Here is a 56472-nt window from a genome sequence, read left to right on the forward strand (position 1 = left end):
CCCGAGCCGGTCCGTTGCGCCCTGCTGATGGGCGTGGCGCAGTTGCTGCATCTGGAAACGCCCCCTCATGCTGCGGTCGGCACAATCGTGGATCTGCTGCGCCGTCGCGGGCTGGCACCGTTCGCGGGGCTGGCCAACGCCGTGCTGCGTCGTGTGTCGCGGGAGGGGCAGGACCTTCTGGACGGTCTGGACGAGGACCGGCTGGATGTGCCGCCCTGGCTGTGGAGCGCGTGGGGCAAGCGGGCGCGGGCGATTTCGCGCGGTCTGCATCGTGAAGCCCCTCTGGATCTGACACTACGCCCGGGTGCGGTCGCACCGGAAGGCGGCGAGGTGCTGCCGACGGGCTCCGTCCGCTATCCGGCCGGAACACGCATCACGGCGCTCGAAGGCTTCGAGGACGGCGCGTTCTGGGCGCAGGACGTCGCGGCGACGATGCCGGTAAAGCTGATGGGCGATGTGTCGGGCAAAACCGTCGTTGATCTCTGCGCGGCGCCGGGTGGCAAGACGGCGCAGCTTGCAACGGCAGGCGCGCAGGTCGTGGCGGTTGAGCGTGAGGAAGCGCGGGCAACGCGGCTTGAGGAGAATATCGCGCGCCTGAAGCTTTCGGCGAAAACGGTTGTGGCCGATGCCGCGACATGGCGTCCGGAGGCTCCGGTGGACATGGTTCTGCTCGACGCACCGTGCTCCGCGACGGGCACACTGCGTCGTCATCCGGATGTGCTGTGGATCAAGCGCCCCCGCGATGTGACGGCGCTGGCGGAAGGTCAGGATACCCTGATCGACGCGGCGCATGAAATGCTCAAACCAGGCGGCGTGCTGCTTTATGCCGTGTGTTCACTTCAGGACGAGGAAGGTCCGGAGCGGATCAAGGCGGCCATGGCCCGTGGCGGCTGGAGGTTCGATCCGTTTTCGGAAGCCGAACTGGCCGATATGGCCGTCGCGCGGACATGGGACGGCATGTTCCGCACCCATCCAGGCCTGTGGAGCGAGCTCGGCGGTATGGATGGCTTCTTTGCCGCGCGTCTCATCAAGGTCTGAGGCTGCGCGCTGTCCCGTCAGGCTGGGGTGATGCCTGGTTGAGCAGGACCTGGGAAGCGGACCATGTAATGCTGTAACTGAGCTTCTCGGTCAGTGCCTGCGATGTAAAGTGACGCAGCTCTTTCTGCGTCATGTGCTCCGGAACGGAAAAGATGGTCGACGTCGTCCCGTCCTCATCGGCATGGATCGTGGAATGGGACATATCCGGGGCCGTTTCGGCCTGTTGCGCGACAAAGCGGGTAAGGTTTTCCGAAGACCCGAAGACCTTTACGCTTCTGTCGATATGGGACATTTCGCAATGTCCCTTTTTTAGCGACGGGAAAACCGTGTGTCCTAGCAAAAAGCCAAGACCGGCCAGGAACACGCCTGCGCAAAGAAACACGAAAATCCGGCGCATGATGCCTCCTGACGAATCAGACAGATGGCCGAGATTGTATCGAAAAGAAACACATCGCAACAGAAATGATACGGGCCTGTCCTGCCCGCGACTGGGCAGTACAGGCCTGAGCCGATCAGGGTGCGGGGTTGGAATGCACCTGATGGATGGCGTTGATCTTCTCTTCCAGCTCCGGCGTGATGGTCACGCTGTCTGCGCCAAGAATGGTGCGAAGCTGATCGAGGCTGGTGGCGCCAATGATGTTGGACGTCACGAACGGGCGTGATGTGACGAAGGCGACCGCGAGCTGGGTGGGGTCGATCCCTTCCTCGCGGGCGAGGGCGTGATAGGCCGTGATGGCGTCGTCAACGCCGGGCTTTTCGTAGCGCTGGCCACGGTTGAACAGCGTGGTGCGGGCCCCGGCGGGGCGGGCGCCGTTCAGATATTTCCCCGTCAGATAGCCCTGTGCGAGCGGGGAATATGCCAACAGTCCGACCTTCTCGTGCAACGCCATTTCGGCAAGGCCGATCTCGAAGGTCCGGTTGATCAGGTTATAGGCATTCTGGATCGACGCAACACGCGGCAGGCCCGTGCGGGAGGCTTCCAGAAATTTCGAGACACCCCATGCGGTCTCGTTGGAGAGGCCGACGTGGCGGATTTTGCCTTCAGCCACGAGATCGCCGAGCACGCCGAGCGTGTCTTCGAAAGGAACGGCGGAGTCTTCCGGCAGGTCGCGGAAGGTCGTGCCACCTTCACCGAACAGGCCGACTTTCCGGTCCGGCCAATGGAGCTGGTAGAGATCGATGTAGTCGGTGCCGAGGCGGCGCAGGGAGCCTTCGAGCGCATAGCGGATCTGGCGCGGAGTCAGGCGTGCTTCCTCGCCCTCGGGGCGGAACCACGGCATGGCCGTCCGTCCGACAACCTTGCTGGCGATGACAAGGCGGTCACGGCCGCCGCGTGCTTTCAGCCAGCTGCCGATGATGGTTTCGGTTGAACCCTGCGTCTCGGCGCGGGGCGGAATGGAATAAAGTTCGGCGGTATCGATGAAATTGATGCCGTGGTCCAGCGCCATATCGAGCTGGGCATGGCCTTCGGTTTCGGTGTTCTGCTGACCGAAGGTCATGGTGCCGAGGCAGATTTCACTAACGGCAATGCCGGTGCGGCCAAGTTCACGCTGTTTCATGGAAAAAGACCCGATCAGAAGTTGGGAGAAGCCTCCAGCATGGAAGGACGGCTGAGATTGATCAAGGGACTGAGCTTTTATGGCGCCAGCGTGACGATGACCCGCAATCCGCCGCTCGGGCGATTTTCAAGCCGGACATCGCCTCCCTGACCATGGAGAATAGTGCGTGCGATGGCGAGGCCAAGGCCCGTGCCACCCGTTTCGCGGTTACGGCTGCTCTCGATGCGCACGAATGGCTCGAAAACCCGTTCCAGTTCGCTCTCGGGCAGGCCAGGGCCGTTGTCCTCGATCAGGATCCGGACGGTATTGCCCTTTTCCCCCGGCCTTGGAGCGGGAATAAGCGTGACATGGGCGCTGCCGCCATATTTCAGGGCATTGAGGATCAGATTGTTCAGCGCACGTTTCAGCGCAACTGAGCGGGCCTTGATCCTGACCGGTACATTGGGTGGTTCGTAGAACAGATCGTCGGCCTTGTCGGGAAGGCTCTCGGCAGCTTCGTCCATGATCGTTTGCAACAGGGCGCGCAGGTCGAGCGAGACGATGGCCTCGGCCGAAGCGCTGTCCCGTCCGAAGGCGAGAGTGGCGGAGACCATGGCTTCCATCTCGTCGAGATCGGCCAGAACCTTGTTGCGCAGTTGTTCATCGTCGATAAATTCGGCGCGCAGTTTCAGGCGTGTGATGGGCGTGCGCAGATCATGGCCGATCGCAGTCAGCATAAGGGTGCGGTCCGTGACGAAACGCCGGATGCGCATGGCCATAGTGTTGAACGCGATTGCCGCTCGCCGGATTTCGGACGGGCCGTTCTCGGGGAGGGCGGCGGTGTGCACGTCACGCCCCAGTGCCTCGGCCGCATTCGCCAGTGTCGTAACCGGTGCGATCAACCGCTGCGTGGCCCAGACGATCATGCCGCTTCCGATGATCGACATCAGCAGGAATGCGATCAGGAAGGTCGGGGAACCGAACGGATTGGGAAGCGGAGTCACAAACCGCACGACAAGCCAGCTGTCCCGGTCCGGCAAGAGGATCGAAGTGGAATGCGTGCGCAGTTTCTGTCCGATCAGAACCTTGCGCGGATAAAGCGATGAGGGAAGGAGCGCCCAGCGCATAAAAGGCGGCATGTCGCGTCGCCGCATTCCGCCCGGAAAGCGCGGGTCTTCGCCCTGGTGCGTTCCATCCGTGTGTTCGGACGGGAAATGGAAGTCCGGACCGGCCATACCGGGCGGAGGTATCCCCGGTTCGCCCATTCCGGGTCCAGCCATACCAGGGCCACCCATGCCCGGCATCCCCATTCCTGGCATTCCCATCCCCGGTCCGGGAAATCCTGGCCCCCTGGGGTCCATCATTCCGGGCTGAGGGCCCGACTGCTCATCATGCGGACGATGGAGAAAAGACGGAGACGTCATCGCCGGAAACGGGATTTCGTGTCCCTCGATCTGAGGGTCAGGCTCCTTAAGAAGCTGGACCGTGACGTTGGACGGAACACGCAGGTCTTCGATCGCGTCCTGCCGTTCCGCGGCCTTAGCCTCTGCGACGGTGCGATAGATCGAAAAAACCTGAACCTGCTCTTCGTGAACCTGGCTGCGTTCTTCCAAATCGAACCGGTCGAGTGCATGGATCCCGAGGCCTGCGGCTTCTACGACTGCAAGCCCCACGATCAGAAGGAGACTGGTCCGCGTAACGAGAGACCTCGGAAGAACGTGCATTGTTTTCAGAGACGTTCCACTTCCGCGGCAAGGACATAGCCGCCCCCGCGGACGGTTTTGATGACCTGTGCGTTGCGGCCATCATCTTCGAGCTTGCGGCGCAGGCGGCTGATGGCAACATCGATGGCCCGGTCGAACGGACCGGCCTGACGCCCACGGAGCAGTTCCAGCAGCATGTCGCGTGTCAGAACCCGGTTGGCGCGTTCAAGGAGCGCCATCAGCAGATCGTATTCGCCGCCCGTGAGGGAAACTTCGGCGCCATCCGGATTCAGCAGGCGCCGCCGGACTGGATCGAGACACCATCCGGCGAAGTAGATCTTGCGGGTATCGGCGGACTGTCGCTTGTCTTCCACATCGACAGTCCGGCGCAGTACGGCCCGGATGCGGGCCAGCAGTTCGCGTGGGTTGAACGGTTTGGCGACGTAGTCGTCCGCGCCGAATTCAAGGCCGATGATTCGGTCCGTCTCGTCGCTCATGGCGGTGAGCATGATAATGGGAATGTTGTCTTGCGAGCGCAGCCAGCGTGCGACTTCAAGACCGCTCTCCCCCGGAAGCATCAGATCCAGCACTACGAGCTGGTAATGCCCGTTGGTCCAGGCCTTGCGGGCTTCGCGCGCGTCCCGGGCAGCGGTCACGCGGAAATGGTTGCGCTCGAGGAACTGGCTCAGCAGTTCGCGGATCTCGCGGTCATCGTCCACGACCAGAAGATGGGGCAGGGTTTCCGTGCTCATGACCAGTGGCCTTTCAGGAATGCTGTAACCGCGCCCGGACTGTTCACCCCGTTCTGAACGGAAACTGTGTCTCCGTTCAGAACGATACGGCTGCGTCTGTCAGGCCAGCCAGGGCGGAACAGGCAGGTTTTTCGCACGCAGGAACTCCGGGTTGAACAGCTTGGACTGATAACGGGCTCCACCATCGCACAGGATTGTAACAATCGTATGTCCGGGACCAAGCCTGCGTGCGGTCCTGATCGCGGCGGCGACATTGATGCCAGACGATCCGCCAACCGAGAGACCCTCTTCGGACGTCAGGGAGAAAATCTGCTCCAGGGCTTCGGCGTCGGGGATGCGTTCGGCATCATCCGCGTTCAGACCTTCGAGATTGGCCGTCACACGCCCCTGACCGATTCCCTCCGTGATGGAATTTCCGGTCGCGGTCAGGTCATTGGATTTGACCCAGCCGTAAAGTGCGGAGCCTTCCGGATCGGCGAGAACAATGCGTGGCGCGGTTTTCCCGGCTGCCTGCGCCTGTTCGCGCAGTCCGAGAGCGGTTCCGGCCAGTGTGCCGCCCGTTCCGCAGGCGCAGGTGAAGGCATCGACCCGGCCCCCCGTCTGTTCCCAGATCTCGCGCGCCGTGGTGAAGCGGTGGCCGTCCCGGTTGGCGGTGTTGTCGAACTGGTTGGCCCAGAATCCGCCGATTTCCTCAGCCAGACGGCGCGAGACATGAACGTAGTTGCCCGGATCGCGATAGGGCTTGGCGGGAACGAGGCGCAGATCAGCGCCGATCATCCGCAGAAAGTCCAGCTTCTCACGACTCTGTGTTTCAGGCACCACGATCACGGCCTTGCAGCCGACGGCATGAGCGACCAGCGTGAGACCGATACCCGTATTGCCGGCCGTGCCTTCGACGACCGTGCCACCGGGCTTCAGGGCGCCGCTTTTCAGGGCGTCGGTGATGATCGCAAGAGCGGCGCGGTCTTTGACGGAGCCGCCCGGATTCATGAATTCGGCCTTGCCGTAGATCTCGCAGCCCGTCGTCTCTGAAGCGCGTTTGAGGCGGATAAGGGGGGTTCCGCCGATCGCGCTGGTCATGCCCGGCGAAGGGGCCTGCCATCCGTTCGTGGTGGTCGGCTGGTTCGGGAAGGTGTCAGTCATACGGTAACTCCTGTGCTGGCCCGTGCTGGATAGAGTATAAAACGCGTTTTGAATGGATGAGGAAGAGCATGAAGGTTCTGACGGCGAGACAGGCTTGGGATGTGCTTGAAACAGGGGCTCCCGGGGATGTCCCAGAAACAGGCGCTGGGAACGCGGCGGAAACGCGCTGTCCCGTTCTCGTGGATGTGCGCACGGTGCCTGAATGGGTGCAGGTCGGGCTGCCGGATGCAGAGGTCATGACGGCGCCGCTCCTGTGCATCACCTGGCAGCCGGACCGGCAGCGTGAGTTCGTGGACGCCCTCGTTGAGGCTGTGCCCGATCAGCAGACACCCTTGCTGTTCCTATGCCGGTCGGGAATGCGTTCGCATCATGCCGCCCTACTGGCGGAGAATGCAGGTTATGCGGATGTCAGCAATATCGTTGACGGATTCGAAGAGCAGCATGGTCCCGGCAAGGGCTGGCGTGCCGGGGGCCTGCCGTCAACCTACATGCCGCTATCGGGTTCCTGATCCGCGTCGTAGTGGACTTCGAGCACCGCGCACCAGGGATAACGGCTGTCATAGCTGTGCCCTGAACTGTCGGCGATCATGCCGTTCGCATCTGTGGGAACATGGGTCAGGGCGACGGCGTCGTCCACGTTGCCGCCAATAATGCTCAGCTCGTGACCGAAAGGCTGGGCATTCTGGTTGGTGGCGGAGACGATGCCGCAATGGGCCGGAAAGCCATAGCTCGTGGGCAGCATCGAAAAGGTAATGGTCTTGCTGCGTCCCCGCCCGACACAGATCAAATCGCCGATCTTCGGAGCATAGGTTCCGGGAGCATGGGCACTCACCCCGCTGGACTGTCCGCTGGCGGCGGCATTGATGTAGGTCGAGTGATTGGGAGAATAGGGGAACCGCCCGTTGGCACCTGCAATCCGCATCACATAGGAAATGAAGGCGGCGGACCAGGCGTAATGACCGTCATGCTCAATTGCGAACCGGCTTCCTTCCGAGTCTGTTTTCCCGGTCCAGCCGACTTCCGTTTCGTAAGGATCCTGCCCGATCCACCAGTATTCGCCGACGCGCTGCCACAGTCCGGGAAGACGCTCGGGTTTGAGGGCCGCGTCAGTGGGCTCGGGCCGGTTCTCGGGGTCGTCATCGGAGACAGGCGAGCCGAACATCCGCCATTCGCGAAGAGCAATCGCGGCCACATCCTGCCGGTTGAACGGCTCGAAATTCCGGGAGGCAAAATCCGGAACATGACTGTCATAGCCAGCCGGACCGGTGTTGCCGTTCGCATACTGGGCATTCGGCGTGCGGGCCGGATACGGGCTGACGCTCTGCTGGCTGGAACATGCAGCCAGTGCGAGTAATGCGGCCGTAGCGGCTGCCCACCTGAAACGATGCGAATAAAGATGCGAATCTGGCACTGTTATCCTCGTGGACCCATCATGACTGCATCTTGAACGGCATGCGGGACAGAGCGTCAAGGACGAGGGCTGAATGAGGAAGAGGGTATGGCCTGCCATATCTTTATTCCCACGCATGTTTCCTGACTGATCGGCAGGCCAACGTGAGGAAATCAGGAGCCCGAAAGAGACCAGCATACACCGGGTGAAGAGAGGGGCCGCCTGCTAGATTGTTCATGGCCGTGCCGATCACGATGCAGAGTGTGGGCCGAAAGACATATGCGGCCAGCCCCAGAATGGCGTTGGCCGCAAGAAACACCCGCAAAGGTCTGGAACCACGCCGGCGGGTGACCCCTCCGCGAGCGTCTTTGGCCTTACGGGGTGTCGGGAAACAGTGTCCGCAGTCCGGTTTCGCTGGCCTCACAGCGGCCCCGTTCGGTGATGAGGCCGCTCACGAGGCGGGCAGGCGTAACATCAAAAGCCGGGTTTGCCGCCGGGCTTCCCACAGGCGCGATCCGGACACGGTCTGCATTCCCATCGGCGTCGAGCCCCGTCATGAACAGCACTTCGTCTCCGCTGCGCTCTTCGATCGGAATTTCCTTCACACCATCGCGCACGCGCCAGTCGATCGTCGAGGACGGCAGCGCCACCCAGAACGGCACGTTGTTGTCTTGTGCGGCGAGCGCCTTGAGATAGGTGCCGATCTTGTTCGCCACATCCCCCTGCGCGGTCACGCGGTCGGTGCCGACGATAACCATATCCACACGTCCGGCCTGCATGTAATGGCCACCGGCATTGTCGGCGATCACGGTATGCGGCACGCCATGGCTCCCGAGTTCCCACGCCGTCAGAAGGCTACCCTGGTTGCGGGGCCGCGTCTCGTCCACCCAGACATGAACCGGGATGCCCTCGTCATGCGCCATATAGATCGGGGCGAGGGCCGTGCCCCAGTCCACGGTGGCGATCCATCCGGCATTGCAGTGCGTCAGCAGGTTTACCTGCCCCTGACGGCCCTTGCGTTCCCAGATCTCGCGGATCAGATCCAGCCCGTGCCGACCGATAGCTTCATTCACCTGCACGTCTTCGTCGCAGATCGCATCGGCTTCGGCATAGCCTGCCGTCACGCGCTCCGGCGCCGGAACGGATTCAAGACGCGCAACCATGCGTTCGATGGCCCAGCGCAGATTGATGGCGGTCGGGCGCGTCGCGATCAGCATGTCCGCCGCCTGGTTTAGGCCTGCGTCTGATGCATCATCCTGCAGGGCGAAGACCAGTCCGTAGGCAGCTACGGCCCCGATCAGGGGGGCGCCGCGGACCTGCATCGTGGTGATCGCATCCGCGACCGCTCCAGCGTCCCGCAGTTCCAGAATTTCGACAGTCCAGGGAAAGCGGGTCTGATCGAAGATGCGGATGCTGCGATCGTCGTCAGAAGGACGCCAGACGCTGCGATACGAAATGCCGTTGATTTTCATGGACGTTCTCCCTGAGGGGTAAAGGGGCAGGGGCAAAAGGGGAGGAGACTGCGACAACGCACAGATCCGCGGCGGATCACTGCATGTGCGTGATCCGCCGGTCTGACTCAAGATCCGGTTCGTGAAACTTTCATGCCCCGGGTCGAAAGGAGGTCAGCGCAGGACGGCGTCAAGAATGACTTTTGCGCCTTCAGTCCATGGAACCGGCTGGAATTCCGCCCGGACCTGCTCTGTCCACCGGGCCAGGCCTTCGGAGTCCGTAATGGTCTCACGGATCAGAGCCTGGGCTTCCCCGAGGTCGCGGGGATTGAAGTACCGCCCGAGAGCACCCCCCGCTTCAGGAATGGATGTCGTATTGGACGCGATGCACGGCCGTCCCATGGAGAGACCCTCGGTGACTGGCAGCCCCCAGCCCTCGAAGAAGGACGGAAAGACACTGAAGCTGCAATCCGCATAGAGCCGCCGCAGTTCCCCATCGGAAGGGTTCTGGATGAAGCGGATTTTTCCATCCAGCCATTTCGTATTTTCAAGCTGCTGCATCAGATCAGCGACCAGCCAGCCAGGCCGACCGGCAAAGACAAGTGTTGGCACCTGTTCGGCTGGCATGTCATCGAGCATCTGTCGCCAGATCCGGAAGAGCAGCATGTGATTCTTGCGTGCCTCAAGTGTCGAGACGAACAGCACGTAAGGTTCGCTGACAAGCGGGACGGACGGCATGGAAGTGTCTGCCAGCCCGAATTCGGTTCCCATCGGGACGGGCTGGACATGGATATTCGTGCCAATGCCCTCTTCCGCAAGATAGGACTGGACGTCCTGCGCGGTCGCGCGGCTGTTGGCGAAGATCATATCCGCAAGAGGCAGAACAGCCTCATGCCACGCCTTGAAGGTCGTGATGATGCCGATATCACACCATTCGGGGCAGCGGAGCGGGACGAGATCATGCATGAGAAGTGCGAAGGACATCCGCAGTTCATCACGCATCCAGCGAACGCTGTGGGCATAGGTTTTGTGATGCCAGGGCGAGCCGAGTGTCAGAAACACATCTCCCGCGCGGGCAACATCCGCAAGCAGCGTGCCCTCGGCATGTCGGGCAGCGTCAGACAACTGCTGCCGTCTGCGCACGATTTTCTGACCTTCACGCGCAGCAAGTCGTCCAAGCCCCGCTCCCAGCGTCGCCAGCCCGCCCAGAACCTGCCCCTGCATGCGAAAGAAGGTCGAGAAAGCATGGCGTGATGCTTCGGTTGCAGCGAACTGCTCCGCGGAAAACAGGGGTGTGGCCTGACGAGCGGTGTTTGAAGGTCCATCTTTCATGACCTGCCGCAGCAGCGTATCGATCACGGTCCAGTCGATGATCCGGAAATCGCGCGGATCCAGGGTGTCCGGTCCACGGCGAACGAACTGGACGTCCGGACCTTGCAGCCCTTTCAGGGCCGCGCTGATCTCGAAGACGACACGCTGGATGCCGCTCGGTCGGCCATGGTGAACGAGATGGAACAGCAGATCATCGACGTCGATCCAGAGTGTCATGACGTTCTCCCATCCGTATAGGCGGCATGGCAGGCATCAAGAATGGCATCGGCCGTATCTTCCCACGGGGTGGGTTTGAACTGAGTACGGACCTGCTCCTGCCATTTTTTCAGACCCTCGCGATCCTCGATCGTCGCGCGGACGACGCGATAGGCATCATCCGTATTCTCGGGATCGAAATAGCGCGACAGGGGACCACCGGCCTCCGGGATCGAGGTCGCGTTCGACGCCACACAGGGGCGGCCGTTCACAAGACTTTCCGTAACCGGCAGACCCCAACCCTCGAAAAGGGAGGGAAAAAGCGTGAACATGCAACCATCGTAAAGATGGGCCAGTTCTTCGTCCGACGGGTCGCGTAGAAGGCGGATCTTGCCTCGCAGCCATTCGGTGTTGTCGAGCTGCTGCATGAGATCGGATACCAGCCAGCCCACCCGGCCTGCGAAAACCAGTGTTGGTACGTCTTGTGGCGGCAGATCCGCCACAAGACGTCGCCAGATACGAAAGGCCAGAATATGATTCTTCCGGGCTTCGATCGTGGAAACAAAGAGAACATAGCTCTCGGGGGCCGGAAGTCCTTTGGGGCGTTCGCCTTCAATTTTGCGCGGCGGTCCAAAACCACTGCCAATCGGAACGGTCTGAACAGGTGCCAGCAGCTTCAGGCGATGCTTGCGGGTATAGTCCTCGATTGTTTTCGCCGTGGCATGACTGATCGCGAGGAGACGTCCGCACTGTGGAAGGGTCGTATCCAGCCAGTGTCTGAAATCCCGGATCAGGGACAGTGCGCACCATTCCGGACGGATGGCGGGAATAAGGTCTGAAAGAAGCAGAACCGGCTGGATTCCGTAGGCCTTGCGCATCCGCGCCAGTCTGTCGCCGAACCCCGGTTCAGACCAGGCAGCCCCAAGGATCAGGAAGATGTCGCCTGGCTGGGGAACGGTTGTGGAGGAGGATGGCGTGTGTGTCGGGACAACAGCCTGTTGCGCCGCAGGCGCGGGTTGGACACGTCGCTGCATCTGCTTCTGTATGAAGCCGCGCAGCAGACGCAGGGCGCGAAGCTGATTGACCGCAATCGTCAACAGTGGCCGGGCCAGTTCGGGCGGCAGACTTTCAATACGTCTGATGACAGTGTGGCGGAGGCGTCTTACCAGCGCGCGCGGCGTGGACCGGGTACGGGGAGCCGGACGCTCGTCATGGGTGATCCGGTCGTCTGCGCGGATGGCGAACAGGTTCTCCAGATCGTCAAATGATACGGTCGCGAAAAGCTGGGCTTCGTTCTGTCCGCGACGGATCAGCTCGATATGGCCGATGCCCGGTTTGGTGGCTGCCTGTTTGCGGATAACGTGCAGGATTTCATAGACGAGCCGCTGAATGCCGCTGGGTCGCGAGTTGTTCTCGAAGTATTGGAAGATGTCTTCGACGTCGATCCAGATGGTGTAATCTGCGTTCATATGTCCGGACTAGCTTTGTGGCGGCCAGCAAAAAGGCCGGTCTGTCAAACGGGTAGGATCGCGAAGTGTAGGTAAGCCCCGGACGATGGGCAAGGGCGCCAACCCGGCTGATGGCAGGTGCAGGGGTTCTACGGCGCACAGAACAGGGTATGAGGGGGCAGTTTACTAAACTCGGACTACTGGACGTGAAGAGGTCTATCGTGAACAGTGTTACGGTTTGTCAGTGCGTCATTTCGCTTGAAACGCCTGATGTTCCGGCATGGCCTGTTCCGCTCATGCCCTGCGACGACAGGCCTTTTCTTGCATGGGGCATGAGAGAACTGCAGCGTTTTGGTGTGGAGGAATTTATATTTCTCACACGGACCTCCTCCCCTGAAATTGTCTGCGCGCTTGAAAGCCTTGCGGACCATCTTCCCCGTCTGGTGAAGATTACCGTCTGCAACGCACCCGCCGGATCCGAGGTGGCGGAAACGCTGTGTCAGAGCCGTCCTCATCTCCGTCAGCGCTTTCTCATGTGTTCGGCGCATATTCTCTTTTCGGGAAATCTGGTCCCGTTTCTGAGCGTGGCGCGGCAGGGAAACTGGTGTCTCCTGTGCTCGAACGACGAGACCGCTTGCCCAGAGGTGAAGGATCTGCCGGACAGTATGAAAACCGGCATCTACCTTCTGGAGACGTCGATTTTTGACCACCTGACGGACAGTTCGTGCCTGGGGGATATTCTGTCTTCCATGCAGCAGACGGGAAATCTGCACAGTTATCTTTCGGACGGCACGTTTTATGACATTGATACGGTACATGACCTGGCGCAGGCAGCGGATATCCTGCCTCCACTGTTGCGCCGGCCAGCCGTTTTTCTTGATCGGGACGGTGTTATTAACCGGGACTTCGGCTGGGTCGGGACACCTGACCGGTTTGAGTGGGAACCCGGCGTGCTTGAGACGATCGCCGGGCTGACACAGGACGGATATCACCTTTTTATTGTGACCAATCAGTCCGGTATTGCCCGAGGTTTTTATTCTGAAGCCGATTTGCAGGCGCTTATGACATGGGTGGTCGATATGATCCGTAGCCATGGCGGTACGATTGATGACTGGCGGTACTGTCCAATGCATCCGGAAGCGCCGCTGCCACAGTATCGTGCCATCTCCGAGAACCGCAAACCCGCTCCGGGTATGATACTCGATCTGATTCAGGCATGGAGTTTAGATCCGGACCGTTGCGTGCTGTTCGGAGACCAGCCCTCAGATATGCAGGCGGCTGCGGCAGCAGGGATTCAAAGTGTGCCGGTCGGCCCGTCAAGCCTGTTCCAGCTTGTCGCTGAAGGTCATCATCTAAAAATATGACCCCATCCGTCTTTTGCGTTCCATCTCGACATGGCGCTATGGAGCGGGTGTGTTTCAGGACAGGAAACCGGAGGACAGCCCGTCGGTCGAGGCCGGCTCATGGGTATCATGGTCCATTCCGGGATAGGCAGAGAGGTCAGCAAGGGGGGCGGGGCGCCCCAGTAGAAAACCCTGTGCCGTATTGCAGGACGTATGGCGTAGCAGATCGAGCTGGTCGGAGGTTTCGACGCCTTCCGCGATAACCTCCATCGACATGGCCTGACCCAGGGTCATGATAGCTCGGACGATGCTCTGCGCCTGCGGATCATTGAGCATGTCATGGATGAAAGAGCGGTCGATCTTGATCCGGTCGAAGGGAAAGCTGCGCAGGTAGTTCAGGCTTGAAAAGCCGATGCCGAAATCGTCCATGACGATCTTGATCCCGAGAGCACGAAGTTTTCCAAGCGTTTCCAGATTGCGTTGTACCGTTTCGAGAAAGATGCTCTCCGTCAGCTCGAGTTCCAGCCTTTCTGCCGAGAGACCCGTTTGGAAGAGGGTCTGAAGCACGGCGGCATACATGTCGTCATGCTGGAACTGGACTGCGGAAATGTTGACGGCAATCCGGACATGGGGTGGCAGTCTGATCGCCTGGGTACAGGCCTCAAGCAGCACCCAGCGACCGATCGGAATAATAAGTCCCGTTTCTTCTGCAATCGGAATGAATTCGTCCGGCGAAATGACGCCTTTATGCGGATGGCGCCAGCGCAGGAGCGCCTCTACACATTCCACTCTGTTTGTACGTAGACAGATCAGTGGCTGAAAATCGAGAAAAAACTGGTTTGTCTCAAGTGCTTTTCGCAGGTCATGTTCAAGCTGGGAGCGGTGGTGAACGTCAGCCTGAAGGACCGGACTGAAGCTGACCCAGTCAGTGGAATGAAGGCGACGCGCCTCGTTCAGGGCCAGTTCGGCATAATGAAAAGCGGTTTCAAAGTGACTGGTATCGAATGGGATGAGGCAGCAACCAATACTGGCCGTCAGATGGATGCGGTGGCCATCAAGAAGAAGGGTTGTATGAAAAACGTCCCGTACGATCTGGGCCCAATGTGTTGCCTGCGCGGGATGGGTATAGGGGAAGGGGCAAAATATTCCGAAAGCGTCGTCTCCGAAGCTGGAAACAATACAGTCTTCCACCAGAAACCTGTGAAGCCGCTTTTCTACTTCCTCGACGACGCGTGTGGTGATCTGAAGGCCATAACGTTCATTGATGGTGCGAAGCCGGTTGATGCTGGCATGAAGGAGAATGCCGGTCGGCGGACCTGACGTTGTATCGACGGACAGATCTTCCAGATTTCTGCGCAGCAGATCCTTTCCTGAGGGCATCAGGGTATTATCCGAAAAGAATGTGTCTGCATGAGGAAAGATGGAGCGGGGAAAGGTGATGGCGAGCGCCAGACAGTTCCGGTTGTGTCTTTGCAGGGGTGTCAGTCTGAACTGGATATCAAACACCCTGCCCTCAAGGGTCCGGAGGATGCCGGGGCGATAGCTATTGTCAGGCGGCGACTTCAGAATTCCGGGCAGAACGTCCCGAAGAGGGGGAAAATGCTGGAGATCGGTTCCGATACAGGAAAGAAGCGGCCGATTGGCTTCGATGACCTGATCTTGATACAGAACGGCCAGACCTTCACTTGATGCGTCGGCAAGATGGTGGATCGGAAAGAGGGCTGTGACGTTCTCCCGTGGCGCAGAGTCAGTGAGATGACCGTCCACATAGTGTCGGCCTCTTTCCTGACTGATCCCTCCGGGATTGTTCACAATCATCTCTGTCCCTCTGTCTGAGAGGAGGATGACGTGGTTTCTATTAAGAAATTGGAAATGTCGAATAGCCTGGAAACGCGCAAACCGTGACAAAATGTTTCTATCGAGTGATCCTGAAACGATGTGCTGCAAAATACTGACGGTTCTGCCTCCCCGCGAACGTTACGATCCGACGTGCGCGGGGGCGATTTCGCTGCTGGTCAACCGGCTTGCCGGGCCAGGCGACGTCGTGGCCGGACAGGGGGCAGTCAACACGCCTCTGCCTGGTGGCCAATATGTTCCACTGTTGTATTCGCGGCTCCCGCTGTCATCAGGCCTACGGTTGAAGCTCGCATGTGTAGCAATGATGCGGCGCGTGCGACCTGTTCTGACAGAAGTGCACAACCGACCTGATCTGGCGCGGTTTCTTGCCAGATTCGGGCCAGTCAGGCTGATCCTGCATAACGACCCGTGCTCCATGCGTGGCGCAAAATCAGTCCGGCAGAGAAAGGATCTGGCGCAGCATGTTTTTGTCTGCGGTGTCTCGGAGTGGGTCGTACAGCGCTTCCGGCAGGGGTGCGGTGCAATCCGTGCCGAGATCCAGCCAAACTGCATTGATCTGATCTCTTTGCCTTACAGCCGTCCGGAGGAGCGCCAGCCGCTAGTGCTGTTTGCAGGACGTGTCGTGGCGGACAAGGGAGTGGATGCGTTTGTCAGGGCCTGGGCTGCCGTGCGGTGCAGACATCCGGGCTGGCAGGCTGTGATTATGGGAGCCGATCGTTTCGGGAACGACTCTCCGGAGACGCCCTATCTGAAAATGCTCCGACCCGCAGCCGCGTCCGCAGATATCCTGATGACGGGCTATCGGCCTCACGATGATGTTCTGGCGGAAATGGCCCGGGCGGCCATCGTTGTCGTGCCAAGCCGATGGCAGGAGCCGTTCGGCATGACGGCCCTGGAGGCCATGGGATGTGGAGCAGCAGTCATTGCATCGCCCGCCGGTGCGCTTTCCGAACTTGTTGGCGATGCCGCCCTGCTGGCAGAGCCGGATGAACCCGGAGCCCTTGAAGAGGCTCTGGATCGCCTGATGACTGATGCCACACTCCGGCAAGATCTCGGTAGCCGCGGCAGGATACGGGCCGCGCGGTTTGATATTGGTCTGGCCCGCCAGAGGCTCGATGTTCTTCGGCGGGAGGCTGTTGCATTCGCGCAGACTGCCTCCCGCCAAGTCATCCCTTGATGGCCGTGACGCTTAGTCCCGGGACGGAGGCGCCATGAAGGTCGGATCGATGGCATCCGGGACGTGCCGTGCGAGAATGTCGTCCACGGCCTTTTTCTCCTCGTCGGTTAGTGACCAGCCGAAAACGTCCTTCACGCCCGAAACCTGACCCGGTTTGCGGGCACCCCACAGCGCAATGACCGGACCCTGGTCGAGAACCCAGCGGACCGCGAAGGCCATGGCGGATTTGCCGCGTTTTTCCGCCAGCTTTTCAAATTCCGCGACCGCGGCGAGATATTTCTCGAAATTCGGCTTCTGGAATTTTGGATCATTCGAGCGCAGATCGTCCTTCGGGAAAGTCGTGTCGGACGACATTTTGCCGGTCAGAAGGCCGCGGCAAAGGGCGCCATAGGCCAGAACGACAGCCTTGTGTTTTTCGGCATAGGGCAGGATATCCTTCTCGATCGTCCGTTCGAAAAGGTTCAGCGGGGGCTGGATGGTCGCAAGCGGAGCAACCTCGCGGAAAATATCCATCTGCTCGGGTGAGAAATTGCTCACGCCCAGCGCGCGGATCTTGCCTTCCTGATGGAGCTTCTGGAGTTCGCGGGCGCTCTCGTCGATGGGGGTCTTGTCGTCAGGCCAGTGGATCTGTTCGAGGTCGATCGTCTCTACCCGCAGACGACGCAGCGAGTCCTCGACTTCCTTGCGAATACGCGCCGGGCGGGAGTCCCGGAAGACCTTCATATTCTTTTCGTCTTCACCGACCCAGTGCAGGCCGAGTTTGGTGGCAATGTGGGCCTTATTCGGTTTTTCGGCGAGAGCGCGGCCGACGATTTCTTCGGAATGGCCAAAGCCATAGACCGGAGCTGTGTCGATCAGGTTGATGCCTTCATCAAGTGCGGCATGGATGGTGCGGACGCCATTGTCGTCGTCGGGCCCGCCCCACATCCAGCCACCGATGGCCCATGTGCCGAGAGCCACGCGGGAGAGGGGCGTGTCGATGCCGGGGATGAGGATGGTGTCGGAAGCCATGATTGTCTCCACTCGAAATGGACAGTAACGAAAAAGCGCTTCGAACCTTAAGTGGTTGCATGCGGACCGGAAACCCTCCATCCACGCGGCATGAGCTTCTCTGCTTCCACCCTGACGCGTGTTGGCCGCTGGGCCACCATGATTCTGCCTCTGGCCCTGACGCATGTGCGCGTGGCAGGTGAGGCCGATCTCGATCTTCTGGCCATTCTGCTTCTGCTGCATTCCGCGATGATCGGGCGGCAGCAGGGCGGATGGGACTGGTTCCGCGAACCCTGGGTTGTCGCCACGTTCTGCTGGTGGGGATGGCAGGTGCTCTGCACTCTATGGGTCTCGCCGGGACACGGGGCGCTGGTCCAGTCATTGCTGGCGATCCGGTTTCCGCTGGCTGCAGCGGCAATGGGATGCTGGGTGCTGCGGGATGCGGTCTGGCGGCGGCGTGTACTCTGGCTTACCTGTGCGTGCGGGCTTTATATTGCCTTGCAGATTCTCGTTCAGGCCGTGTTCGGGCGAAACCTGTTCGGCATTCCCCGTTTTCATGACGGAACGCTGACGGGGCCTTACGAACATCCCCGCGCCGCGGCCCCCCTGTCGCGGCTGGTGCTACCGCTTCTAATGGTGGGATGTGCCATGGCTGAAGAGGCACGAAGCCGTCTGATGCGGACGCTGGGTCTGTGCGCGGCCACTGTTCTCGCTGTGGGGGTCATGGTTCTGGCGGGACAACGGATGCCTCTGGCTCTCTCTCTGCTCGGAATCGGCGTGTGCGCGCTGCTGTATCGTCCGATGCGTCCGGCGGCGCTCGCGGCGGCGGCGATGCTCCCCGCTCTTGTTCTGGTCGCCCGGATTTTCTCGCCAGGCAGCTTCTTTCATCTTGTGACGCTGGCGCGACAGCAACTTACCCATTTCGGACAGTCCCCCTACGGAGAGATCTATACCCATGCGGTCGTCATGGCGCAGGCGCATCCCTGGCTGGGACAGGGCTATGACGCCTACCGACATTACTGTTCAGACCCGTCCACCTTCCACGGGCTGTCATGGCTGTCTGATGCCGTCCCTGAAAAAGGCTGGTTCGATCTGTGCGTGCAGCATCCGCACAGTCATTACCTCCAGGCACTGGTCAATTCCGGCGTGCCGGGCCTTCTGCTGTTTACACTGATGGTCGCGACATGGCTCAAGACGATCTGGCCAGGACAAAACGGTCGGGCCGTTTCGATCGGTCTTTTCGCGGCGGTGCTGATCCAGGAATGGCCGATCGCCTCCACGTCCGATTTTCTGAACCTTCCGCTGAGCGGATGGGGATTCCTGCTTCTGGGGCTCGCTCTGGCCTATCGCGCCTCCCCAAGACAGGACGGCTTTCAAGCAGGCGGGGTCCGGCCTATATCGTAAGGCAGATTACGGAGGCCTTATGTCCAGCACCCCTGACACTACACGCGAGACTGCTGCATCTGACCGGAGCGGCACCGTTCCCGTGACGGTCCTGACCGGCTTTCTTGGCGCCGGCAAGACGACGCTTCTCAATCATATCCTGACAGCCGAACATGGCCGCAAATATGCGGTCGTGGTGAACGAATTCGGTGAACTCGGGATCGATAACGACCTCGTGGTGGATGCCGACGAGGAAGTGTTCGAAATGAACAATGGCTGCATCTGCTGCACGGTGCGTGGAGATCTGATCCGCATTCTGGGCAGTCTGCTGCGTCGGCGGAACCGGTTTGACGGCATCATTGTCGAGACCACCGGGCTGGCCGATCCAGCCCCGGTCGCGCAGACGTTCTTCGTGGACGAGAACCTGCGCGAGAAAGCGCGTCTGGATGCGGTCGTGACGGTTGTGGATGCGTTCAACGTCATGGAAACGCTGGACGAAAGCCCCGAGGCGGTGAACCAGATCGCGTTCGCGGATGTGATCGTGCTCAACAAGATCGATCTTGCGGACGAGGAGCGCCGCAAGGAGATCGTGACCCGTCTGCGGAAGATCAATGCGGTGGCCCAGATCCACGAGGCACAGCATGGCGGCGTGAAGCTGACGGACATTCTCGACCGGGGCGGCTTCGATCTGACGCGCGCGCTCAAGACGATGCCGGACTTTCTGGAGAACGAGCATCACTCGCATGAGGAAGGCATCACCAGCATTTCCCTGAGCATCAAGGAGCCGCTCGATCAGCGCCGCTTTCAGGCCTGGATCGGAGCCATCCTTCAGGAGCAGGGAGCGGATATCCTGCGGGCCAAGGGCATCCTGCATTTCAGGGGCGAGCAGAACCGTTTCGCGTTCCAGGCTGTGCACATGATGGCGGATGGCGATTTCATTGGCCCGTTCCGCGAGGGGGAAAGCCAGGACTCCCGCCTGGTGTTCATCGGGCGCAACCTCAACCGTCCGCAGCTTCGGCGCGGCTTTGAAAGTTGCATCGCGGAATGATGGGCGATCTTCTGACGGACCGGGGTGGAGAGCGCCGCTTCGAGAGCCCCGTCGTGCATGTCGTCTCTGCGCGTGACGGACACAGCTTTGCGGCGCTGACGGCGGATGGAGAGCTTGTTCTGATCCCGCGGGATCGTCTGCGTGATCCGGAGAGTTGGACCGTTGTCGCAGCGCATGACGGTGGGCTGTGTCTGGCGCAGGATTGCGCTCCGGACGCGTTTCTGTCCGGCGGCGAGGATGGAAAGCTCGTCCGGACGTTCGCAGACGGACGCAGCGAAACCCTGCATGAAGGCCGCCGCTGGATCGACTGCGTGGCGAGCACGTCGGGGCATCTGGCGTTTTCGTCTGGTAAGCAGATTGAAGTTCGTGCGGCTGAAGGGCGGCAGACGCTCAAGGTTCTCGAGCATCCCTCGACCGTGACCGGCATTGTGTTTGATGCGAAGGGCAAGCGGATCGCGGCTTCGCACTATAACGGTGCGTCGATGTGGTTCGTGCAGGCGAAGGTCGATACCGTGCGGCCGTTTGAATGGAAGGGCAGCCATATTGCGATTGCCATCCATCCGGGCGGGGAGGCACTGGTGACATCCATGCAGGAAAACGATCTGCACGGCTGGCGCCTGTCGGACGGGCACAATATGCGCATGAGCGGCTATCCGAAACAGGTGAAATCCCTAGCCTTCACGCGCAATGGTCGCTGGCTGGCGACGGCCGGAGCGGATGCGATCATCCTGTGGCCGTTCTTCGGCGGCGGTCCAATGGGCAAAGCTCCGGTCGAACTGGCGCGCCTGCCGGGGCTGTTCGTCAGCGCGGTCTGTCCGAACCCCAAGGAAGACATCATCGCGGCAGGCTATGAGGACGGGACGGTCGTTCTGGCGGAAATCGGTGGTGGAGACCAGCGTGTCCTGCCGCTGTGTTCCGGGCAGGATACGAAGCGTGGAAAAGTGGCGTCTCTGGCCTTTACGCCGCAGGGGGGAGCACTGGCTTTCGGGACGGAAGATGGCGTGCTGGCTGCCATCGACCTGTCCAGCTCCAGTTAAGCTCATATCGAGCAACACCTGTTCCATTGAGGCACCGTGACACGTTGCCCTGCGACCTCCCGGTTCGGGGGGAACGGGGCAGCGTGTCGCAATTGGGCTTTGAGGGGACTGTCCCAGCTGCGGCTGGATGTTCCAATATGAAAACAGCCTTCTTGGTTGGCTCTCTGTTCGGGAATGCACGGATCAGATAGACGTATGGCGATGTCATGCGGGGCATGAGGTGCGTTCGGGAAAAAAGAATTTGAAGCCAGTGCTTTCGTCGACCGCACATTCGCCAGAGGGGTTGTCAGCGGGGTCTCCTTCGACCGAAGGTCTGCTGTCAGGGGCCTTCCCGGGTATGTCGGCCGATCCTGCCGCATACGGCGATCTGCAGGCGTTTTCCGATCTTGATCTGGATGATATTGCTGCGGCTGCTGCTGCACTGTGCCGAACCCCCGTTGCCCTGATCAGCATTCTGGACGGGGATCAGCTCTGGTTTCCGGCGCGGGTGGGCACCGATCAGGCACAGGGTCCGCTGGCCCATTCGGGCTGCGCGGTTGTGATTGACCGGCGGGCGCCGGTCGTCATCGGTGACATGACAGCAAACCCCGCAACGCAGAACAGCGAATTTGTCCGTGGCGAGACGGGCATTCGGTTCTATGCCGGCTATCCGCTTTTCACATCGGAAAACGGCGTTTTGGGTACGTTGTGCGTCGCGGATATGCAGGTGCGACCACAGGGCCTGTCCCAGCAGGAACATGACGGTCTGGCGGCGCTGTCCCGACAGGCGATGCGGCTGATGGAACTGCGTCGCCAGACGCTCGCACAGGCGCGACGGCTGGAGGCCCAGCAGATCCGCCGGGAGCGTGCGGCCCGGCAGGCGAAGCAGGCGGATGCGGAACGGCGCCGGGCCATGGAGAAATATGCCGTGCAGCAGGCTGCCGGCGCTGCGGGCGGTGTCGGAATATTCGAATATAATCTGAGCAGCGGAGATGTTGATGTCTCTCCGGAAATTTGCCGGATCATCGGCCTTCCGGTTGCTGAAATCCTGACTGCCGCGGAATGGTGTCAACGCGTGCATGACGCGGACCGGCACCTGATTCCCGCCCTGTCCGAACTGCTGGACGGTTCCGCACCTCTGAAGCTTGAATATCGCATCATTCGCGCCGACGATCACAAGGAGCGCTGGGTCCTGCGTCAGGGCGTCCTCGATCGTGATGACGCCGGGCGTCCGATCCGTCTGATCGGAACGCTTCAGGACATTACGCCCGAACGCTTGGCCACCAGCAGGCTGACAACGCTCCTTGCGATTGGCGATGTGCTTCGAACGGCTACCACCCGTCAGGAAGCGCTTGTCGCAGCCTGTGCCATGCTTGGGAAAAGGCTGGATGTGCAGCGCGTCGGCTTTTCGGCAATCGCAGTACGGGATCAGGTTTTCACCGTTGAGCAGGGCTGGTGCGCCGACGGAGTGTCCCCCGTATCCGGAGCCTTTTCATTTCAGGCATTCCGCAGGGTGGCCGATTTCCTGCGTAGCGGGGCCGTCCTTATCCTGAACGACCTTGCCGCCGTGGAATGGCTGGGGGAGGAACAGGAGGGATGCCGCGCCATACAGGTCAATGCTCAGATCGTTGTTCCAAAAATGGAACATGGGGAGTTGACGGGCTGCCTGTTCGTTCACAGCGCGACCCCCCGTGACTGGACGCTGGACGAAACCTCCTTCATCCGCATGGCGGCCGAGCGGATCTTCACGGCTCTGGAGGAATGGGACATCGAGGCACGTCAGGAGATCGTCAATCGCGAAATCCTGCATCGTCTCAAAAATACCCTGAGCATCGTGCAAAGTCTGGCCCATCAGGGCTTCCGGAATGTGAACGATCAGGGACCGCTGATCACATTCACGTCCCGTCTGGTTGCGCTGGGTGCGGCTCATGACCTGCTGATGCGACGGAACTGGCAGTCCACCGATCTGGCCAGTCTGGTCTCTGGCGTTCTGACTCCTCTGGGGATTGAAGGGCGTGTCCGTATCTCGGGACCATTTCTCAAGCTGGGTCCGGATACGGCGACGTCCTTTTCGATGCTGCTTCACGAACTGGCGACCAACGCCATGAAATACGGCGCTCTGAGCGTGCCTGAAGGCGACGTTTCCGTTTCATGGGTAATCGGGAATGTCGATGGCGAAGCAGTCATGTCCCTTTCGTGGCGTGAGAGCGGGGGGCCTTTGGTGACCCCCCCGAGCAAAACGGGATTCGGAGTGCGTCTGCTGCGTGCGGGTCTGGGGCGTTACGGGAAAACGGAACTTCATTATGCCCCGACGGGTTTATGTGCAGACCTGACTGCGCCAGCCCTGGCGCTCGCAACGGTCTGACCACAGCGGGAGACCTGTGATCCATGCCGGCGGCCTCTGATACACGTCCGACCATTCTGATCGTCGAAGACATCGTGTTCATTCGCATGATGACGGAAGATTATTTTGAGAATGCCGGTTTCAGAACCCTTGGGGCCCGGACGGCTGACGAGGCCATCACACTGTTCGAAACGGACCAGTCGATCCGATACCTGTTCGCCGACATCCATTTGCCGGATGGTGACGATGGCGTTGCACTTGCCGCCATCGTGCGCAAACGCTGGCCCCCTGTGAAAATCATCCTGACATCTGCTGACATGCCAGCCAATGAGGTCCGGCTGCCAGTACGGGGGCTGTTCGTTCCCAAGCCCTACAGTCTGGACCGGGTCAGGCATACATTCGAGACGATGGCCTGATATCCCGGCGTCACGACTGTTTGGTCAGGGGGCAGGGCGGTCATTGTGGCCCAGGTCGCGATCCGGATCGATAATATCACGGACGCGCTGTTTGAGTTCTTTAGGTCCGGGAAATCCGCCGTCGCGCTTGCGCTCCCAGATCAGCACGTCACCAACATGAATCTCGAAACGCCCTCCGGTATCAGGGATCAGGGCAACCTCCCCAAGCGCCTGTCCAAATGTGGAGAGGAGTTCCTGCGCCATCCAGGCCGAGCGCAGCAACCAGTTGCACTGTGTGCAGTAGCGGATGGAAATGCGGGGAGGAGATGTCATCGGATGATCCTGTCATGAGGCTTTCATATGGGAAAGCCTATGCTTGGGGCGTCGTGAACATTAAAAAAGCGCATTGGCTTTCCGTTTTATAGTTCTGACTGGAATTTCCGGCCCATGCATTCTGCTTCTCGTTTGTCTGTTGCGCTGCTTCTCTGCGCGACTGTTCTCTCGGCCTGTGCGCCTTCCATCAGCCATACGGCCAGTGTGATTCCCGATGCAGCCGCGCCGGATGAACGGCTGGTTCTCGCGCCGCCGCCCGCGCCGAACAGCGCCGCTCAGATCGACGATGACCGTGTTTTCCGCGCCACGCGGGCACTGAAGGATACGCCGCGCTGGACACTCGCGCAGAACGACGCCGATCTGGAGCCGGCCCATGTCGTCCGTGATTTCTCCTGCGCGGTCGGTTTCGATATCGATCTGGCAAAAGCGCCGCATCTGTCCCGTGTACTGGAGCGTATCCGCCATGCTGTCGGGCATCGGACATCCGAGGTCAAAAAATACTGGCACCGGACCCGCCCCTTCGTGGGAACGGATCTTCCCATCTGTACGCCAGCCGAGGGCCTGGGACTGCATTCGTCCTACCCGTCAGGTCACACAACCGCAGGGTATGGCATGGCCCTGCTTCTGGCGCATCTGATGCCGGAACATGCGGCGACGATCCTTCAGCGTGGACGCGTCTTCGGTGAAAGCCGCGTCGTCTGTGGCGTCCACTGGAAATCCGATGTGCAGGCCGGATATCTTAATGCGTCGTCGCTTATGGATACCCTGATGGCTCTTCCAGAGCTTCAGGACGACCTTTCCGCTGCCCGCCGTGAATTGCTGGCAATGCAGAAAACGGCTCCAGCTCCCGCTGCCGGACAGTGCGCTGTGGAACAGGACGCTGCAGCGCACTCCATGCTGACGGAACCCTGAACCTGACGGACCCTGCGCCCCGGAAGGGGCTCAGGGTGGCAGCTATGAGTCAGGATGCGGCTTTTTCGTTGCTGGCTGACGCCGGCTCTTCCGGCGCAGGATTTTTTGGCTCTGCCGGCGGTCGGCCATGATGACTGCCCCGATCATTGGCTTCCATGAAACGGTCTGCAAGGCTGCTGTAAAGTGAATGGGGGCAGATCATCTTTGATACGCCAAAAGCCAGAAACGACGTGGCGAGCAGGGCCAGAGTGACCTGCTGGTTATCGCACATCTCCATGACGATGATCGTCGCGGTCAGCGGCGACTGTGACATGCCGCAGAAATATGCGACCGTTCCGAGAAGCACGACCGCACCCGGCGTCGTATGGGGCAGGAACTGCTCGACCCAGCCACCGATTCCAGCACCAATGGCGAGGGACGGAGCAAACATGCCTCCCGGAATTCCGGAGCAGTAAGAAACGACCATCGCCAGATATTTGAGGATGAAAAACGAAGCAGGGTAATGCTCCGTACCATTGAAAATGGCACTCGCCTGATCATAGCCGGTGCCGTAGGTCGCCCCCTTGGAAACAAGTCCGATCACGGCGAGCACAAACCCGCAGGTGGCGGCAAAAGCGATCGGATGCCGCGCGGCGAACTGGCCGATCCGGCCCGGAATGCCATGTGACGCCTTGATGAGGATGGCCGAAAAGCTGCCGCCCGCCAGACCACCCAGAATGCCGCAGGTCAGAACTGCGATCCAGGCCGTTCCCACCGGAACGTCCACATCCGCATGGCCGAAATAGGTGTAGTTCCCGATCAGCGCGATCGCGGTAACGCCCGAAAGCACTACCACGGTCAGGGTGCGTCCGGAGGTCTTCTGTTCAAAGGAGTGGGACAGTTCCTCAATGGCGAACATGATACCCGCCAGAGGCGTATTGAAGGCTGCGGCCATGCCCGCCGCGCCGCCGGCGAGGATCATGCTGCGGCGTGCCGCAATGTTCGACTGTCCCAGTACGCGTGAGAAAGCATGCATGATGGACGCGCCCACCTGCACACTCGGGCCTTCACGGCCGATGGATGCGCCGCAGATCAGTCCAAACGACGTCAGCAGGATCTTGCCCAGTGACGTTCTGAGCGACAGGACACGGTCCACGACCGCGACATTCTCGATATGCAGTGTGGAAATTGTCTGGGGAATGCCGGAGCCCTGCGCACCCCGGAAGATGGTACGCGTGGCCCAGGTAATGAGGGCAAGACCCAGCGGGGTCACCACCAGCATCGCCGCAGGGTGCCAGTCTACGATCTGATGACGTACTCCGGCTGCCCAGTCGCCGAGTCTCGCGAAGAGAACGGCAACGATTCCCACCAGCACGGCGCCCAGCCAGTAAACCGCCGTGCGCCGCCACTGGTTGGTGGTTACCTTTGCCGAACGGCGAAGATGAAGGATGCGGTCCTTGCGGCGCATGGCATGCTGTGAAGGGCGACCATCCGCTGCCGTCGGTTCGGGAATTGGGGAGGCGACAGGCGGTGTCAGATGTGAATCGGCCAATAGTCGAACGTCCGGCGGGAGAGGCTGCGGAAGTTACGCCCGGTTCAGACCCGTGCGCTGATGATCTGCACCTGCCACCAACGCGGGAAGAGGGTCAAGAGTTCTCGGCCAATCAGTCCGGCGTGGCCGACTACGTTGTGCACTGTGTCATAAAACGCACAGTCAGGAAGGACGGACGCACAGGACAACCCGGTGTTACGTCAGGACCAGGGCCCCGGAATGTTTGGCCTTGTCTTCCGGTTCGACATGGATGTGGATGGAGGCACGGCCGAGTTCCGAGCGGATTGCCGCTTCAATCTGGTCGCAGATTTCATGGGCGTCATGCACTGTCAGCGCACTGGGGACCACGAGATGGAACTCCACGAAAAACAGCGTGCCCACGCGCCGGATCCGAAGATCATGGGCTTCAAGGGCGCCATCCGCACTCCCTGAAATCACGGTCCTGACGGCTTCCATCTGTTCGGGTGAGGGCGCTTCGTCCATCAGGCCGGACAGGGAATGCCTCATCATGGAAAACCCCGCGCGCATGACGTTCAGCGCCACCAGAGCCGAGAGAGCAGCATCGAGACGGTCCCATCCCAGCAGCGGGATCAGCGAAACGCCGATGACGAGAGCCACCGTCGCCCAGACATCCGACACCACGTGCTCGCCCGAGGCCTGAAGAGCCTGTGAAGCCTGTTTCTTTCCAACCGCGATCAGGATGCGGCCCCAGGCCAGGTTGACGAGACCGGCAAGCGCATTGAGCGCCACACCGGCGAATGGAGCGTCCACGGGATCGGGATGACGCCAGTCATGAACGGCGATAACCAGAATGCCGATGGCCGTCAGAACGACCAGAACGCCTTCGATGACTGCGGACAGATATTCCGCCTTGCCATGACCGTAGGGATGGTTGTCGTCAGCCGGGAGTGCGGCCACGGACATGGCCCAGAGTGTGCCGATCGCCGCAACGACATTCAGAATGGTTTCGATTGCATCGGACAGCAGGGCCTGCGAGCCGGAGACCGCATAAGCGGCATATTTGATGACCAGCACCGCCACGCTGAGCGCGATGGAAGCGCGGGCAATCGTTATGCGGGTGAATGTCATGACATGTCCTCAGCAGCAGGGCTGGTGCGTGTCGCAGACCGAGGACGGTGTTTCAAGCTGGAAAGTGGGGTGGGCAATGTCAAAACGCGTCCGCAGCAGCTCCGAGGCCCGGACGATCAGTCTGTCGGCGCTGACCGGATGTGCGACATCACAGACAAGATGGACCGTCAGGGCGGTGTCTGTCGTGCTCATCGCCCAGATATGCAGATGATGCAGCCCGCTTACCCCGTCGAGTGACAGAAGAGCAGTCTGTACGGCATTCGGATCAATACCGGCCGGAACGGCATCGAGCGCAAGATCCAGCGAGTTCCGCAGCAGCGACCATGTCCCTACCACGATGGAAACGGACACGATCAGGCTCATGATCGGATCGATGATCGTATAGCCCGTAAAGGAGATCAGCAGCCCGGCGATCACGACCGAGAAAGCCATGACCGCATCCGACGCCATATGGAGGAACGCACCCCGGATATTGAGATCGCTTGAGGCGCCTTTCATGAAGAGCAGCGCCGTGACGGCATTGACCGCGATCCCGACGAGCGCCACCCAGCTCACGATTTCTCCCTGAACCGGCTGCTGCGAAAACAGACGTAGAGCGGCCTCCCAGATGATCCCGCCCGTGACGAGCAGCAGGATCGTAGCGTTCGCAAGGGCGGAGAGAATGGTGGACCGGCGCAGACCATAAGTGAAGCGCGTACTGGCCGGGCGCGTGGCCAGTACCTGCGCCAGCCACGCTGCGGCCAGACCCAGAACATCGGAAAGATTATGCCCCGCATCTGCCAGTAGGGACAGCGAGTGCGCCCAGACGCCCCATAGCGCTTCTCCCGCCACATAAGCCGTGTTCAGGGCGATCCCGATGGCAAAGGCTGTTCCGAAATTCGCCGGCGCATGGACATGCTGATGCCCGAATCCGAAGCCATGACTGTGTCCGTCGCAGTCACCATGGCCGTGATCCTCATGACCGTGCTGGTCATGCCCCGCATGGTCGTGCCCGGTATGGTCATGCGGCGCTGCGGTGTCATGATGCTCGTGATCGCAGGCGTGGTGGGGATCTGAAGTCATGGAAGCCAGTTTAGCAGGGATGAGGGCATGACCTTATCGCATGTGAGCCGACCGTCCCATCTCTATATCCTCATGCAAGACGATACGGTACGAAGCGTGGTGTCGTTAGAAGCAGAACAACGGCCGCAGCCCTCAGGACTGCGGTTATAAAGAAGGACAGAAAACGATGGCTGAAAAACGTATTCTCATCATCGCGGGTGATTTCGTTGAGGATTACGAAATCATGGTGCCGTTCCAGATGCTGCTTCTGGTCGGGCACAAGGTGGACGTCGTCTCGCCGGGCAAAAAGGCCGGAGAGCAGGTCGTTACAGCGATCCACGATTTCGAAGGCCATCAGACCTACACCGAAAAACGCGGCCATAATTTTACACTGAACGCGACCTATGCAGGCGTGACGGCAGACGCTTACGACGCGCTGGTCATTCCAGGCGGACGTGCGCCGGAACAGCTCAGCACCGATGAAAGCGTGCTGGATCTGGTGCGCGCTTTCGTCGAGAGCGGCAAGCCGGTGGCCGCCGTGTGTCACGGTCCGCAGCTTCTGGCCGCGGCGGGTGTCATCAAGGGCAAGAAGATTTCGGCCTATCCCGCCTGTCGTGCGGAAGTGCTGCTCGCCGGGGCCGAGTATCAGTCCCTCCCTATGGATGGTGCCGTGACGGACGGGCAGTTCGTCACCGGCCCGGCATGGCCTGCGCATCCGGCCTGGATCGCACAGTTCCTCAAGGTTCTGGGCACGCAGATCACACCGTAAGGGATTTACGCCCGGCGTTCACAACACTGTGGCGAAAAATCACCTGAAATCGTAGAGAGGAAGCATGACGACTTCCTCTCCTTCTCCCGATCCTCAGTCTACCCGACGTACCGGCAGTTTCGGCCGTGCTGAAGGTGTCATGGAGCGTGCCTTCTTTGCGACCCGCTGGATCGCCGCACCGCTCTATTTCGGCCTGACGATCGGGCTGTTGCTGGTGGCGTTCAAGTTCTTCCAGCAGTTGATTGGACTGGTGCTGAAGGCGACGGGGCTGGACTTCGACGATGTCTTCGTCGGCGTGCTGGACCTGATTGATCTGGTCCTGTTGGCCAATTTGCTGCTGATCGTCATGTTCTCAGGTTACGAGAACTTCGTTTCCCGTCTCGATATCCGTAGTCATGAGGATTATCCGAGCTGGATCGGGCATGTCACGTTCGGGGACATCAAGATCAAGCTCATGGCCTCGATCGTGGCGATGTCCGCGATCCATGTATTGGCGGATTTCATCCGCGTGGATGAGACCTCGACGCGCGCTCTGGAATGGAGCGTGGGCATTCATCTCGCTTTCGTGGTTTCGGGCGTGCTGATGGCCATCATGGACCGGATCATGGAAGGCTCACCGGATACGCATCATGCCGATCCTGCGCCGCAGGTTGCAGGAAAAGCCGCGGCTGATTCGGAGAGCGGGCACCACTGATGATCCGAGTAACTGAACTGCGCCTCCCGCTCGACCATCCGACGGAGGCGCTGCGCGACGCCGTGCTCTCGCGTCTGAACATCGCGTCCGAAAACCTGAAGAGCCTGACTGTGGCGCGTCGCGGATATGATGCCCGCAAGCGTGGCCATATCGTGCTTGTCTATAACGTGGACTGCGACGTCGCAGACGAGGCTGCGGTTCTGGCCGCCCATGCGGGCGATCAGCATATCCGCCCCACACCGGACACGACCTACCATCTGCCTGAGGCGACGCTGCCCGAGGGAATGCCACGTCCCGTCGTGATCGGGGCCGGACCCTGCGGGATCATGGCGGCGCTGACGCTGGCGCAGGCCGGTCTGAAACCCATCATCATCGAGCGTGGCAAGGATGTGAAGGCGCGGACAGTCGATACGTTCGCCCTGTGGCGCAAATCCGTTCTGACGCCTGAGAGCAACGTGCAGTTCGGTGAAGGCGGAGCCGGGACCTTCTCGGACGGGAAACTCTATTCCGGCGTATCGGATTCCCGACATCTGGGGCGGCATGTTCTGGAAGAATTCGTCCGTGCGGGTGCGCCGGAAGAAATCCTGACCATTTCCAAGCCCCATATCGGCACCTTCCGTCTGGTCACGATGGTCATGTTCATTCGCGCTGAAATCGAGCGTCTGGGCGGCGAGTACCGTTTCGAGACGCGCGTCGAAGGGTTCGAGACTGAAGGTGAGGGCACCGGGCGTCGCCTTCGGGGCCTGAAACTTTCAACAGGTGAGATCCTTCCAGCAGAACGCGTGATCATGGCTGTGGGACATTCAGCGCGTGACACGTTCGAAATGCTGCGGGACGCGCAGCTGGAGATGGACGCCAAGCCGTTCTCCATTGGCGTACGCATCGAACACCCCCAGTCCGTGATCGATACGGCCCGTTTCGGGGCCAGTGCCGGTCACGAGATGCTGGGGGCTGCGGATTACAAACTCGTCCATCATGCCTCGAATGGCCGTGCGGTCTATTCGTTCTGTATGTGCCCCGGCGGTCAGGTCGTGGCGGCCACATCCGAGGAGGGGCAGGTCGTCACAAACGGGATGAGTCAGTATTCCCGGGCCGAGCGGAATGCCAATAGCGGCATCGTTGTTGAAGTGAAGCCGGAACTGGACTTTCCGGACGACATTCTGGGCGGAATGGCCTTCCAGCGCATCTGGGAAAAAGCAGCGTTCGTCGCAGGTGGCAGCAATTACAATGCACCAGCCCAGCGGGTCGGAGACTTCCTGGCCGGGCGTGCTTCCACGTCGCTGGGGGACGTCGTGCCATCCTACCAACCGGGTGTGACGCCGACAGACCTGACGCTCTGTCTGCCGTCCTTCGTGACGGATGCCATCCGCGAAGCCCTGCCGCAGTTCGAACGGAAGCTCCGCGGTTTTTCCATGGACGATGCGGTCATGACAGGCGTGGAAACACGGACCTCATCCCCGATCCGCGTGCGTCGTGACCATGAAGGGCAGAGCCCCACACTGCGCGGCCTGTTCCCGGCTGGCGAGGGCGCGGGCTATGCCGGGGGAATCCTCTCCGCGGGAATTGATGGCATCCGCGCCGCGGAGTGGCTCGCGGCCTCTCTTTAAGAGGCCGTTTCGTCGCCTTCCATGTGCTCGCCGGGAAGTTCTTTCGGACGGATCAACGCGATCGCACCGGTCACCACACTCGTCGTCAGCACGAAAATCTCCGCTGACAGTGGCAGGGTCAGGGCCGTGGGGCCGAACATGGGAACAAATTTCTGCGCCATGCCCTGGCCGATAGAGCCAAGGGCGTAGCCCAGTCCCATGCCGAAACTGCGTGTGTCGGACGGGAAACGCTGTGCCAGATAATGCGGGACCAGCGCGAAGATGCCCGATGCAGCACCTCCCATAACAAAGGCGGCAATCAGCAGCGTGTTCCAGCCCGGCGCACTCAGGAACGGCCAGATCGTCAGCATCACAACAATAAGTGCGCTGAGCATGACGCGGACTTCCCCAAACCGTTCGGCAAGCCATCCGCACAGGACTTTTCCGCCAAAGGATCCGGCGCAGTAGAGCGTAACGGGCCAGAAAACGGCCTGCTGGGACAGATGGTGGCTGCCGCGAAGGATGGTCGGATAATAGGTATAGATCGCGGCCTTCTGGAACTCGAGAAAACCCATGAAGGCAATGGCCTGAAAGGCCGCGCCCGTCAGCTTGAACCTGGGACGCAGTTTGGCTGGAGCACGGGGCTCGTGTCGCTGAGCCAGACGCGCTTCACGATTTCGAAGCCAGACCGGGCTTTCCGGCACCCCGATCCGGATGAAAAGAGCCAGAAGTGTCGGGGCCAGACCGATGAAAAACAGCACCCTCCAGCCGTAATGCGGAAGAACGAGCGCCTGCACACCCGCCGCTGCGAAATAGCCGACCTCATAGCCGGACATCATGAGCGAAGACGCCATCGGGCGCGTCCAGGCCGGAACGCTTTCCATCAGAAGTGCGGCAGACGCTGTCCATTCGCCACCAAAACCGATTCCGAACATGAACTGGATTGCCATCAGCACATAAAAGTGATGTGTCAGGCCCGTCATTGCGGAAAAGACAGCGAACCACACGACACCAAGCATGAAAGCAGGCTTGCGCCCATAACGGTCAGCCAGCCATCCCCAGCCCGTATTGCCCAGGGCCCGTCCGATGGACTGGCCCATCAGCACGGCGCCCAGATCCGCAATGGTGCATCCGAGATCATGAGCGATGTCGGGCAGCGTGAACATCAGCGTGGTCTGGTCGAACGCGTCGAGAAACCAGCCAAGAAAAGACGCAAAAGTAACCTGCCAGTATGGGGCAAGGGCACGCAGGGAGCTTCTGGACGGCGAGGGTACGGCGGCGGAGCAGGTTGTGGCATCCGTCATGCAGAATGGTCCTGTATCGGCAATGGTATGATCTGTACCGAGGGTTATCAGAGACCCGGAAGAGCTCCGGACATAAAACCGTAGCAGCTTTGTCCGGATTGATCGAACGAAGAGTTCCATCCGAACCGATGTCTATACTGATGGATCCATAAAGGACCATTTCGGACGAAGTGCATCAAAAAGCGCTGCGTCATTAAGGAAAAATTAGGCTCTTGGACCGCATTGTTCGCCCCATGAAAAACGGAGGTGTCCGCATTGGATGATCTAGGACAGGGAGCGAATTTGGTGTTGGCAGCCCCTCAGGACCTGCATGCCGCTCGCACTGTGATGGACGATGGGCTGTCCGAACCGCTGGCGGGAAGTTCCGGCTTTCCACTTCCCATCACGGCGTCGAGTGCCGGAATGTTTGCGACGACCCTCAGGAGTCGGAGAGCCCGTCAGAAAAGCGCGCTCCCCCCCCTCCGGTGGCTGCCGCGTTTTATGATGGGACGGGCAGGAGCGGACAGGGTGATTGGCGCGCAGGTGGATATGAGCCAGCTCTGGCTCTCCGTACCACGGCGGACCCTGCGCAAAAGCCGGCGCAAGAGCCTCGGCCAGCAGCAGCGGGAATTCGATACCGACCTTCTTGGAAATGCCTGTGCACAGGCCGCAACGTGGCCGGATAGCATGCGACTCATGGTGTCGCTCGAGGACGATCAGGCTCCGGATGGAGATTTCAACGGCCGTCTCAACGGCGTTCTTGAAGCGAGTGGCTTTCCTGTCAGCAGGCTCGACCTGGTGTTCCAGGAGAGCGGCCTGGCTCAGGAAGACAGGGAGACTTGCTATACCCTTTCCGCACTGCGCGATCAGGGATGCCAGATTTTCCTCGGAGGATTTGGAAGTGCGCCGTCCAGTCTGAGTCTGCTGCGCGAACGGGCGGTCGGGGGGCTGCTGGACGGCGTTCAGTTCGACGTGTCGATGCTGGCACCGTCCGGAATATCATGGCAACAGTCCGGGGAAGCCCCGGTGCTGGACGAAGCAGCTGTCCTGTTCTACCGCGCGGCCCTGGAAGCCGTTAAGGCACTCGGACTGAAGGTGAGGGGTATCGGGGTCGATCTGCCGGATCTTCTGGCTTTTGCGCAGAAAGCTGGTTTCATCGAGGCGTCCGGAAGCATTTTCGCTCCCCCGGAGACGACTGCCCAGATTGGCGATCGGTTCGAGGAAACCGCAGGCCGTCCCCGTCGTCGGCGCATGGCAAGAACGGCAGAAGGCCTCTAGGGGGCTCCCGCCGCTCTGTCGGCATCGGGCAACCCCTGTTCAGTTGATCTTGCACTGATAGCTGAACAGGCGCTCCGGGTTTTCCCGAAGCATGGAAGCAAGCATCGGAATGACTTCCGTCAATGCCGTCTCAACGGCCTCTGGTGACTGCCCCGTCTCTTCACAGATACGGTTCATCCGGCGCTCACCCATCAGATCTTCGACCTGCTCGGGCGTAAGCGGTGTGGAAGGAGGCGTCCGGATCTCGCTGATGGTCGTTGCAAGCTGACAGTCTTCCTTCATCATCTTGATGGTGACTTCCGTCAGTCCGGACCGGTCAGTGCTCGCGCCACTCAGCCAGTCGCCAAATCGCGTAAAAACTGAGGTTGCGGCCTGCGCCTCTGTCCGCGTTCCGCCTGTCCGAGGGCGTGTGGTGTCAGTGTTCTGTGTGGTCATTGTCAGGCTCCTCTTTCAGGAGAAAACGGGCCTTTGCCGGGCTGGTGGCCCTGACGCTGGAACGTTCCTCCCGCAAAGAGGCTGCATGACCGCGCCAACACCTTTCTGTGTGATGTGTCACAGCCTCCAGCAACGCCTTTCCTGACCGTGTGCGTCAGTTCAAAGCCGCACTTTCCACCAGAATAAGCTCCGCGTCTTCGCGGGCCGTAATCACGATTTCCTCTACATCATGCAGGGCCGCGCCATCCCGATGGCCGACAGTGCGCCCCTCGATCTCGACGCTGCCTGTCGCAGGGACGAGGTACGAAAACATGCTGCGGTCCGTCTTGAACGTGACGGTCTCGCCCGCTTTCAGTGTGGCTCCGAGCACACGGCCGCGCGTGCGGATGAGAAGCGCGTCGTCTTCGCTGAAGCCTGAAGCGAGAGGCACAAAGCGCCCATCGCGTTCATGCCGCGGAAAAGGTCGCGTACCCCAGGACGGCGTACCGCCGGTCTCATCAGGAATAAGCCAGATCTGGAACAGGGTTGTCGGTGTGGCTTCACGATTGAATTCGGAGTGGATGATGCCGCTGCCAGCCGACATGACCTGAACGTCTCCCGCTTCCGTGCGTCCCCGGTTTCCCAGACTGTCCTCATGAGTAATGGCGCCCGTGCGGACATAGGTAATGATTTCCATGTCGCGATGAGGGTGAGCGCCAAAGCCCTTATGGGGTGCGATGAGATCGTCGTTCCAGACCCGCAGCCGGCCCCAGTGCATGCGGTTACGGTCATGATACTCGGCAAATGAAAAATGATGCCGCGCGTCGAGCCATCCGTGATCGGCATGGCCAAGGGAAGTGAACGGCCTGATATCTAACATGGAGAATTGCTCCTGGGTTGATGTCTTGCCTTCTACAATGGGCTATCAGTAGGCTCTAGAAAATGGAAAGGATGGAAATGTAAAGTTTCCAAAAATTGCATAACAGCCTTGCCCGATCCAGAGAGTGGCCGGATCGTGGAGCTGCTGTGGGGATGGACAGACGCCTGTCTTTCAGTCTGGTTCATCGTCATGGAATGTGGCGCTCCACGCCTTCAGATGCCTGGCAGACTGAGGGGGGCTGGCTTATCTGGAGAGAGAGCTTGGCGAGATCGTGTCACAGGATTACAGTGCCGGGCAGGAGAAAACGCGATGAACTATGATGCGATGTTTCAGTCCGCTCTCGACGGTCTGCATGCGGATGGCAGCTACCGTTACTTTGCGGATCTGGAGCGCCGGGCAGGCAATTTCCCGAAGGCTTTCCATCATGGCCTGGGCCGTGATGTCACCGTCTGGTGTTCGAACGATTATCTCGGCATGGGGCAACATCCCGAGGTCCTGAAGGCCATGCATACAGCCCTGGACGAGACCGGTGCCGGAGCAGGTGGAACCCGCAATATTTCCGGCACGAACCACTATCATGTGGAGCTGGAAAAGGAGCTGGCGTCCCTTCATGGCAAGGAAAGCGCGCTACTGTTCAATTCAGGCTACCTGTCAAACTGGGTTACGCTTGGAACCATCGCTGGACGTTTGCGCAACTGCGTCGTGCTCTCTGACGAACTCAATCATGCGTCCATGATCGAGGGCATCCGCCATTCCCGTGCGGAGAAGCAGATTTTCCGTCACAACGACGTGGAAGATCTTGAACGATGCCTGAAGGACCTTCCAGCAGATGTCCCGAAGATCATCGCTTTCGAGTCGGTCTATTCGATGGACGGCGATATTGCCCCGATCGAAGCTTTCTGTGATCTGGCCGATAAATACGGCGCCATGACCTATCTCGACGAGGTTCATGCGGTTGGCATGTATGGTGATCACGGTGCTGGCGTGGCCGAGAAGCTCGGGCTGTCCCACCGTCTGACGGTGATCGAGGGAACGCTTGGCAAGGGCTATGGCGTGGTGGGCGGCTATATCGCGGCATCCGCTGCGCTCTGCGACTTTGTTCGGTCCTTCGGGTCCGGCTTCATTTTTTCCACCGCCCTTCCGCCGATGATCGCAGCGGGTGCTCTGGCCAGCGTGCGCTATCTTCGTGGAAGCAGCGCGGAACGTGAAGGACAGCAGCGCGCCGTAGCGTATCTGCGACAGTCACTGGACAAGGCCGGCATTCCCCACGTCATGAACCCGAGCCATATCGTACCGGTCATGGTTGGCGAAGCTGAGCTGTGCCGGAGCCTGTCCGATGAGCTGCTGAACCGTTTTGGCAACTATATCCAGCCCATCAACTTCCCAACGGTCCCGCGCGGAACGGAACGTCTGCGCATCACGCCGACACCGCTCCATACCAACGAGATGATTGATGAGCTTGTTGCGGCTCTGGCAACCGTCTGGCAGGAGCGTCAGCTCAAGACCGCCAAATCTGTTGCCGCCTGAAATAGCTTTCCTTTTACGGCAGGGGTCACTTCTGACCCCGCATCTTTCTCTAAAGAAAAAGGCAGATCCCGGTAAGGGATCTGCCTTTTTCTTTGTCAAAGTCTGAAGAGACGGGATCAGGCGGCAAAGCGCGCCTGAGTGTCTGCCTGGACACCATGACCCAGAATCTGGAGGCTCAGAATACCGCCGGATGTCTTCAGCAGAGAGCCGAGATCCAGACGGGCATTTCCACCAGTCCAGCGCGCGTGGCTGCTCTCGATGCTCCACCAGCCGTCAGCATAGGGGTTGGCGAGGTGGTCTGTGACACGATGCGTCTGCTCACCCGTCCAGACCCTAACTTCACCTACCAACACGCCAAGCATGCGTCGATCATCAACGAACGGCCCGATCTCATCGGCCGGTCGGCCTGCGGAGCTGATGATGCGAACATTCTGGCAGCCCTCAGGCAGCATGAACACGAACTGCTCGCCCTGAGTGCGGATCGGGTAAAGAGCTGTGCCATCCTGCAGAACAAGACGCGTCTCGTTTGCCATTCCATTGGACGGAGCAATCTGCGGGCGGGCGTAACCGAGCGTCTCTGCGCGCAGGGCAATTGCGGCGAACAGGGGTTCGACATGCTCACGGTCCGTCAGCAGGGGCGCCGCAGCGTCCTGCTCCCAGCTCAGCGGGCGCAGACGGCTGACCGTGTTGCCTGCCATCAGGGCATCAGGGCGATGACCGGCATCCAGGAAGCTTTCGGACAGTGCACCATTGGCGATCAGAACCGAATGACGGACCGTCTCGATATGGTAGTAGTCATAGTCCGTGATGGCATGGTCGTAGACGATGCTCATGCCGTTCACGAGCATACGGGCAGGAACGAAGCCGCCTTCAAGCATCAGGCAGTGTTCCGGCGTGACCAGAAGATCACGGCTGGGAACGCCATCAGACAACGCACCGGCGCGGATACGGACCGGAACGGCGTCAATATCGGCATAGCCGCTCTTGCCAACGGCGGTATGAGCGTGCCCGACACGCACAACCATCTCGCTGCGGGTTTCACCATTCTCATAGACCGTGACCTGGTCGCCTGCGACAAGCGTCTCGATGGCGCGCTCGCCTTCCGGCGTCAGGATCATGCTTCCGGCGAGGTAGCAGATCTGGCCGTTATATCCAGTTGCGCCGTTGACGACGCTCCAGCTTCCGTCCGCATTCTGGACAATGGTCGGTGTGCCCGGAGCAGAATTCGGACCAAAGGATACGTTCGAAAGCGTAATGCCGTTGCCATACTGGTCGAAAGCTACAGTCAGCGTATACGTGCCATTACCGTTCGACGTGAACGTGGCGCTCAGCGGCGTGGATTTGCCTGCGTCGATGGTGATGACGGATGCGGCATCATAGCCCGTGATCGGCGTGCTGATGGTGTCGTTGTAGTCCGAAAGAACGAGCTGGCTCGAAGCGCCGTCCACGGCATCGCGGCCGAAGGTGACCTGGCCACCTGCACTTTTACCGTTGACGTACAGGGACGCGCCGTTCTGAAGGACCGTCGTAAGGCCGGAGTCCATCGTGAACTGTGCGCTTGCGCTGCCCAGTGTGGAGCCGTCCAGAATCAGCGTTCCCGTACCGTTAATTGTAGCGCTGTTGATCGTTACGCTCGGGTTGCCGCTGATCTGCAGGGTGCCGTTTACGGTCGTGGTGCTGCTCAGATTCACCGCATTGGCCGTATCGATGTCGAGCGTTCCACCCTGGGCGACCGTGAGGGTGTTGACGTTGAACACTGTTGCGGTGCTGTCCTTTGATGTTGCCGTGACATCAAGGGTTGTTTGCGCGGCGACCGTCAGTGTTTGAAGCTTCTGGGAGATAAATTGGTCAAACTGAATGGTCGTGGCGCTTCCGTCAGGCGTCGTGCCGGCGAGGATATCGATCCAGGCTTCGTCCTGTGGAATCTTGTTGTCGCTCCAGTTTGAAGCGACGAACCAGTTCCCTGTTGCACCACCGATCCAGCGATTTGTCATGTGATTAAAGCCCTGATGTGTGTGGACTGCTCCCTTTGAAAAATGGGGAATGGTCCGCACTTGGTTTATGCCGTGTTAATTTCAGGGCGAGTTAATAAATAGGTAACTTAAGCGCAAGGGGTTAAGTTTGAAAAAAATTAAAACATGATTTTGGAAAAAGAAAAGTCCAGGTTTTTCAATTGTTTGCAAAAACATTGAAAATTTTACATAATGTCTGTCGTAGGAACTTTTTGTCCGAATCTTGTCAGACCGAAACGGCGAAAGGAATCCAAGGCAGAACGGGTTGCCTGCCAGCGGCCTTACGCACATCATGTGCCTATGGCATCACAGGAAAAATCGGCACCATTCCGGAAAAACCGGAAGGCCACCCGGCTTTCACAGAGGCTCGGAATTTCCGGGGCATCCTGTGTTCTGGATGTCATGGTCAATGACCGCGCAGCCCTCGTCCGGGACAGCGCGGCCTTCATCGTCCTGCTCGAGAAGATCTGGAAGACCCGGGACGTGGAGGCGGCTCTGGTTTGGGAGGAACTGGATGAGCGCATCCGGCTCTCCGACGAGTTGCGCGCAAACGGCATCCGTCCCTACAAGGGCGGCCGTTTCCGCTCAACGAAGCTCCCGTAACATGCCAGCGTTGCCAGACCTGTCTCATATCACTGCTGCCGATCTGACCCGTCTCGACATCGCTGCTCTGGTCATCATAGGCCTTTCGGCGTTGTGGGGGCTGACACGGGGCTTTGCGACCGAACTTGCAGGGCTGCTGGCATGGGTGGGGGCAATTGTCCTGACCTATAGGTTCCATGGGCTGCTCGCGCCGTACCTGGAGCCCTATCTTCATCAGGGGGCTCTTGCCGAAAGCGCCAGCACAGCAATCTTGTTCGTGGTCGTGCTGCTCGTGTTCACGATGCTGGGCGCGCGGGTTGGCGCGGCGACGAGGGGTATTTTGTTCGGCGGTGTGGATCGCATTCTGGGCGCGGTGTTCGGATTGATCCGCGGTTATGTGGCCCTGATCGTGCTTTATCTTCTGGCTGGCTCTTTTTTTGGCTCATGGATGACCTATGTGATGCAGGGAAGCCTCATTGGTCCCTACATTGCCGCCGGGGCGACCCATCTCACAGGTTATCTGCCTCATTTCCTGCAACCGCATCTTGCGTCCGAGGTCACAAGCGGCCATGAGGCGTCCTTGTGAAACCAGTCCGGAAAGGCCGCGCCGCATGACCCAGTCCGACAGTCTCAACCGCCCGTATGAAGAGTGCGGAGTTTTTGGCGTCTGGGGTGTGCCTGATGCATCGGCCCTGACAGCCTTGGGCCTGCACGCCCTCCAACATCGTGGACAGGAAGCGGCGGGCATCGTCAGTTTCGATGGCGAACGGTTCCATCAGCATAAAGGTCTGGGGCTCGTCGGTGACGTCTTTGGAGACAGCCGCGTCATGGCGACGTTGCCCGGCGGTGTCGCGATCGGCCACAACCGCTATGCGACGACGGGCGGCACGCATGTCCGCAACGTCCAGCCGCTCTATGCCGATTATGAATTCGGCGGCCTCGCCGTCGCCCATAACGGAAACCTGACCAATTCCGCGACGCTCAAACAGGCGCTGGTCAAGCGCGGATGCATCTTCCATTCCTCTACGGATACGGAAGTCTTCATCCACCTGATCGCCATTTCGCTCTATACGACCGTGCTCGACCGCTTCATCGATGCTGTCAAACAGGTCAAAGGTGCGTATTCGCTGATTACGCTGACCCCGGATGACGGTCTGATCGGAATGCGTGATCCGCTGGGCGTGCGTCCTCTGGTTCTGGGACGGATGCCCGGTCACGAACAGGGCAATGGTGGCTGGGTTCTGGCCAGCGAAACCTGCGCACTCGATATTATCGGCGCGGATTATGTCCGGGATATCGAACCGGGTGAGATCGTTGTGATCAACAACGAAGGCCTGCGCTCTCTGCGTCCGTTCGGAGACCAGGGCGGCCGGTTCTGCGTGTTTGAATATATCTACTTTGCCCGGCCTGACTCCGTTCTGGAAGGTCAGCCGGTCTATGAGGCGCGTCGCCAGATCGGGTGCGAACTGGCGAGGGAAAGCGCAGTGGACGCCGATGTCGTCGTGCCGGTGCCAGATTCCGGTGTGCCGTCTGCGATCGGCTATGCAGCGGAAAGCGGCATTCCGTTCGAACTTGGCATTATCCGGAACCATTATGTGGGACGGACATTCATCGAACCGACCGATCAGATCCGCAATCTCGGCGTGAAGATGAAACATTCCGCCAACCGGCCCATTCTGGCTGGCAAGCGCGTCATTCTGGTGGATGACTCGATCGTTCGCGGCACGACTTCACGCAAGATCGTGGATATGGTCCGTGCGGCGGGCGCGACCGAAGTGCATATGCGCATCACCTCTCCGCCAACGAAACATGCCTGCTTCTACGGTATCGACACGCCGGAAGAGAGCAAGCTGATGGCCGCCACGCATACCCTTGAGGAGATGGCAAGGGCGATCGGGGCTGACAGTCTCGCCTTCGTCAGCTTCGACGGACTCTACAGGGCGCTCGGACATGCCAACCGTGCGGAAGGCGCGCGTCGTTACTGTGACGCCTGCTTTACCGGCGACTACCCGATCGAGCTGGTCGACAAGGAAGGCAAGCTTGTTGCCTGAACGCCATCGTTTTCGGAACAGGACCTCAAAAAGGCGCCGGACCTAAGGGTCGGCGCCTTTTTGCATATCCGAAAAACAAAGCCGCATTCAGGGATATGGATAGGGAGACCGGGAGAGCGCCGCTTCCGTATCAACCTCGGACTCCTTCGGATGGATGGATTCCAGCGGTAAAGTCACCACGGCTTCGAGGCCCGGATTAAGCGTCGTGTAGGTGAGGGTCCCGGAAAGACTGCTGACCACGGCTGTCATCATCCGTGTCCCGAAGCCTGTTCCCTTGAGCTGTGGAGTAGCTTCACCCTGATCGGAAACGGTCAGGATCAGCCGGTCTCTGGTCTGGGAGAGGCCGACATACAGCGGACCAGCCTTGCCGTCATAGGCATATTTACTGGCATTGATGATCAGTTCGGTCAGGACGAGGCCGATATTGATCGCCCGGTCAGCCGAAATCACAACTGGAATGAGGGAGAGGTGGAGCTGCGTGTGCCATTCCTCCCCCAGCGAAGAGCAGAGCTCTTCCATCAGCTCCTCAAGATAACGCCCCAGATCCACGACACCTAAATGTTCGTCCCGATACAGGCGTCGATGGAGCAGGCCGATTGCTGCAACGCGGTGCTGGGCTTCTGTCAGCGCGATCGTAGTGTCTCCGTGAGAGGCACTGTGCGCCTGGAGTTTCAGGAACGACGCCACCATCTGAAGCGAGTTCTGGACACGGTGATTGACTTCGCGGATCAGGAAGTCTTTTTGCTGGAGCAGATTTTCACGCTCCTCAAGGGTCGCAGCCAGTGTTGCATTAAGCTCCCTGAGCTGATGGGTCTGGTAATCCGCGATCAGGACGCGACGCAGGCGGCGCGCGGCCTGTTTCTGTTCGGCCGTCCAGCGCAGGCTGTGGCCGCGGATCGTCTGCTCCCAGGTCCGGAAAGAAGTCCGCGGTCGCAGAACACCGTTATCTTCGGCGCTGCCCTTATGCGGATTGCCTGCCCACTCGATGGTCTGGATGATTTCGACGCGACTCCAGATGAGACATGTGGGCGTACGGAAGGGGAGCGTGATGGCAAGGAGGCCTGCGGAGCGCTCCGGCCATTCGGCGGCAGGCGGGTAATCTTTCTCCAGAACGGCACTGGTAAAAACACCGCCACTGGTTCCCATTCTCAGCCAGTCATGCAGCCTGTGCAGGGTTGTGTTGTCTGGAAGCACGCCGCTGCCAGTAATGGTCTCGCCGCTGATGACCGCAAAGCCGTTGCAGGGGAACAGGGACTGCAGTTCGTTCATGAAGCTGCGCAGATTGCTCTCGATGGGAAGGCGGGCATCGAAGTGCGATGTCACGAATTCCATGGAATTGCGCAGGCGCAGGCGCTCCTGATAGGTGACCAGCTCCTCTTTGTTCCGCAACTGCCGCGACATCACGCCTGCCAGTGTCCGGCAGGCCGCGCGCACGTCCTCCGGCAGGCGGCGGGGCGTTGCATTATGGCAGGCAATCAGGCCCCACAGCACTCCGTCCACAACCAGCGACACCGAAGCCGAAGCCCGGACGCCCATATTGGCCATGTACTGAAGATGGATGGGTGAGACGCTCCGGAGCTGCACGTCGCTGAGGTTCAGTCCCGCAAGCCCGGCTTTCGCCGGACGGAGAGGGGCCGCTTCATAGGTGATGTCCGGAATGACGCGGATGCGGTTGCGCAGGTAGAGCGCACGAGCCTGCGCCGGAATATCGCTGGCCGGGAAGTGATGGTTCATGAGGGAGGGGAACGCATCGTTCCTGCTTTCCCCGACGACACGTCCCGTTCCGTCTTCCATGAAGCGATAGACCAGAACACGGTCGAATCCGGTAAAACGCTGGAAAATCGCCGCACCCTGACGACAGACCGATGCCGTATCCGGGCAGCGTTCAAAGCGGTCCGCGGTCCGGTCGATTTCACCAAAGATGTCCCAGGTGAGAAGATTGTGCGGCTCGACCGGTTCGAGTTCAATGAGAATATGCGCATCCTGATTGCGCCGAAGAACGCTGAAAGTCTCGCCTTTCAGGCCTGGAATCCGCAGATCGGAGAGGGAGAGGTGTTTTTCGTCGTGTAAACGGGCCGATGAAACAGCAAGGATTTTCGCCAGAGAACAGCCAAGCCACTCAGGGGCAAGGCGCGTCTCGATGTCACCGGCCCCCCCGACGATTTTGAACGTTGTGCTGTCCGCGATCAGTAGAAGACCATATGGCTGAATCGCATCGGGACGATGAATGGGCTCACGGTCGCAGGACGTCGTGACAGCATGTTCCAGCGAATATTCTGTCTCGGAGACAGCGGTTCGCTGGCGGGTCAAATGAAAGCCCGCCCCGGAAAAGAAGAGGTCGTCCGCGGGGCAGACTGTCTGCAGTCATCAGCGACAGTTCGAAAAACAGCAGACATGGAGAGCACTCAGTTTGCGATTGTCATTGCCCGCAGGGAAAACCCCGTCCGGGGAGGTCCAGATATCATCCTGTCTATTATCTGTTCCTCCGCCGGGACTGTCAATTTATGACATTATGTTTCAGGGTTGGCGGCTATCCGCCTGAATCCAGGACGCGACATCTGCCGAGAGGGCATGACGGCTGGCCGGGCGGGTGTAGAGCATGTGACCACCCTGATAGAGATGCAGGGAGACGCGGTCCGATCCGACGGTCAGGTGGTCCTTCATCCAGCGTGCGGTCGCGAACGGGCAGGCCACGTCATAATAGCCGTTCGCTACGAAAACGCGCAGACCGGGATCAAGAGCCAGAAGGCGGTTCAAAACCGGGATCTGATGGATCGGAGAGGGACCACCCGCGCTCCATTTCCAGCTTGAGTTCACCTTGAAGGACAGCAGATCGTAGGTCAGGGGGGTCTTGAAGCCGAGGTCGTTTGCGGCATAGCCCGAGAAGGCGTTGCCATAAGCGCGACCAAAGCCGAACAGCGTCGGATCTGGGCTCTCGTCCAAGCCGTCTGCCGAAGGATCGGCGATCGACTGCGTGAAATCATAAAGCCCATACAGGCGTCCGTTCCGGGACATGATGTCATGCGAGCCGATGGCCGGGATTCCGTGCTGGCGGGCAATCACGTCCTGCGGCAGGCCGGTGCGCTGGGCGATCTCGGCATAAAGCGCCTGACCTTCGCTACCCGACGGGAGCTTGCCGGCGATTTTCGGCAGATAGGTGTTCAGGGACCACTGATAGGCGTCTTCGGCAGTCTTGTCCGTCACGTTCGGACTCTGATGCGATGTGATCAGGCTAGGCATCATGAGGGCGGCGGAGAGCGGGTTGTCGTCTGAATCCAGCAGGGGCATCTCGATGGCCGGGGAGATCATGACGATGCCATTGAGCAGGATGCCCTGTTCCATCTGGAGCGCATTTGCGACCTGAATGGAACGGATGCCGCCATAGCTTTCACCCACGAGGTAGTGCGGGGAGGCTTCACGACCGTTGGCCGACGTCCACAGGCCGATGGCTTTGGCGAAGGCGCTGGCGTCCTGCTTGACGCCGTAGAACTGGTCTCCGGCCTTGGCCGTATCGGTGGGGCGGGAATACCCTGTGCCCACAGCGTCGATGAAGACCATGTCAGTGACGGGGAGCCAGCTATCGGGGTTGTCACCGAGCTGGGCATGGGTGCCGTCCGTTGGGTCCTTGGCAGGCATGGTCAGGGCCTTGGGGCCAGCCGCGCCGAGGTTCAGATAGGCCGTGGCCGCACCCGGACCGCCATTGAAGAAATACGAGACCGGGCGTGTGCCAGCCGGGACGCCATCCTTCGTGTAGGACACATAGAACATGCGGGCCGTAGGCTTGCCGTCGGGGCCGCGCAGGATGAGCGTTCCGGCATGAGCGGTGTAGGCGATGCCGTTCAGATGATGCTGGGTGATGGAATCCGCCGGGAGCAGGGCGGGCTCGCCCGTAAAGGCGTCATTTGCCTTCACGGCTTCAACCTTGGCGTCGGTCTTGGGGGCATCGGCCGCCGCAGCCGTGCAGACAGGGGAGAGGAGCGTTAAGGCGAGCAGGGCTGCGCGGCGGGTCATCATCTGACGGGCATCTCCGGGAAAAAACAGGAAGAGTCCGCCCTATCAGTCCTGAGGCGTAACGGCCATCGCTTCCGCATGAAGTTTTCGTCATGCGGAAGCAGTTTGAAGCTGGCGTTCAATCAGGTTCCGCGGGGCGTGATGTTGGGGCGCAGCATCAGGCGCGGGTCGGCGACGCGGTCATACTCTTCGGATGTCATGAAACCCAGTTCCAGTGCGGCTTCACGCGGGCTCAGATCCTTTTCCATGGCGTGATGCGCGACTTGTGCGGCGCGGTCATAGCCGATGGCAGGCGAAAGCGCTGTGACGAGAACGAGCGAACGCTCCAGATCCTGCTTCAGCTTCTCCGTATTGGCTTTCGTGCCTTCGACGAGGAACCGGCGGAAGTTTTCCGACCCATCATGCAGAAGGGTGATGCCCTGCATGATGTTGTGGATCATGAGCGGTTTGTAGACATTCATGTCCAGCATGCCCGCAGCCCCGCCCAGCCCGACCGCAACGTCATTGCTCATGACCTGAAGGGCGAGCATGGCCAGCGCCTCGGCCTGCGTCGGGTTGATCTTGCCCGGCATGATCGACGATCCCGGCTCGTTCTCCGGCAGGTGCAGTTCACCCAGACCGGCTCGCGGGCCGCAGGCGAGGAGGCGGATGTCATTGGCGATCTTGAACAGGCTGCCTGCCGTCGTGCGCAGCGCGCCTGATAGATGCACGAGTGCGTCATGTGCGCCCTGAAGCGCGAACTTGTTCTCACCTGCCGTGAAGCCGAGGCTCGTCAGCCGTGCGATTTCCGTACACGCGCGGCGGTCGAAGCCTTCATCCGTGCTGACGCCCGTGCCCAGTGCCGTGCCGCCGAGGGCGAGGGGGAACAGACCATCGCGGGCCTGTTCCAGACGGGCGATATTGTCCGTCAGCATCCCGGCATAGCCGTGCCATTCCTGACCCAGCGTGATGGGAACGGCATCCTGAAGATGTGTGCGGCCGACCTTGACCAGATCGCGCCATTCCTCGGCCTTGGCGGCCATGGCGTCGCGCAGGCGGGTCAGGGCCGGGATGAGGCGGCGATGCGTGCCAAGGACGGCCGCGATATGCATGGCGGTCGGGAAGTTGCAGTTGGTGGACTGCGACATGTTGACGTGATCGTTCGGATGCAGGGGCGTCTTGCTGCCGAGCGGATTGCCGGTGATCTGACAGCCGCGGTTTGCGATCACTTCATTGACGTTCATGTTGAACTGCGTGCCCGAACCCGTCATCCAGACATGCAGCGGGAACATCCGGTCATGCTCACCCCTGATGATCTCGTCACAGACAGTCTGGATCAGATCGGCCCGGTCCTGCGACAGGCGACCGCTGGCGGCATTGGCCGTCGCGCAGGCGCGCTTCATGATCGCATAGGCCTCGATCATTTCATGCGGCATCAGCTCGCGGCCGATGCTGAAATATTTCAGGGAGCGCTGGGTCTGCGCGCCCCACAGCACATCGTCAGCGACGTCGATCGGGCCCATGCCATCGGTTTCGGTGCGGCTCATTGTCTGTTTTCGGCTTTCCTGCGGGTGATCGGGCTCATTTCATCGCGGAAATTATCGCACAATCGCCGCAGGACAAAGGAAGACAGCCATAGAAAATCAGGATGCCGTCACAGCGAAGAAGCGGCTTCAGGATTCCACGATCTGGGCAACCGGGTGGCGGCCATAGGTATTGGTCAGGATCACGCCGGCCATCACGACGGCTCCTCCGATCAGGGTGCGCAGAGAGGGGACCTCGTCGGTGAGGATATAGGCCAGAACCATCGTGACGGGGGGCAGAAGGTAAAGCAGCGCGGCGCCCCGGGACGCGCCGAGATGGCCGATGACGAATCCCCAGGCGGCATAACCAAAAGCCGCGGGGAAAATCCCGAGTTCCAGCACAGCCGCCTGTCCCTGCCATGAGGCATGAGAGAAACTTGTGAGGCCCTGAGGCAGCCAGGGGGTCAGGAAAATCGCACCGGAAATCAGGACATAAGCGATCGTCGGCAGGGCGCCGTAACGGCGGATCAGGCCCTTCTGAAGGATCGTGTAAAACGCCGCGCAGACAGCCGCGCCGAACACCAGTGTCGCACCGGAACCAAAGGAGAGGCCACCGCTTTGCCCGTTGGCGATCATGGCGACGCCGCTGAAGCTCAGAATCGATCCAGCCCAGCCCCAGCGGGACATGCGCTCACCGAGGAACACCATGGCCAGAAGCCCCGCCATTAATGGTGCGGCGCTGATCAGAAGGCTGGCAGCTCCGGATGAGACGGTCATTTCTCCGCAGTTGAACATGATATTGTAAAGCATGATCCCGATCATGCCGCAGGCAAAAATCTGCGGAATATCAGCGGTCAGCGGGCGCGCAGGACGTTTCCAGCAAAGCCAGAGTGTCGCCATGACCGCTGCGACGGCATAGCGCAACGCGGCCAGTGGAACGGGCGCGAAATCATGCAGGGCAATCCGGACGACAGGATAGGCGCTTGCCCAGGACAGAATAGCCATGGCGACGAAAAAAGGCAGTGAGCGTCCGGAGGATTGTGTCATTCCTGCCCATTAGCAGGAATGTTCCGGATCCGTGAAGAGTCCGGGAGGTGTGCTGGGTGGAGCATGCCTGAACAGGCATCCGCCTCCCTCGCTTTATTTCAGCCAGCGATCACCGCTGAAACGGTTGTGGGAAAACAGGAAACCGGCCACCAGCCCCACGGCGGCGAAGACGATCGTCCAGAGCGAAATGGGCAGCAACAGGGTCGAAACCGCAGAAAGAAGAACCATTCCCGCAAAGGCACAGACGCAGGATTCAATGACCTGAGGGCCGTAATGGCGCTCTGCTCCGCAACTGGGGCATTTTTCCGAGGTGGGACGCATGGGTTGACGGCAGACGGGGCACAGCGCGATGGCGTTGGCTTCGGGTTTTCTCACTGACCGTTATTCTCCTGATGTTCGCCGACCGCGATACGCGCTTCCACCGCCATGCGCCAGGGGGCATCAGCCGGGGCTGCCGCCAGGGCACGACGATAAAGGTCGAGGCTTTCAGCAGAGATATGGCTTCCATCCCGGCTTTCAAGCTCCGCGAGACGAACAGCAAGTTCGGGCTCGAAATGGGCGTCGAGAGCCGCTTTCCAGTCCCGGATTGCCTCTTTTGTCATCCCCGCCTTGGCTTCGACCTGTCCCAGCAGGAAATGCCCGGTCGCATAGGTCTGGGAGCCTGCGGGGATCGTTGCCACTTCGGCCTGGAGCTTCTGGATCATCTGCAGATCCTTCGCATCCGGGCCTGTCTGTCGTTCGCTCAGAGGCTGGGGGGGCAGGGAGGGATGACCGTTGACGATGTAAAGCGCAAAAGCCAGCACCGGAATGCCAATCCCGACGGCTGCGGCGGGCAGGATACGTCTGCGCTTTGTGGGTTCGGCAGACAGATCCTCAACGGCGGCTTCGCCATCCGTGGCCAGCAGGCGACGCTGAACTTCCAGACGGGCCGCCTGATATTCGTCGTCATTAATGAGGGCGAGGGCATGATCGCGCTCCAGATCGCCAAGCTGTCCACGATACAGCGTCAGAGCGGAGTCACGCGCGTTGACGCGCCGGCGCAGGGTCCGCAGCCCCAGAAATGCGGGGCACAGGGCCACCGCTGCAATAATCAGGATTCCCAACCAGAACAAAAAGTTTACTCCCGGCCCGACAGGGCATCCAGACGCGCGCGCTCATCATCCGTGAGCGGCGCAGGCGTGACGACGGTGCGGCGTTTGGTCGCACGCCATGCAATGACAAGTCCGGCCACCAGCGCGAGCGCCGGCATCAGCCAGAGCAGAGCGGTGGACCATGAAAACTGTGGGGCCAGACGGATGAACTCGCCATAGCGTTCGGTCATCCAGTCCATGATCTGCTGATCAGATTTCCCAGCCGAGACCTGCTCGCGCACGACCTTGCGCAGATCGCGGGCGAGGGGCGCGCTGCTGTCCTCGATGCTCTCATTCTGACAGACAAGGCAGCGCAGATGCGCTCCAATGGCTTCGGCCCGCTTTTCCTGCGCCGGGTTGGGCAGCATTTCGGACGGATCATCCAAGGCGAGTGCTACACCACCACCAATCAGACCCACTGCGAGCAGCAGGGCCGGAAAGCGCTTGAAGGTCTTCATAGACCGGCCAGCCTCGGGCGGATTTCCGCCTCGTAGATCTGTGGATCGAGGGCTGCGCTTCCGTGCCAGATGATGCGGCCTCCCGGTGCGACCAGAAAACTCTCGGGCACGCCTGTCACGCCCCAGTCGATCGCGACGCGGCCATGGCGGTCTGACGCAACGCGCGCATAGGGGGAGCCGTCACGCTGGACGAAGCCGGCAGCGTTCTCGGGCTTGTCCTCATAGGCGATGCCCCAGATCGGCATGTTGCGCGAAATCGCACGCAGGCCGGGCATTTCCGCCACGCAGGGAATGCACCATGAAGCAAAGAAATTGACCAGAACCGGGCGGTGCTGGGCTTTCAGTTCCGCATCGGTGAAGCCATCGCCAAGACCTGGGAGGCCGGGCATGGCGAAGCTCGGGATGGGTTTGCCGACATTGGGGTTCTTGATGGCGCGCGGGTCGAAGGCGCCGCTGCGCATGTCGCTCAGCATCCGCCAGAAGCCGACGCCGAGGACACCTGCACCAATGATCGGAGCGGCCGTGAGGATGCCGCGTCGTGTTGCGTTCATGTCTCTCTCCCCTCAGGCGCGGGCCATGTTGCGGGCGGCCGCGCGCTTGGGGGCGCCGATCCGCATCCGGCGGTCAGACAGCGAGAATGCGCCGCCAATGGCCATGATCAGCCCGCCCAGCCACATCCAGGGCGCGAGCGGATTGCGGTGCAGGCGCAGGACATAGGTCGTGTCCTTGCCCGTGCCATGCCGGTCGCCCACCACGCCGTACAGGTCGGTGATAAAGTTGGTGTGGATCGCGACTTCGGTCGTGGTCTGGCTCTGCGTCGTGAAGTCACGCTTTTCTGGATGCAGGATTGTCACGAGCTTGCCGTTATGGCGGATGGCGATGTCGGCCTGCATGGCCTTGTAGTTCGGGCCGATATAGTCGTGCACATCCAGCAGCGTCCAGTCGTCTCCGGCCAGAGAGCGCGTTTCGCCGATATGAACTTCAACAATCGCGTGCTCGGCCTGAGACATGCCGCACAGGCCGAGAATGGTGATGCCTGCGCCGATATGGGCCAGCGCCGCTCCCCAGCTTGAGCGCGGCAGGTTCTTCATACGCTCCCACACGCCCTGCGCGGAGGTATGGCCGATGCCGATCCGGCGCAACACGTCGGAGACGGAAGCCGCGATCACCCAGACGGCCAGCGCGCCGCAGGCGATGGGCAGGATGCCGGAAAGCTTCCAGAAGCACAGGACCAGCCCGACCGCCGCAATCCCGGCTGCGGCATAAAGATGCGAGAAGGTCCGGGCGAGCTGTGCGCGCTTCCACGGCAGCGCGGTGCCGACGCCCATGGCCAGCAGGAGCGGCAGGGTCAGCGGGATCGTCGCGGCGTCAAAGAATGGCTTGCCAACAGAGATCGTCCGTCCAGCCAGAAGCTGCATGAAGGGCGGGTACATCGTGCCTGTGACGACGACGGCGCAGATCGAGCACAGCAGGATGTTGTTCAGGACCAGCGAGCCTTCACGCGAAACGGGCGAGAACAGACCGGTCGAGGTGAGGGAGGGCGCTCGCCACGCAAACAGTGCAAGCGAGCCGCCGATAACGATGGCCAGCAAGGCAAGGATGAACACGCCACGAGCGGGATCGTTGGCGAAGGCATGGACCGAGTTCAGGATCCCCGAGCGGACGAGGAACGTGCCGGACAGGGAGAACGAGAAAGTCGCAATGGCCAGCAGGACCGTCCAGATTTTCAGGCCTTCGCGCTTTTCCACGACAATGGCAGAATGAACGAGGGCGGTGCCCGTCAGCCAGGGAATGAGGGAGGCGTTTTCCACCGGATCCCAGAACCAGTAACCGCCCCAGCCCAGCACATAATAGGACCACCAGGAGCCCAGCGCGATACCACAGGTCAGAAAGCACCAGGCCGCCACGGCCCAGGGACGAACCCAGCGGCCCCATGCGGCATCAACGCGGCCCTCAATCAGGGCGGCGACCGCGAAGGCGAAGGGGACGGCGAAACCGACATAGCCGGTGTAGAGAATGGGGGGGTGGAAGGCGAGGCCCGGATCCTGAAGGAGCGGATTCATGCCCTGACCATCCATCGGTGCCGGGAATACACGGTCGAACGGATCGGAGGTCAGAAGGCAGAACATCTGGAACCCGGCGGAGACACCGCCGAGGATGGCCAGAACGCGTCCGCGCAGGATGTCCGGCAGGTTGCGGCCAAATAGCGAGACTGCGCCGCCGCAAACAGCGAGGATCAGCGTCCAGAGCAGGACGGAGCCTTCATGGTTGCCCCAGACGCCCGTGATTTTATACAGCAGTGGCTTGGAGACGGCGGAGTTCGCCGCGACGTTTTGGACGGAGAAATCGTCGCTGACGGCGCACATCACGAGGCACAGGAACGAATAACCCAGTGCGATAAGCTGCGAGACCGCAAGATAGGGTGCGAGCCCTACGAGACGGGCGTCGCGGCGGCTGGCGCCCCAGAGCGGAACGGCGAACTGCACAAGGGCAAGCACACAAGCGAGGGCCAGGGCGAAATGGCCCTGTTCTGGTCCGAACATCAGGCGATCAGCCCCCTGCTTTCTTTGCGGTCATGGTGTCCCAACTTGAGGCGTCCGGCGCTTTGCCGAAGCGCGGGTCCCATTTGCCAGTCCGTTTGAGTTCGTCCGCGACTTCTTTGGGCATGTAGGTCTCGTCATGCTTGGCGAGAACTTCGCTGGCTGTGAAGCCGCCATCCTTCTGCACGGTGCCGAGGGCCACCACGCTCTGTCCTTCACGGAACAGGTCGGGGAGGATTCCGGTGTAATGCACCTCGACGGCGGCCTGTCCGTCCGTAACTTCGAAGGCGTTCACGGGAGTGCCGTTCTCGTTGATACGGTGCAGGCTGCCGGCCATAACCATGCCGCCAAGGCGGATGGTTCGGTCAGGCGAGGGTGGATTAGCCTTCACCTGCGACGGCGCCATGAAAAAGACGATGTTGGACGAGAACGCCCGCAGGGTCAGGGCGGCAGCGGAGCCGACGCAGGCGACACAGGCGATAACGATCCAGAGACGACGGGTCTTGCGGGTCATGATGCTGACCTTTCACGACGGCGGGCATGACCTTCGACGGCGGCCAGACGGGCTTTGGATTTCCGAAGGCGCAGAGCAGCACCAACGCCGAGGACGAGCGAACAGCCCAGCGTGAGAGCGTAGGATACCGCAATATATTGCCAGTGGTTCGGGAGGTGCATCATGCGACTTGACTGTCCCTGCGATCGAGACGCGAACGGGCCATCATCTGGCGCGCACGGCTTTCATGGATGGCGGCGCTGAGCCGGGTGAAAATGACGGCCGCAACACCGAGCGTGAAGCCGATCGTGCAGATCAACAGCGGCCAGAGCATCATCATGGACATGGTGGGCGCGCCGGTCAGGGTGATACTGTCGGGCTGATGCAGTGTGTTCCACCACTGGACACTGAACTTGATGATCGGCAGGTCGATCACACCCGCCAGAGCGAGGATTGCGGCGGCCCGCTGGCCACGGGCAGGCTCATCGAAGGCTCGGATCAGGGCAATATGGCCGAGATACAAAAAGAACAGCACCAGCATCGAGGTCAGGCGTGCATCCCACACCCACCATGTGCCCCACATCGGCTCGCCCCAGAGCGAACCCGTAATCAGACACAAAGCGGCAGCACAGGCACCGACGGGTCCGATCTCGATGGCGGCCAGATCCGCAAGCGGATGCCGCCAGACCAGCGACAGCACGGCACAGACCGCGAGCCCCAGATAACAGGACGACGCCAGCCAGGCCATCGGGACATGCACATACATGATGCGAACCGTATCGCCCTGCTGCCAGTCAGCGGGAGCGATGAACAGGCCCCAGATGACCCCGATCGTCAGGAACAGGATCGCGCCGCTGCTCAACCAGGGAAGCAGGGCGCGCGCCAGACGCAGGAACTGCCCCGGATTGGCATAGCGATGGAGCAGGTTGGGGGTAGGGCGCACAGGGACACGGACCTCGGCAGAGTGGCGGCGCGGCAACCGGGTTCCCGCGAATGGTTCCCCATTGAAATAGTCCGAAGCAATCATATTCGGAAGAGGCGCGTTGTCCCATTGTTCCGATCACTGTTATCACGTTTCACGGAAATGAGCGTTCAACACCCATGCAGCAGGAGTGAACCGTGGCGTACTGGCTGGTGAAATCGGAGCCCGAGGCGTTTTCATGGGCGGAACAGGTTCACAATAATGTGGAACCGTGGACGGGCGTGCGGAACTATCAGGCGCGCAACAATCTCGCGGCGATGAAAACGGGAGATCTGGCGTTCTTTTACCATTCCGTTAGCGAAAAATGCATCGTGGGCGTGGTGGAGATTGTGCGGGAAGCCTATCCGGACCCGACGGCGGACGATCCGCGCTGGGTCTGCGTGGATGTCAGGGCAAACGGAGCATTCACGCGTCCCGTCAGCCTGGCCGAGATCAAGGCGGACCCCGATCTTGCGGAGATGGCGTTGCTCAGACAGTCCAGACTGTCCGTAGCGCCGGTGACGGAACAGGAATTCCACCATCTGACCCGGATCGGCGGCTGGACGAACGCCTGATAACAGTCATTTCAGTGAATGGGGGAAGAATCGCCATTCACGAGGATGTTCGTTTGTCCATTAACTGGATGACCAGCATAGCTCGTCGGAGAATCTTCATCCCTGTAAGGCGACTGCACGGGGGCATTGAACTTCACCGGCATGCCGAACAGTGAGAAATGGGACGGCAGATTGTTGGGGCCATTGGTTTTCTGCTGGGCGTTCGTACCGGGCATGCCGACCGGAAGATGCGTGCGGACGCGGTCGCTGTAGCTGGCGAGGGCAGCTTCGGAATCCTCGACTTCCACATACCCGTCCGGCGGAGGAGGCGCGCCCTCGTCTGGAAGCGCGGCTTTCTGAGCGGGGGTCAGCGGCTTGGCCGGGGCAGCAACGATCTGACCCGCACTCGGTCCCATCTGCGGCAGATTGGCTGTGCCATGCGCAGCATGATGGCGGACATGGCCCGTTGCAGCCAGGGCGACAGACGACATGGTGGAAGAAGCGGTGATGAGGAGGCCGGCTGTCAGCGGAACAGACAGGATCCAGCGCGAAAATACGGTCATTGTTGTAATTCTCCTCACCCCAGCGGTGGCCTCATGATGCCGGTATGCCCATGATGACGCCATGTTAGGATATGAAACCTGCTATCCGGTAAACGGTTTCAGGTCTTACGAACAGGAGTTTTGATCGTCATGACCGCAGTGAATGACACACGGCTTCCGACCAGCGAATTCGCTTCGATGGCGCTGGATGGGGAGTCCCTTGCCCAGCTTCAGTCGGTTCTCGAAAAGGTGGAGCAGGGCCGTGGGGTACTCGTTCGTCTTGCAGATCTGATGGGGGGCGCCGTCGGACAGGCGACGCGACTCGGAATGCAGGGACTCGGGCTGGCCCCGTCAGTGCAGGAAAAATTCCACAAAACGGCAGAACTTGCGATTGAACGGGCCTTCCGCGTGGCGGTTCTGGGCATCGATAACGATGCACCTGCTCCCCGTAATCCCATGCGCGAAAATCTGGGACAGGCCGCCGTTGCCGTTTCCGGCGCACTGGGCGGCTTCGGAGGGATCTTCGGTCTGGCGCCGGATATCGGATTCACGACGCTGACCATCATGCGCGAAATTGCCCGCATCGCTCGCGAGGAAGGCGAAGATCTGCGCGACGAGGAAACGCGCCGGGCCTGTCTGGAAGTCTTCGCCCTGCGCAGTTTTCCGGCCCGTCAGAGTGACGATGAGAGCGAGCTTGGATTTTTCTCGGCCCGGGCGCTCCTTCGCGGACGCCCCATCGTGATGCTGATGGCAGAAGTGGCCTCGCATTACGGGATCGGCCTGTCGCGTAAATTCGCGTTGCAGATGGTGCCGGTAGCCGGTGCGCTGTGTGGCGCGTCGCTCAACGGGGCGTTTCTGGCGCATTACCGTGCCCTGGCGCGCGCGCATTTCACGATCCGGCGTCTGGAACGCACGCATGGTCTGGCCGTTAAGGAAGCCGCCGAGGACCTGCGTGCGGGAGGGACGGGCGCATCTGAAACCTTCTCCTGATCTTCAGGAGTTTCTGGGGAAAAGCCCATGCCGATCGGTCTTGTCTGGCTTGGCTGGACACTGGTGCTGGCCGTCGTCCAGCTTTTCCTGACTGCTGCCGCGTGCCGCCAGCAGGACGGATTGCAATGGGCGAGCAGCAACCGCGACGGTGATCCGCCGCGTTATACCGGAATGGCTGCGCGGCTGAAGCGCGCGCAGGCGAATCTGGCGGAAACGCTGCCCATCTTTATCGGTGCGGTTCTTCTGGCCTGGGTATCGGGCCATTACAGCCCGCTGACCGGATGGGGCGCAGGTCTCTATTTTCTTGCCCGCGCGGCTTATATCCCGGCCTACGCCTTTGGCTGGGGCCCGATCAGAAGTCTGATCTGGGGTATGTCGATGGCTGGACTTCTTCTGGTGTTGATCAGTCTCCTGTGAAGGACGCCCCGATCATGGACGGAGATCACGGTTGTCCCGCATCATCAACAGATCGATCAGCGCCGAGACAACCAGACAGACCGCGCTGATTTCCGCCAGCATAAGAAACAGGCCATGCGCTTGCGGTATCGCAAGGCGCAACAGACCGAGAATGACAAGAATAATAGCGTAAACGAAGGCTAGCGGCACGCGTGGTCTCCCGATCAATGCTCCACCCCTATCATGGGCATCGCTGCTGCGGCTCATTTTTCTTCTGAAGGTTTCATGATTACGGACGAGATCACGCCTGACCTTCTGCTCAA

At 60.4% G+C, this 56472-nt stretch carries 55 protein-coding genes (1 of these 55 only partly in view); 22 read left to right on the forward strand and 33 right to left on the reverse strand.

All coding sequences use genetic code 11. The features are described from left to right. Window positions 1-1038: RsmB/NOP family class I SAM-dependent RNA methyltransferase (locus GKA01_RS00005; protein ID WP_146857986.1), on the forward strand; the 1038-nt coding region annotated here is incomplete at its 5' end. Here GKA01_RS00005 and GKA01_RS00010 read toward each other — a convergent pair. From GKA01_RS00010 to GKA01_RS00030, 5 genes are all read right to left on the reverse strand, one after another. After that, window positions 1028-1435 (reverse strand): hypothetical protein, encoded by a 408-nt coding sequence (locus GKA01_RS00010; RefSeq protein ID WP_146857989.1) that lies wholly within the window; start codon window positions 1433-1435, stop codon window positions 1028-1030. The genes GKA01_RS00005 and GKA01_RS00010 overlap by 11 nt on opposite strands. A gap of 115 nt (window positions 1436-1550) precedes the next feature. After that, window positions 1551-2597, reverse strand: a complete 1047-nt coding sequence (locus tag GKA01_RS00015) for an aldo/keto reductase (protein ID WP_146857991.1) — start codon at window positions 2595-2597, stop codon at window positions 1551-1553. A 77-nt stretch (window positions 2598-2674) separates the two neighbouring features. Further along, window positions 2675-4300, reverse strand: coding sequence for an ATP-binding protein (locus tag GKA01_RS00020; RefSeq protein ID WP_146857992.1), 1626 nt, complete (start codon window positions 4298-4300; stop codon window positions 2675-2677). A gap of 5 nt (window positions 4301-4305) precedes the next feature. After that, on the reverse strand, window positions 4306-5031 hold the full coding sequence (locus tag GKA01_RS00025; protein WP_146857994.1) for a response regulator: 726 nt from the start codon (window positions 5029-5031) through the stop codon (window positions 4306-4308). A gap of 99 nt (window positions 5032-5130) precedes the next feature. Then, window positions 5131-6174, reverse strand: coding sequence for a cysteine synthase A (locus GKA01_RS00030; protein WP_146857996.1), 1044 nt, complete (start codon window positions 6172-6174; stop codon window positions 5131-5133). Between the two features lie 68 nt (window positions 6175-6242). Between GKA01_RS00030 and GKA01_RS00035 the strand changes: the two genes are divergently transcribed. Continuing rightward, on the forward strand, window positions 6243-6683 hold the full coding sequence (locus GKA01_RS00035) for a rhodanese-like domain-containing protein (protein WP_194265784.1): 441 nt from the start codon (window positions 6243-6245) through the stop codon (window positions 6681-6683). On the opposite strand, the gene GKA01_RS00040 is transcribed toward GKA01_RS00035, so the two are convergent. From GKA01_RS00040 to GKA01_RS00055, 4 genes are all read right to left on the reverse strand, one after another. Further along, window positions 6659-7591 carry a DUF2272 domain-containing protein gene (locus tag GKA01_RS00040; protein ID WP_371859238.1) on the reverse strand — a complete coding sequence of 311 codons (933 nt, stop codon included), beginning with the start codon at window positions 7589-7591 and terminating at the stop codon, window positions 6659-6661. The two genes, GKA01_RS00035 and GKA01_RS00040, sit on opposite strands and share 25 nt — an antisense overlap. 347 nt (window positions 7592-7938) lie before the next feature. Continuing rightward, window positions 7939-9036, reverse strand: coding sequence for an S-methyl-5-thioribose-1-phosphate isomerase (mtnA, locus tag GKA01_RS00045; protein WP_146858000.1), 1098 nt, complete (start codon window positions 9034-9036; stop codon window positions 7939-7941). 153 nt (window positions 9037-9189) lie between these two features. Continuing rightward, window positions 9190-10563, reverse strand: a complete 1374-nt coding sequence (locus GKA01_RS00050) for a glycosyltransferase family 4 protein (protein WP_146858002.1) — start codon at window positions 10561-10563, stop codon at window positions 9190-9192. Beyond that, entirely contained in the window at window positions 10560-12011 is a 1452-nt protein-coding gene (locus GKA01_RS00055; RefSeq protein ID WP_146858004.1) for a glycosyltransferase family 4 protein, read from the reverse strand. The genes GKA01_RS00050 and GKA01_RS00055 overlap by 4 nt, the downstream gene beginning before the upstream one ends. A 200-nt stretch (window positions 12012-12211) precedes the next feature. Between GKA01_RS00055 and GKA01_RS13740 the strand changes: the two genes are divergently transcribed. Continuing rightward, entirely contained in the window at window positions 12212-13354 is a 1143-nt protein-coding gene (locus GKA01_RS13740; protein ID WP_244289144.1) for an HAD-IIIA family hydrolase, read from the forward strand. Between the two features lie 54 nt (window positions 13355-13408). Here the strand turns inward: GKA01_RS13740 and GKA01_RS00065 are convergent, their stop codons facing one another. Continuing rightward, window positions 13409-15100, reverse strand: coding sequence for a putative bifunctional diguanylate cyclase/phosphodiesterase (locus tag GKA01_RS00065; RefSeq protein ID WP_167506289.1), 1692 nt, complete (start codon window positions 15098-15100; stop codon window positions 13409-13411). A gap of 169 nt (window positions 15101-15269) precedes the next feature. Here GKA01_RS00065 and GKA01_RS00070 point away from each other — a divergent pair, with 169 nt between their 5' ends. After that, window positions 15270-16367: a glycosyltransferase family 4 protein gene (locus GKA01_RS00070; RefSeq protein ID WP_228119739.1), complete on the forward strand. Its 1098-nt coding sequence runs from the start codon at window positions 15270-15272 to the stop codon at window positions 16365-16367. A gap of 12 nt (window positions 16368-16379) precedes the next feature. Here the strand turns inward: GKA01_RS00070 and GKA01_RS00075 are convergent, their stop codons facing one another. Continuing rightward, window positions 16380-17378: an aldo/keto reductase gene (locus GKA01_RS00075; protein ID WP_146858010.1), complete on the reverse strand. Its 999-nt coding sequence runs from the start codon at window positions 17376-17378 to the stop codon at window positions 16380-16382. Between the two features lie 90 nt (window positions 17379-17468). Here GKA01_RS00075 and GKA01_RS00080 point away from each other — a divergent pair, with 90 nt between their 5' ends. From GKA01_RS00080 to GKA01_RS00100, 5 genes are all read left to right on the forward strand, one after another. Beyond that, window positions 17469-18761, forward strand: a complete 1293-nt coding sequence (locus tag GKA01_RS00080; RefSeq protein WP_146858012.1) for an O-antigen ligase family protein — start codon at window positions 17469-17471, stop codon at window positions 18759-18761. Between the two features lie 19 nt (window positions 18762-18780). Continuing rightward, on the forward strand, window positions 18781-19788 hold the full coding sequence (locus GKA01_RS00085) for a CobW family GTP-binding protein (RefSeq protein WP_146858014.1): 1008 nt from the start codon (window positions 18781-18783) through the stop codon (window positions 19786-19788). Continuing rightward, window positions 19785-20825, forward strand: a complete 1041-nt coding sequence (locus tag GKA01_RS00090) for a WD40 repeat domain-containing protein (protein WP_146858016.1) — start codon at window positions 19785-19787, stop codon at window positions 20823-20825. Before GKA01_RS00085 ends, GKA01_RS00090 begins: the two co-directional genes overlap by 4 nt. 337 nt (window positions 20826-21162) lie before the next feature. Further along, window positions 21163-23169 carry an HWE histidine kinase domain-containing protein gene (locus GKA01_RS00095; protein WP_146858018.1) on the forward strand — a complete coding sequence of 669 codons (2007 nt, stop codon included), beginning with the start codon at window positions 21163-21165 and terminating at the stop codon, window positions 23167-23169. 23 nt (window positions 23170-23192) lie between these two features. Continuing rightward, complete coding sequence (locus GKA01_RS00100) at window positions 23193-23564, forward strand: response regulator (protein ID WP_146858020.1); 372 nt, start codon at window positions 23193-23195, stop codon at window positions 23562-23564. Between the two features lie 24 nt (window positions 23565-23588). Here GKA01_RS00100 and GKA01_RS00105 read toward each other — a convergent pair whose 3' ends face one another. After that, complete coding sequence (locus tag GKA01_RS00105; protein WP_146858022.1) at window positions 23589-23876, reverse strand: SelT/SelW/SelH family protein; 288 nt, start codon at window positions 23874-23876, stop codon at window positions 23589-23591. Between the two features lie 114 nt (window positions 23877-23990). Here GKA01_RS00105 and GKA01_RS00110 point away from each other — a divergent pair, with 114 nt between their 5' ends. Beyond that, a complete protein-coding gene (locus GKA01_RS00110; protein WP_146858024.1) occupies window positions 23991-24788 on the forward strand; it encodes an acid phosphatase in 798 nt (265 codons plus the stop codon). A 49-nt stretch (window positions 24789-24837) separates the two neighbouring features. Here the strand turns inward: GKA01_RS00110 and GKA01_RS00115 are convergent, their stop codons facing one another. The 3 genes from GKA01_RS00115 to GKA01_RS00125 form a co-directional block, all read right to left on the reverse strand. Next, the gene (locus tag GKA01_RS00115; protein ID WP_146858573.1) at window positions 24838-26235 is read right to left on the reverse strand and encodes a chloride channel protein; all 1398 of its coding nucleotides are present in this window, start codon (window positions 26233-26235) and stop codon (window positions 24838-24840) included. A gap of 279 nt (window positions 26236-26514) precedes the next feature. Continuing rightward, entirely contained in the window at window positions 26515-27408 is an 894-nt protein-coding gene (locus GKA01_RS00120; protein ID WP_146858026.1) for a cation diffusion facilitator family transporter, read from the reverse strand. Between the two features lie 9 nt (window positions 27409-27417). After that, the gene (locus tag GKA01_RS00125; protein WP_146858027.1) at window positions 27418-28470 is read right to left on the reverse strand and encodes a cation diffusion facilitator family transporter; all 1053 of its coding nucleotides are present in this window, start codon (window positions 28468-28470) and stop codon (window positions 27418-27420) included. Window positions 28471-28636: 166 nt separating this feature from the next. Between GKA01_RS00125 and GKA01_RS00130 the strand changes: the two genes are divergently transcribed. The 3 genes from GKA01_RS00130 (at window position 28637) to GKA01_RS00140 (ending at window position 31519) form a co-directional block, all read left to right on the forward strand. Further along, entirely contained in the window at window positions 28637-29218 is a 582-nt protein-coding gene (locus GKA01_RS00130) for a DJ-1/PfpI family protein (RefSeq protein WP_146858029.1), read from the forward strand. Between the two features lie 64 nt (window positions 29219-29282). Next, window positions 29283-29912: a TIGR00645 family protein gene (locus tag GKA01_RS00135; protein WP_146858031.1), complete on the forward strand. Its 630-nt coding sequence runs from the start codon at window positions 29283-29285 to the stop codon at window positions 29910-29912. Next, on the forward strand, window positions 29912-31519 hold the full coding sequence (locus GKA01_RS00140; protein ID WP_146858033.1) for an NAD(P)/FAD-dependent oxidoreductase: 1608 nt from the start codon (window positions 29912-29914) through the stop codon (window positions 31517-31519). The genes GKA01_RS00135 and GKA01_RS00140 overlap by 1 nt, the downstream gene beginning before the upstream one ends. Here the strand turns inward: GKA01_RS00140 and GKA01_RS00145 are convergent. Then, window positions 31516-32802, reverse strand: coding sequence for an MFS transporter (locus GKA01_RS00145; RefSeq protein ID WP_146858035.1), 1287 nt, complete (start codon window positions 32800-32802; stop codon window positions 31516-31518). The two genes, GKA01_RS00140 and GKA01_RS00145, sit on opposite strands and share 4 nt — an antisense overlap. Before the next feature lie 285 nt (window positions 32803-33087). Between GKA01_RS00145 and GKA01_RS00150 the strand changes: the two genes are divergently transcribed. Beyond that, window positions 33088-34059, forward strand: a complete 972-nt coding sequence (locus GKA01_RS00150; RefSeq protein WP_244289145.1) for an EAL domain-containing protein — start codon at window positions 33088-33090, stop codon at window positions 34057-34059. 39 nt (window positions 34060-34098) lie between these two features. On the opposite strand, the gene GKA01_RS00155 is transcribed toward GKA01_RS00150, so the two are convergent. Beyond that, a complete protein-coding gene (locus tag GKA01_RS00155) occupies window positions 34099-34494 on the reverse strand; it encodes a hypothetical protein (protein WP_146858037.1) in 396 nt (131 codons plus the stop codon). A gap of 154 nt (window positions 34495-34648) precedes the next feature. Continuing rightward, window positions 34649-35353: a pirin family protein gene (locus GKA01_RS00160; RefSeq protein ID WP_146858039.1), complete on the reverse strand. Its 705-nt coding sequence runs from the start codon at window positions 35351-35353 to the stop codon at window positions 34649-34651. Between the two features lie 309 nt (window positions 35354-35662). Here GKA01_RS00160 and hemA point away from each other — a divergent pair, with 309 nt between their 5' ends. Continuing rightward, a complete protein-coding gene (gene hemA / locus GKA01_RS00170; RefSeq protein ID WP_146858041.1) occupies window positions 35663-36880 on the forward strand; it encodes a 5-aminolevulinate synthase in 1218 nt (405 codons plus the stop codon). Between the two features lie 116 nt (window positions 36881-36996). Here the strand turns inward: hemA and GKA01_RS00175 are convergent, their stop codons facing one another. Continuing rightward, on the reverse strand, window positions 36997-38874 hold the full coding sequence (locus GKA01_RS00175) for a Hint domain-containing protein (RefSeq protein WP_146858043.1): 1878 nt from the start codon (window positions 38872-38874) through the stop codon (window positions 36997-36999). A gap of 318 nt (window positions 38875-39192) precedes the next feature. On the opposite strand from GKA01_RS00175, the gene GKA01_RS00180 reads away from it, so the two are divergent. Genes GKA01_RS00180 through purF form a run of 3 tightly spaced genes read left to right on the forward strand, consistent with a single transcriptional unit; the run spans window position 39193 to window position 41525 of the window. Continuing rightward, window positions 39193-39495 carry a hypothetical protein gene (locus tag GKA01_RS00180; protein ID WP_146858045.1) on the forward strand — a complete coding sequence of 101 codons (303 nt, stop codon included), beginning with the start codon at window positions 39193-39195 and terminating at the stop codon, window positions 39493-39495. A gap of 1 nt (window position 39496) precedes the next feature. Continuing rightward, on the forward strand, window positions 39497-40060 hold the full coding sequence (locus GKA01_RS00185) for a CvpA family protein (protein WP_146858047.1): 564 nt from the start codon (window positions 39497-39499) through the stop codon (window positions 40058-40060). A 25-nt stretch (window positions 40061-40085) separates the two neighbouring features. Continuing rightward, window positions 40086-41525 (forward strand): amidophosphoribosyltransferase, encoded by a 1440-nt coding sequence (gene purF, locus GKA01_RS00190; RefSeq protein WP_146858049.1) that lies wholly within the window; start codon window positions 40086-40088, stop codon window positions 41523-41525. Between the two features lie 87 nt (window positions 41526-41612). Here purF and GKA01_RS00195 read toward each other — a convergent pair whose 3' ends face one another. The 12 genes from GKA01_RS00195 to GKA01_RS00245 form a co-directional block, all read right to left on the reverse strand. Further along, window positions 41613-43835, reverse strand: coding sequence for a histidine kinase dimerization/phosphoacceptor domain -containing protein (locus GKA01_RS00195; protein WP_194265782.1), 2223 nt, complete (start codon window positions 43833-43835; stop codon window positions 41613-41615). Window positions 43836-44042: 207 nt separating this feature from the next. After that, window positions 44043-45539 (reverse strand): S10 family peptidase, encoded by a 1497-nt coding sequence (locus tag GKA01_RS00200; RefSeq protein ID WP_146858051.1) that lies wholly within the window; start codon window positions 45537-45539, stop codon window positions 44043-44045. Window positions 45540-45658: 119 nt separating this feature from the next. Beyond that, the gene (locus GKA01_RS00205; protein WP_146858053.1) at window positions 45659-47062 is read right to left on the reverse strand and encodes a class II fumarate hydratase; all 1404 of its coding nucleotides are present in this window, start codon (window positions 47060-47062) and stop codon (window positions 45659-45661) included. 126 nt (window positions 47063-47188) lie between these two features. Continuing rightward, on the reverse strand, window positions 47189-48085 hold the full coding sequence (locus GKA01_RS00210; RefSeq protein ID WP_146858055.1) for a DMT family transporter: 897 nt from the start codon (window positions 48083-48085) through the stop codon (window positions 47189-47191). Window positions 48086-48178: 93 nt separating this feature from the next. Further along, entirely contained in the window at window positions 48179-48460 is a 282-nt protein-coding gene (locus tag GKA01_RS00215; RefSeq protein WP_146858057.1) for a hypothetical protein, read from the reverse strand. Beyond that, on the reverse strand, window positions 48457-49197 hold the full coding sequence (ccmI, locus tag GKA01_RS00220) for a c-type cytochrome biogenesis protein CcmI (protein ID WP_146858059.1): 741 nt from the start codon (window positions 49195-49197) through the stop codon (window positions 48457-48459). Before ccmI ends, GKA01_RS00215 begins: the two co-directional genes overlap by 4 nt. A 5-nt stretch (window positions 49198-49202) precedes the next feature. Beyond that, window positions 49203-49673: a cytochrome c-type biogenesis protein gene (locus tag GKA01_RS00225; protein ID WP_146858061.1), complete on the reverse strand. Its 471-nt coding sequence runs from the start codon at window positions 49671-49673 to the stop codon at window positions 49203-49205. Continuing rightward, window positions 49670-50224, reverse strand: coding sequence for a DsbE family thiol:disulfide interchange protein (locus GKA01_RS00230; RefSeq protein WP_146858063.1), 555 nt, complete (start codon window positions 50222-50224; stop codon window positions 49670-49672). The genes GKA01_RS00225 and GKA01_RS00230 overlap by 4 nt, the downstream gene beginning before the upstream one ends. A 12-nt stretch (window positions 50225-50236) precedes the next feature. Continuing rightward, window positions 50237-52216, reverse strand: a complete 1980-nt coding sequence (locus GKA01_RS00235; RefSeq protein WP_146858065.1) for a heme lyase CcmF/NrfE family subunit — start codon at window positions 52214-52216, stop codon at window positions 50237-50239. 7 nt (window positions 52217-52223) lie between these two features. Then, the gene (gene ccmE, locus GKA01_RS00240) at window positions 52224-52727 is read right to left on the reverse strand and encodes a cytochrome c maturation protein CcmE (protein ID WP_146858067.1); all 504 of its coding nucleotides are present in this window, start codon (window positions 52725-52727) and stop codon (window positions 52224-52226) included. Further along, window positions 52724-52891: a hypothetical protein gene (locus tag GKA01_RS13545; RefSeq protein ID WP_167506290.1), complete on the reverse strand. Its 168-nt coding sequence runs from the start codon at window positions 52889-52891 to the stop codon at window positions 52724-52726. Before GKA01_RS13545 ends, ccmE begins: the two co-directional genes overlap by 4 nt. Next, window positions 52888-53649 carry a heme ABC transporter permease gene (locus GKA01_RS00245; RefSeq protein WP_146858579.1) on the reverse strand — a complete coding sequence of 254 codons (762 nt, stop codon included), beginning with the start codon at window positions 53647-53649 and terminating at the stop codon, window positions 52888-52890. The genes GKA01_RS13545 and GKA01_RS00245 overlap by 4 nt, the downstream gene beginning before the upstream one ends. A 176-nt stretch (window positions 53650-53825) precedes the next feature. On the opposite strand from GKA01_RS00245, the gene GKA01_RS00250 reads away from it, so the two are divergent. Then, window positions 53826-54242, forward strand: coding sequence for an EVE domain-containing protein (locus tag GKA01_RS00250; RefSeq protein ID WP_146858069.1), 417 nt, complete (start codon window positions 53826-53828; stop codon window positions 54240-54242). An 11-nt stretch (window positions 54243-54253) separates the two neighbouring features. On the opposite strand, the gene GKA01_RS00255 is transcribed toward GKA01_RS00250, so the two are convergent. Continuing rightward, entirely contained in the window at window positions 54254-54784 is a 531-nt protein-coding gene (locus tag GKA01_RS00255) for a hypothetical protein (RefSeq protein ID WP_146858071.1), read from the reverse strand. 129 nt (window positions 54785-54913) lie between these two features. Between GKA01_RS00255 and GKA01_RS00260 the strand changes: the two genes are divergently transcribed. Continuing rightward, window positions 54914-55753 (forward strand): EcsC family protein, encoded by an 840-nt coding sequence (locus GKA01_RS00260; protein WP_146858073.1) that lies wholly within the window; start codon window positions 54914-54916, stop codon window positions 55751-55753. 27 nt (window positions 55754-55780) lie between these two features. Next, window positions 55781-56170 carry an MAPEG family protein gene (locus tag GKA01_RS00265; RefSeq protein WP_146858075.1) on the forward strand — a complete coding sequence of 130 codons (390 nt, stop codon included), beginning with the start codon at window positions 55781-55783 and terminating at the stop codon, window positions 56168-56170. A 12-nt stretch (window positions 56171-56182) separates the two neighbouring features. Here the strand turns inward: GKA01_RS00265 and GKA01_RS00270 are convergent, their stop codons facing one another. Continuing rightward, window positions 56183-56416 carry a hypothetical protein gene (locus tag GKA01_RS00270; RefSeq protein ID WP_146858077.1) on the reverse strand — a complete coding sequence of 78 codons (234 nt, stop codon included), beginning with the start codon at window positions 56414-56416 and terminating at the stop codon, window positions 56183-56185. 18 nt (window positions 56417-56434) lie between these two features. On the opposite strand from GKA01_RS00270, the gene aat reads away from it, so the two are divergent. Further along, window positions 56435-56472: the start of a leucyl/phenylalanyl-tRNA--protein transferase gene (gene aat / locus GKA01_RS00275; protein WP_146858079.1), read on the forward strand. Its footprint extends 631 nt past the window's final position; the window shows 38 of its 669 coding nt (coding positions 1-38); the start codon lies at window positions 56435-56437; its stop codon lies beyond the right edge, outside the window.

The sequence above is a fragment of the Gluconobacter kanchanaburiensis NBRC 103587 genome (assembly GCF_007988905.1).
Lineage (GTDB): Bacteria > Pseudomonadota > Alphaproteobacteria > Acetobacterales > Acetobacteraceae > Gluconobacter > Gluconobacter kanchanaburiensis.

Coding starts and splice junctions, on each gene's coding strand:
- GKA01_RS00010 (WP_146857989.1), bottom strand. CDS start 1,435: ATGCGCCGGATTTTCGTGTTTCTTTGCGCAGGCGTGTTCCTGGCCGGT.
- GKA01_RS00015 (WP_146857991.1), bottom strand. CDS start 2,597: ATGAAACAGCGTGAACTTGGCCGCACCGGCATTGCCGTTAGTGAAATC.
- GKA01_RS00020 (WP_146857992.1), bottom strand. CDS start 4,300: ATGCACGTTCTTCCGAGGTCTCTCGTTACGCGGACCAGTCTCCTTCTG.
- GKA01_RS00025 (WP_146857994.1), bottom strand. CDS start 5,031: ATGAGCACGGAAACCCTGCCCCATCTTCTGGTCGTGGACGATGACCGC.
- GKA01_RS00030 (WP_146857996.1), bottom strand. CDS start 6,174: ATGACTGACACCTTCCCGAACCAGCCGACCACCACGAACGGATGGCAG.
- GKA01_RS00035 (WP_194265784.1), top strand. CDS start 6,243: ATGAAGGTTCTGACGGCGAGACAGGCTTGGGATGTGCTTGAAACAGGG.
- mtnA (WP_146858000.1), bottom strand. CDS start 9,036: ATGAAAATCAACGGCATTTCGTATCGCAGCGTCTGGCGTCCTTCTGAC.
- GKA01_RS00050 (WP_146858002.1), bottom strand. CDS start 10,563: ATGACACTCTGGATCGACGTCGATGATCTGCTGTTCCATCTCGTTCAC.
- GKA01_RS00055 (WP_146858004.1), bottom strand. CDS start 12,011: ATGAACGCAGATTACACCATCTGGATCGACGTCGAAGACATCTTCCAA.
- GKA01_RS00070 (WP_228119739.1), top strand. CDS start 15,270: ATGTGCTGCAAAATACTGACGGTTCTGCCTCCCCGCGAACGTTACGAT.
- GKA01_RS00075 (WP_146858010.1), bottom strand. CDS start 17,378: ATGGCTTCCGACACCATCCTCATCCCCGGCATCGACACGCCCCTCTCC.
- GKA01_RS00080 (WP_146858012.1), top strand. CDS start 17,469: ATGAGCTTCTCTGCTTCCACCCTGACGCGTGTTGGCCGCTGGGCCACC.
- GKA01_RS00085 (WP_146858014.1), top strand. CDS start 18,781: ATGTCCAGCACCCCTGACACTACACGCGAGACTGCTGCATCTGACCGG.
- GKA01_RS00090 (WP_146858016.1), top strand. CDS start 19,785: ATGATGGGCGATCTTCTGACGGACCGGGGTGGAGAGCGCCGCTTCGAG.
- GKA01_RS00095 (WP_146858018.1), top strand. CDS start 21,163: ATGTCGGCCGATCCTGCCGCATACGGCGATCTGCAGGCGTTTTCCGAT.
- GKA01_RS00100 (WP_146858020.1), top strand. CDS start 23,193: ATGCCGGCGGCCTCTGATACACGTCCGACCATTCTGATCGTCGAAGAC.
- GKA01_RS00105 (WP_146858022.1), bottom strand. CDS start 23,876: ATGACATCTCCTCCCCGCATTTCCATCCGCTACTGCACACAGTGCAAC.
- GKA01_RS00110 (WP_146858024.1), top strand. CDS start 23,991: ATGCATTCTGCTTCTCGTTTGTCTGTTGCGCTGCTTCTCTGCGCGACT.
- GKA01_RS00115 (WP_146858573.1), bottom strand. CDS start 26,235: ATGCGCCGCAAGGACCGCATCCTTCATCTTCGCCGTTCGGCAAAGGTA.
- GKA01_RS00120 (WP_146858026.1), bottom strand. CDS start 27,408: ATGACATTCACCCGCATAACGATTGCCCGCGCTTCCATCGCGCTCAGC.
- GKA01_RS00125 (WP_146858027.1), bottom strand. CDS start 28,470: ATGACTTCAGATCCCCACCACGCCTGCGATCACGAGCATCATGACACC.
- GKA01_RS00130 (WP_146858029.1), top strand. CDS start 28,637: ATGGCTGAAAAACGTATTCTCATCATCGCGGGTGATTTCGTTGAGGAT.
- GKA01_RS00135 (WP_146858031.1), top strand. CDS start 29,283: ATGACGACTTCCTCTCCTTCTCCCGATCCTCAGTCTACCCGACGTACC.
- GKA01_RS00140 (WP_146858033.1), top strand. CDS start 29,912: ATGATCCGAGTAACTGAACTGCGCCTCCCGCTCGACCATCCGACGGAG.
- GKA01_RS00145 (WP_146858035.1), bottom strand. CDS start 32,802: ATGACGGATGCCACAACCTGCTCCGCCGCCGTACCCTCGCCGTCCAGA.
- GKA01_RS00155 (WP_146858037.1), bottom strand. CDS start 34,494: ATGACCACACAGAACACTGACACCACACGCCCTCGGACAGGCGGAACG.
- GKA01_RS00160 (WP_146858039.1), bottom strand. CDS start 35,353: ATGTTAGATATCAGGCCGTTCACTTCCCTTGGCCATGCCGATCACGGA.
- hemA (WP_146858041.1), top strand. CDS start 35,663: ATGAACTATGATGCGATGTTTCAGTCCGCTCTCGACGGTCTGCATGCG.
- GKA01_RS00175 (WP_146858043.1), bottom strand. CDS start 38,874: ATGACAAATCGCTGGATCGGTGGTGCAACAGGGAACTGGTTCGTCGCT.
- GKA01_RS00180 (WP_146858045.1), top strand. CDS start 39,193: ATGGCATCACAGGAAAAATCGGCACCATTCCGGAAAAACCGGAAGGCC.
- GKA01_RS00185 (WP_146858047.1), top strand. CDS start 39,497: ATGCCAGCGTTGCCAGACCTGTCTCATATCACTGCTGCCGATCTGACC.
- purF (WP_146858049.1), top strand. CDS start 40,086: ATGACCCAGTCCGACAGTCTCAACCGCCCGTATGAAGAGTGCGGAGTT.
- GKA01_RS00200 (WP_146858051.1), bottom strand. CDS start 45,539: ATGATGACCCGCCGCGCAGCCCTGCTCGCCTTAACGCTCCTCTCCCCT.
- GKA01_RS00205 (WP_146858053.1), bottom strand. CDS start 47,062: ATGAGCCGCACCGAAACCGATGGCATGGGCCCGATCGACGTCGCTGAC.
- GKA01_RS00210 (WP_146858055.1), bottom strand. CDS start 48,085: ATGACACAATCCTCCGGACGCTCACTGCCTTTTTTCGTCGCCATGGCT.
- GKA01_RS00225 (WP_146858061.1), bottom strand. CDS start 49,673: ATGAAGACCTTCAAGCGCTTTCCGGCCCTGCTGCTCGCAGTGGGTCTG.
- GKA01_RS00230 (WP_146858063.1), bottom strand. CDS start 50,224: ATGAACGCAACACGACGCGGCATCCTCACGGCCGCTCCGATCATTGGT.
- GKA01_RS00235 (WP_146858065.1), bottom strand. CDS start 52,216: ATGTTCGGACCAGAACAGGGCCATTTCGCCCTGGCCCTCGCTTGTGTG.
- ccmE (WP_146858067.1), bottom strand. CDS start 52,727: ATGACCCGCAAGACCCGTCGTCTCTGGATCGTTATCGCCTGTGTCGCC.
- GKA01_RS13545 (WP_167506290.1), bottom strand. CDS start 52,891: ATGATGCACCTCCCGAACCACTGGCAATATATTGCGGTATCCTACGCT.
- GKA01_RS00255 (WP_146858071.1), bottom strand. CDS start 54,784: ATGACCGTATTTTCGCGCTGGATCCTGTCTGTTCCGCTGACAGCCGGC.
- GKA01_RS00260 (WP_146858073.1), top strand. CDS start 54,914: ATGACCGCAGTGAATGACACACGGCTTCCGACCAGCGAATTCGCTTCG.
- GKA01_RS00265 (WP_146858075.1), top strand. CDS start 55,781: ATGCCGATCGGTCTTGTCTGGCTTGGCTGGACACTGGTGCTGGCCGTC.
- GKA01_RS00270 (WP_146858077.1), bottom strand. CDS start 56,416: ATGAGCCGCAGCAGCGATGCCCATGATAGGGGTGGAGCATTGATCGGG.